Here is a 55,641-nt window from a genome sequence, read left to right on the forward strand (position 1 = left end):
TTACTCACCCGTCCGCCGCTAACATCAGGGAGCAAGCTCCCATCTGTCCGCTCGACTTGCATGTATTAGGCACGCCGCCAGCGTTCGTCCTGAGCCAGGATCAAACTCTCCGATAAAGTAGTTTGACTGACTACGCACATTGCTGTGCGATTTATTTAAAACTTTGAATTAACAGGTACGTTTTGTCTTGTTTAGTTTTCAAAGATCATTTTGTCTTTCGTTCAAGCGACTTTATTATTATATCTTATCAATCTCTTGAAGTCAACAACTTTTTTTGAATTTCCTTTTTCGTCAGCGCCTTGTTTAGCGGCAACGAATAATAATATACCACCTCACAAATAATAGTGCAATAGTTTTTTAAAAGAAAATCAAAAAAGTTTTACGAGCGGCTTGTTTCTAAAAAAGCGCCGGACTGCGATAAGCAGAAACGGCGCCTTCCCTTTTATTAGCGTTGTCTCATTTGAGGGAATAATAAAACGTCTCTGATAGACGGAGCATTTGTTAACAGCATGACAAGGCGGTCGATACCGATACCCAATCCCCCAGTCGGCGGCATGCCGTATTCAAGAGCTTCAACGAAGTCTTCATCCATCATATGCGCTTCATCGTTTCCTTCTTCTCTTTCTTTTAATTGCGCTTCAAAGCGTTCCCTCTGGTCAATAGGGTCATTCAGCTCCGTAAACGCATTAGCGTGCTCACGGCCGACGATAAACAGCTCAAAACGATCTGTAAAGCGAGGGTCCTCCGGATTTTTCTTAGCAAGAGGAGAAATCTCTACAGGGTGGCCGTAAATAAATGTAGGCTGAATGAGTGTTTCTTCAATTTTTTGTTCGAAGAATTCATTGATGATATGACCCACCGTCATTGAGTTTGTGATCTCGATACCATGCTCTTTTGCATGACCGCGCGCTTCTTCAACAGTCATCTCATTCCAGAAATCTACGCCTGTCGCTTCTTTGACCGCGTCTACCATGTGGAGTCGTTTCCACTCAGGTTTCAGATCAATCTGCTCTTCGCCGTACTGGATTGTGGTGCTTCCAAGCACTTCCTGCGCAATATGTGCTACGAGGTTTTCCGTAAGACTCATAATATCTTTATAATCGGCGTACGCTTCATACAGCTCGATCATCGTGAATTCAGGGTTATGGCGTGTAGAAACACCTTCGTTACGGAACACGCGGCCGATTTCGTAGACTTTTTCCAATCCGCCGACAATCAGGCGTTTCAGGTGCAGTTCAATCGCAATACGCATATAAAGCGGCATGTCGAGCGCGTTATGGTGCGTGATGAACGGGCGTGCAGACGCTCCTCCCGGTATGCTGTGCATCGTAGGTGTTTCAACTTCTAAGTATCCATGGTCATCTAAGTATCTTCTCATCGCTTGGATGATTTTGCTGCGTGTGATAAACGTTTGTTTGCTGTCAGGGTTTACGATGAGATCAAGATAGCGCTGGCGGTAACGCTGTTCAACGTCTTTTAACCCATGATATTTATCAGGAAGAGGACGCAGTGCTTTTGTCAGCAGTTCAAAAGATGTCGCTTTGACAGAAAGCTCGCCTACGTTTGTTTTAAAAACTTTCCCCGTGATGCCGATAACGTCTCCGAGGTCTGAAGATTTAAAGATTTCATATTGTTCTTCGCCGACACTGTCTTTTCTTACGTAAATTTGAATTTGACCTTCTAAGTCCTGCAGATGCGCAAAGCCGGCTTTCCCTTTTCCGCGCTTTGTCATCATACGGCCTGCAATGGTCACTTCGATCGCTTTTTCTTCCAGTTCTTCTTTAGAAAGCTCCTGGTAGGCTTCTATGATCTGTTGAGATTGATGCGTTCTCTCGAAACGTTCGCCGAAAGGGTCAATGCCGTTTTCTCTCAGCTGGTTCATTTTATCTCGTCTGACTTGCAGCTGGTCGTTCAATTCCTCATGATTTTGCTCTTCTTGACTCATTGGTATCACTCCGTTACATTTTGATTTCACGAAAAAGCAGAAAAACTGCCAGCGGTAAGCTGGCAGTGAGCAGCAATAGAGGGTGTATTATTAACCTACTTTTGCATCTTGAAGCTCTTTTGCCTCTGCTTCGGCGGTAAATGCATCTAAAAGCTGCACAAATTCTTCACGCGTCTCACATTGGTTAATTTCATTGCGTACATTCGCATTGCCTCTGACACCTTTCAGATACCAGGCAGCGTGTTTTCTCATTTCTCTGACTGCCACATTTTCGCCTTTTAACTTAATCAGGCGGTCTAAGTGCAGTTTGCATACCGACATTTTTTCACGGACTTTCGGCTCGTCTTTTAACTCACCGGTTTCAAGGTACTGCACCGTACGGTAAATCATCCACGGGTTGCCGAGTGCAGCCCGGCCGATCATGACGCCGTCAACTCCTGTTTCCTCAAGCATGCGTTTCGCGTCCTGAGGCGTTTTGACATCACCGTTTCCGATGACGGGAATGGAGACGGATTGCTTCACTTCTTTAATGATATCCCAGTTCGCAGTGCCTTCATACATTTGCACTCTTGTGCGGCCGTGAAGGGCAACGGCTTTTCCGCCGGCACGTTCAACGGCTTGGGCGTTTTTCACCGCATAAATGTGATCTTCATCCCAACCCATTCTCATCTTCACTGTAACCGGCTTATCAACAGCATCTACTACTGCGGATACCATTTCATAAATCTTATCAGGATCGAGAAGCCATTTGGCGCCCGCATCACATTTTGTAATCTTTGGTACGGGACATCCCATGTTAATATCAATAATATCAGCAGTCGTGTTTTGATCTACAAACTTCGCCGCTTCCACAAGGGTTTCCTTTTTCCCTCCAAAAATCTGAAGGCTGAGCGGTTTTTCACGTTCATCAATGTAAAGCATCCCCATTGTTCTTGCGTTGTTGTAAAGGATCGCTTTGTCACTGACCATTTCAGCGCATACCAATCCGGCTCCGAATTCCTTTACAGTCAATCTGAACGCTGAGTTGCAGACACCGGCCATAGGGGCAAGCACAACCCGGTTTTTCAATTGAATATCACCGATTTTAAACATTTTTCCCCTCCTTTCATTTGTCTATTTTTCAGGCGGGGCCAATTCGTCCGCACTTATATTTAAAACATCTGCCGCATCTTGAATGATGGCATCTGACGGCAATCGGTTTCCGCGTTCAATTTCACCGACAATAGAAACTGATATACCTAATGCTTTTGCAAATCCTTCTTGAGTATAACCTTTCAGCTTTCTGAATGCACGAATTCGCCTACCCCAGATTTCTGCTTCCATACTCTTACACCTTCTTGGTTTGTTTCAGCGCTTATCGTGATATGATCCGCCTGCGGACATATTTCTTTTAACGGCGCAAGGACAAATAAGCGCTCATACATTCTCGGATGCGGAACAATCAGCCGCTCTGTTTCAATATTTTCACGATTATACAGCAAAATGTCAAGGTCTGCCGTCCGCGGTCCCCAGCGAATCTCTCTCGTTCTGCCTAATTCAGCTTCAATGCTCTGCGTTACATCTAGAAGTTCAAAAGGAGATAACGACGTTTTCACTTCAACCGCCATATTGAGAAACTGATCCTGATCCTCGTAACCGACGGGATCTGTTTCATATATAGAGGATACCTTTGACACCGTCACGCCATCATGCCGGCTGAGCATGGCCACTGCCTGGCGCAAATAATGTTCACGGTCGCCCATATTGGAACCGAGGCCGATATATGCCGTATTGTTCATGATTTCTTTCTCGTCATTTCTATGGCTACTGATTTATAATGGCCGGGAATCGGCGGGTCAGGCTTAACAACCTTTACCGTACATTGCTGCACCGGCTCAAATTTCTCAAGGACGGTGTCTGCGATCCGTTCCGCAAGGGTCTCGACCAAATTAACGGGCTCGCCCTCAACGATGCCGCGGCAGACACTGTACAATTCCGCATAGTTAATGGTATAAGAAAGATCATCCGTTTTTCCCGCTTTGCTCAAATCCAGTTCGGCAGTCAGGTCTACTTTGAAGCGCTGGCCGAGTTTGTTTTCTTCTTCGAACACGCCGTGATATCCGTAAAACTCCATACCTTCCACATATACTTTATCCATAATGTGCGCCTCCTTTGTTCAGCATAGCATCCATCATCTTAGTCATTCTTGCGATCTCTTTGACATCGTGCACCCTCACAATGTCGCAGCCTTTTTGGACGCCAAGGCATACTGTCGCTCCCGTTCCCTCGGCACGTTCTTCAGGGGGAAGGTCAAGCACACGGCCGATGAACCTTTTTCTCGATGTGGCCAGGAGCAGCGGATAACCTAACCCGCTGAACACCTCCAGCTTGTTCATGACAGCCAGATTGTCCTCATAGTTTTTCGCAAAGCCGATCCCCGGATCCAGAATCATGTTTTCATCTGTGACGCCGGCTTCTGCGGCAATTTTTACGCTTTCCATCAAGTCTGCAAGCATATCAGGAATAAGATCGTTGTAGTTTCTTTCCATACGATTATGCATTAAGATAATCGGAACCCCGTGTGCGGCGGCTACTGACGCCATGTCAGGGTCACCTTTCGCCCCCCAGATGTCATTAAGGATAGAGGCTCCCGCTTTGACCGCTTCGTCTGCCACGGACGCTTTGTACGTATCGATTGAAAGCGGAATGTCCAGCTCGCTTGTGATCCGTTCTATGACGGGGATGACTCGTGACATTTCCTCATCAGCCGACACGAGTGATGCGCCGGGCCTTGTCGATTCGCCGCCGATATCTATGATATGCGCCCCTTCTTCAGCCATCTTCGCCGCATGCAGAAGCGCCCTTTCCGTACTGTCGTATTTGCCGCCGTCAGAGAAGGAGTCTGGCGTTACATTTAATATCCCCATAACGAGCGTCTTCTCTTTATAGGACAGAGCGCCTTTTTTTGTATGAATCAGTTTAGGCTGTTCAATTGTTTGCTGCGCCATTTTGTTCCTCCTCCTGTACATTCAATTTGTTTATTTCCTGCTGATACTGCTTACGGAGCAATTGCACCGTTTTCCCGCTCATTCCGGGCAGCGGCACTTCCTCTATTTTAGAAAACGGGATGATTTCAAGCACGGAGTTTGTCAACCATGCTTCATCCGCTTCAAGCATTGATTGAAAACGGAATCGGCCTTCGGTGACTTCTGTCCCCTGCCGTTTCAATTCATCAATGACAAACTGTCTTGTTACCCCATCGAGAATTCCCGTATCCAAAGATGGCGTAAAGACCTTGTCTCCTTTTCGCCAAAACACGTTGGAGACAATGCCTTCCGCGACATCTCCTTCTCCGGTCAGGAAAATCCCTTCAAGATTGGGATCATTCCCGATCTCCCGTTTAGCGTACATGTTGTTTAAATAGTGATGGGATTTTAACCGGAAATGTCCTTCAGGCGTATTTCTCCGGACAGAGAGAAGCCTGCCTTCTTTTTGAACAGGCAGAGTTTCCGGATTGAGCCGGTTGACGAAACAAAGAACGGTCGGCTTTTCATAAGTCTGCGCGGCAAATCCCTTATCGCTGACGCCTGCCGAGATGTTAAGCCGGACACGCGCGCTGCCGTCCTTTATGTCATTGAGGTGCAACAGTCTCCGAAGCATATCAAGCAGCTCCTGTTCGTTCACCTCATATGCAATCTGCAGATCCCGAAGCGCCCTGTTGAGCCTGGCGACATGCGCATCCGGCAGAAACGGCCGGCCGCTGTAAAGCCTGAACGTCTCGAACGCGCCGATCCCGTACAGATAACCATGGTCAAAAGGAGAAAGCGCCGCTTCTTTCTCCTCTATATATTGACCATTCATATATATAATCACACCGACACTTCCTTTTTGCGGTGTGTCTCTATAAAGTTTCTGAGCATCTCTTTGCCGAAGGAGGTCATGATGGATTCCGGATGGAACTGAACACCTTCAACAGGCAGCTCATTATGGCGGATTGCCATAATTTCTCCTTCTTTGGTTTGAGCGGATACCGTAAAACAATCCGGCAGCGTGTCCGCTTTGACAATAAGTGAATGGTACCGAGTGGCGACCAGCGGATTTTGCAGGCCTTTAAAAATCGTCTGTCCGTCATGCATAACTTCTGACGTTTTGCCGTGCATGAGCCGCTCTGCTCTGACGACATCGCCGCCGAATACTTGCGCAATCGACTGATGCCCGAGACATACGCCGAAAATAGGAATACTGCCGGCAAAATGTTTGATGGCTTCGAGGCTGATCCCCGCTTCATCAGGACTGCACGGCCCGGGAGAAATCATTAAGAAGTCCGGACCCAGCTCTTCAATCTGCTCAATCGTAATCTCGTCATTCCGTCTGACGATCAGTTCCTCCCCGAGCTCACCCAAATATTGAACCAAGTTGTACGTAAATGAATCATAATTGTCAATCATTAAAATCATCTCTGCTCACCTCGTCTGATTTTTTGTCTCTTCTTCACTCAGCTCTAACGCCTTTTTCATCGCAAAAGCTTTTTTGAACGATTCCTTGTATTCATGCTTCGGAACCGAATCAATAACCACTCCTGCTCCGGACTGCATAAAAGCATGTCCGCCGGCTGCATAGATCGTCCGGATCACAATGTTAAACTGCAAATCTCCGTTAAATCCGAACCAGCCTATAGATCCAGTATAAAGCCCCCGTCTTGTCGGCTCAAGCTCTTCTATAATTTCCATCGTTCTCACTTTGGGCGCTCCCGTGATGGTGCCCCCCGGGAACACCGCATGAATAATGTCTGTCGCGTCATATCCGTCCTGCAGCTCTCCCTGTACGTTTGACACGATATGCATGACGTGGGAATACTTTTCGATCGCCATAAACTCGTTAACCCGCACGGAGCCGTAGCGCGATACGCGCCCGAGGTCATTGCGCTCAAGATCAACAAGCATGACGTGTTCCGCACGTTCTTTTTCGTTGTGAATTAATTCATCAGCCAAAGCCTTGTCTTCAGCATCGTCTTTTCCTCTTGAACGCGTACCCGCGATCGGTCTCGTTTCAAGCTTCTTCCCCTTCTTTGTCACCAATAGCTCCGGCGACCCGCATATCACTTGAAATCCCGGTGTCTCGAGATAGGCCATGTAAGGAGACGGATTGACGTTTCTCAAGTGTTTATACACCTCATACGGATGAACGGATAAAGACTGAGACTGCCTGATGGACAAATTAACCTGGAACACATCGCCGCTCGCGATATATTGTTTAATTTGTTCTACAGCCTGTGAAAATCCTTCCTCAGTGAACGGAGCGGCGTACGATCCGTCCCCATTCCGATTCAGCGGTGAAAAAGGCTCGTCCGCCGTTTGGAGGGAACACCACATGTCCTCTAAGCCGGACAGCTTTTCTTTTGCAAGATCCGCTTCTTCCGCTTCAGTATGGGTAATGAGCCATAACGCCTCTTCCTCATGGTCATAAACGGCCACATCATCAAAAACAAGAAAGTAAATATCGGGTGTTTCCAGATCATCTAACGACAGCATCTTAAAATTCTCAATATATCGGGCATAGTCGTAACTGATAAAACCAATCGCACCGCCCTGAAAGTCCGGAAACTCAACGTTTGTTTCCGTTCCGAGCGTTCCAAACCATTCATGAAAGGCCCGCAGCGGGTCACCTTCTTTAAACAGTGTTTCTCCCTCATGCTTGATCGTTGTAATTCCGTCTTTCCCTCTGACGGACGCAATCGGATCTAGACCGGCTATACTGAATCTTCCCCCTCTCGCGCTTTCGAGCAGAACATGCCGTTTTCTCGATTTCGAAAGGTTTTCATATCGCTGTAAAAATGCTTGTTTCGTAAAAGGTATTTTTCTTCCTGCCGGTCTGCGTTGTGCCATCATATCAATCCTCTGCTTCGTTTTACTGTAGTTTTATTTTAAAGCAATCACACTGGTGAAAAAAGTGAATTTCACTTCCAACCATAAAATTCGAAACGTTTTTTGGATTTTCGATACTTCAGGCACAAAAAAACTCCCGGATACAGCCGGGAGCCGTGTGTATGTCTCTATTCAAACTGATAAAGCGGTGTGCTTAAGTAACGTTCTCCGTTACTAGGGATGATCGCAAGCACTTTCTTGCCTTTCCCGAGTTTTTTCGCGATTTCCAGTGCCGCGTAAATGGCCGCTCCGGAAGAAATACCGCCGAGAATCCCTTCTTCTTTTGCCGTTTTACGGGCATATTCAAATGCATCCTCGTTTTTGACGGGAATGATTTGATCATAGATGTCCGTATTCAATGTTTCAGGAACAAATCCCGCTCCGATACCCTGAATTTTATGCGGGCCCGGTTTTCCGCCGGAAAGAACCGGAGAATCCGCCGGCTCTACCGCATAGATTTTGATGGATGGATATGCTTCTTTCAGCACTTCGCCCGCTCCCGTGATGGTTCCGCCGGTACCGATTCCGGCCACGAACGCATCAAGCTGGTCGTCACCAAACTGTTCTACGATTTCTTTCCCCGTCGTTTGACGGTGAATTTCCGGGTTTGCCGCATTGTTGAATTGCTGAGGCACAAAGTATCCGTGTTCCTCGGCAAGTTCTTCCGCCTTTTTAATGGCGCCCTTCATTCCTTCTGCGCCGGGAGTCAGCACAAGCTCCGCCCCGTATGCGCGCAGCAGATTGCGTCGTTCCATACTCATTGTATCAGGCATAACGAGAATGGCTCTGAGACCTTTTGCCGCTGCCACCATCGCAAGACCGATCCCTGTATTTCCGCTTGTCGGTTCAATGATTGTGTCGCCGGCTTTTAATTTTCCTTCTTTTTCAGCCGCTTCAATCATCGCCGCTCCGATACGGTCTTTTACGCTGCTGCCCGGATTCATGTATTCAAGCTTCAGATATACATCTGCACTGTTTTCATCCGTCAGGCGATTCAATTTCACAATAGGAGTATTTCCGATTAGTTCAGTAATAGAATTTGCAATACGCACCATGTTGGACACCTCAATTTCCGACTAAATTTATTGGTATTATAAATATAAGTTATCAATTTCAAAATTTTTTGTCAATCATTTAGTTCTTTTTTCCCCGTAGAACCAAGAGACCCCCGCCTCTTTCCACAGCGTTTTGACTGTCGCCTTGTCACCTAATTGATCCATCGCGATCTGTCGTCTGATTTGACTCTTCACTTCATTGTATGAGAAAGTTCTCGCTTTAAGCTTTTCTTTCAGCTGAATGACGGCATATCCTGAAGAAACTTTAATCGGTTCAGCGGACCATTCATCTTCTTTGAGATTTTTAGCTTCTGTGATATATGCCTGCGGGATATTTTCCTGGTTTTCTGTCACAAAGCCGAGGTCTCCGCCGTACTGAGACGTGTATCTGTCCGTGGAACGCTCAGCGGCGACGGCTTCAAAGCTGGAACCGCCTTTCAAATCAGCAAGCACCCTGTCCGCCTCTTCCTTGTTTTTGACGACAATGTGCCGGATTCTGTAGGAATCATCGAAATGATACAGTTCTTTATTTTTATTATAAAATGATTGCATTTCCTTATCCGATATATCGATGTCCTTCGTCAGCAGTTCTTCAAGAAGAATGTTGTAGCGGATCTGGTCTCTCCATTCTTTTTCGGTAATATGGCTGTCTTCATAAAATGAATTATTCACCGCTTTGATTAAAAGAAATTCCCGCTCCAATTCGCTGTTTGAAACTGTGAGTTTATTCTTTTTCGCAAGTTCTTCCACTACTTGTGCATTAATCATGTCTTCCAGAGTTGATTTTCCGTACTCGTCTTCCATCTTTTTCATCCAGTCCTGCCGTGTGATATGTTTATCACCGATTGTCGCGATGGATTCTTCAGATGACCCCGCGGCTTGGGATTTTGTTAACTTATACGCCACTGCCACACTGCATACCAACAGCGCAGCTACAATAATCGTCAAAAGTGTTCTCGATTTCAAAATCTACCCCATCCCTTTTATAAAATAGAACAACCCGCTAAAGAGCTAGCGGGTTGTTTCGTCACGAAGCTCTTCCAGTTCTTCTTTTGTAAATAAATATTTCTCATTACAAAAATGGCAAACCGCTTCGGCTTTTCCGTCTTCTTCTATCATATCTTGTATTTCTTTTTTGCCTAGTCCTAAAATGGCCGTTTCGAATCGATCTTTTGAACAAGAACAGTGAAATTTGACCGGCATTGTTTCGAGAACGTCCGGTTTTTGACCCAGAACTTCTTCTAAGATTTCTTCCGGTGTCAGGCCTTTTTGAATCAATTTTGAAATCGGTTCGATTTGAGATAATTGTTTTTCAATTGTTGAAATGGTTTCTTCATCAGTCCCCGGAAGAAGCTGAATGATGAACCCGCCCGCAGCGAGAATCGTGTTATCAGGATTTACTAGAACACCTACCCCGACAGATGAAGGGACTTGTTCAGAAGAAACAAGGTAATACGTGAAGTCATCACCGAGTTCACCCGAGACAATCTCTACTTGTCCCGTAAAATAATCACGCAAGCCCAAATCTTTTACGACACTGAGTGTTCCGTCAGTTCCGACCGCCCGTCTGACATCCAATTTCCCTTGTTCATTGAGGTCAAAATGAACGTGCGGGTTTGATACGTATGCTCTTACCTCACCCTTTGCGTTCGCATCTGCGACAATGGCTCCGATCGGGCCGCCGCCTTCTATTTTGACTGTCAGCTTATCTTCACCCTTAAGCATCGCTCCGAGCATCAGAGACGCTGTCATCGTCCGGCCGATTGCGGCTGATGCCGTCGGCCACGTGTCATGCCTTCTTTGCGCTTCATTTACCATATCTGTCGTTCTGGCTGCATAAGCCCGCACTTTACCATCATATGCAATTGCTTTAATTAAATAATCCATCGTTTACCTCCTATACGTGACCCACGCGATTTCGCTCATAAATGATTTCCAGCCCTTTTAAAGTAAGAAACGGGTCAACAATATCAATACAGTCTGATTCATTTGCGATTAATGACGCAAGCCCGCCTGTCGCAATGACTTTCGGTTCTTGTTTGGCCTGCCATTTCATCCGCTTTACAATGCCTTCAACTTGTCCGACATAGCCGAAAAGGATGCCGGACTGCATGGCGCTTACCGTGTTTTTGCCGATGATATTGTCCGGTCGGGCGATTTCAATTCTCGGAAGCTTGGCCGCGCGTGAGTACAGCGCTTCCGTTGAAATTGTAATGCCGGGAGCAATCGCACCGCCCATGTATTGTTTGTTTTCATCAATGTAGCAATACGTCGTCGCCGTTCCGAAATCAACAACAATTAAGGGGCCGCCATACTGCTGGATCGCCGCAACGGCATTGACGATCCTGTCAGCTCCCACTTCTTTCGGATTGTCATATTTTATATTTAAACCTGTTTTCATTCCCGGGCCGACAACCTGCGGCTCGATGTGAAAGTATTTTGTGCACATTCTTTCTAAAGAGAACATAATCGGCGGCACTACGGATGAGATGATAATCCCTTCAATCTGTTCAAACATCAGTCCGGAATGTTCAAATAAGGAGCGGAGCAGCATGCCGAATTCGTCTTCTGTTTTGTGCCTGCTCGTTTCTATGCGCCAATGATATTCTAGTTCCCCATCATGATATACACCAATCACGGTGTTGGTGTTCCCCACATCTATAACCAGTAACAACCTCTATCACCACTTTTGAATAGTTTCTAATCATAACATTTTCAACATTCTACAATACCATACACGATCTGCGGCTCTTTTGTAAACAAAACGAAACCAGTAAAAAAACCGCCGGTATACGCCGGCGGTTTTCATATCAGAAAGCGAACTATTCTTTCGGCTCGTCTTTCTTTTCTTCTTCTGTTTTAGACAGGATGTTTACTTTCACATCGTCTTTTTGAAGATGGTCATCTGAGAAATTGCGCTCAGGGAGTTTTCCGTGATCCACGAGATGCTTGATTTGTTCCGCATCTAATGTTTCCACATCAAGCAATGTCTGAGCAATCAATTCAAGCTTATCGCGATTTTCAGTCAGGATGGTTTTCGCACGCTCATAACATTCTTTAATGATGCGCTGAATTTCCTGATCGATTTCGTAAGCGATCTGATCACTGTAGTTCTGCTCATTGTTGAAATCCCGGCCCAAGAATACTTGACCGCCTTGAGATTGACCGAACTGAAGCGGTCCGAGTTTTTCTGACATACCGAACTCTGTCACCATTCTTCTGGCAATGTTCGTTGCCCGCTGGAAGTCATTGTGAGCCCCCGTGCTGACTTCGCCGAAGATAATTTCCTCCGCAACACGTCCGCCCAGAAGACCGACAATTTTATCGAGAAGTTCAGGTTTTGTCTGGAAGTAACGGTCTTCTCTCGGAAGCATGACCGCGTATCCGCCCGCCTGCCCCCTCGGAACGATCGTTACTTTATGAACCATATCGGCTTCATCCAGCACAAGTCCGATAACGGTGTGACCGCCCTCGTGGTACGCCACGATATTGCGTTCTTTTTTCGAGATGACACGGCTCTTCTTCGCAGGACCCGCAATGACACGGTCCGTTGCTTCATCAATGTCGCGCATATCAATTTTCTTCTTGTTTTGACGGGCAGCAACGAGTGCCGCTTCGTTAAGAAGGTTTTCTAAATCCGCGCCTGAGAAACCGGGTGTTCTTGAAGCGATTGCTTTTAAGTTCACCGTCTCATCAAGCGGTTTGTTTCTCGCATGCACCTGCAATACGGCTTCACGGCCGATGACATCCGGACGGTCTACCGTAATCTGACGGTCAAAACGTCCCGGACGGAGCAATGCAGGGTCAAGAATGTCCGCACGGTTTGTCGCAGCGATAATAATGATTCCTTCATTCGCACTGAAACCGTCCATCTCAACAAGCAGCTGGTTCAGCGTCTGTTCGCGTTCATCATGCCCGCCGCCAAGACCGGCGCCGCGCTGACGTCCTACCGCGTCGATCTCATCAATAAAGATCAGGCAAGGCGCATTCTTTTTCGCATTTTCGAATAAATCACGCACACGGGAAGCACCGACACCGACAAACATTTCAACGAAGTCAGATCCGCTGATGCTGAAGAAAGGAACGCCCGCTTCACCGGCTGAGGCTCTCGCAAGCAATGTCTTACCGGTTCCCGGAGGTCCGACAAGCAGCACGCCTTTAGGGATCCTGGCGCCAAGCTCGGCGAATTTGCGGGGATCTTTCAGAAACTCAACAACCTCAACGAGCTCCTGCTTCTCCTCATCCGCGCCGGCTACATCTTTAAACTTCACGCGTTTCTTTTCTTCCGTATACAGCTTCGCTTTGCTCTTTCCGAAGTTCATGACACGGCTGCCGCCGCCCTGAGCCTGATTGAGCAGGAAGAAAAACAGAATAAAGATGATGACAAACGGAATGATCGTCGTTAAGAACGTCACCCACCCGCTTGTTTCCTGTGCGGGATCAACTTTTACGTCCGTCTTTTTAATTGCGTCAAATATCTGGTCTGCTCCTTTTCCTTCAGGAACATGTGTTAAAAAGTACTGGTCTTTGTCGTATTTTTTCAGCTGTCCTTTTACCTCATAAACACCTCTGACAGGCTGAACCGATACGCTATCAACTTTTCCTTCATCGAGGTTCTTGATAAACGTACTGTACGACATATTTTCTGTTTTCGGGTTTGAGGTCTGGAAGTAACTCACAACCCCGATTACTACTAATAAAATAAGTAAATAAAAAATGGTATTACGGAAGACCCGATTCATTCCTTACCTCCTCCCACAGTAAGCACAACTATGTTCAATAGTACCATAGAAAATCATTCCAATACAACCGATAACCATCTCGGAAGCAGGCAGCCGATCAGCTTTCATAAATCGCCGGTTTTAATACTCCGATGTAAGGCAGATTGCGATAGCGTTCGGCATAATCAAGTCCGTAACCCACAACAAACGCGTCAGGAACTTCAAAGCCTACGAAGTCTGCTTTAATGTCCGCTTTTCTTCCGCTTGGTTTATCCAACAGGGTAACAATCTTAATTGATTTCGCTTTACGATATCGGAAGAGTTCTACGAGATAGCTCAAGGTTAACCCACTGTCGATAATATCTTCAATGATTAAGATGTCCCGGCCTTCTACAGATGTATCCAAATCTTTGATGATTTTGACTTCTCCGGAAGAAACCGTGGAATTTCCGTAGCTTGATACATCCATGAAGTCCATTTCCAAATATGTATCAATATGCTTTATAAGATCAGCCATAAAAGGGAGCGCTCCCTTTAACACACCGATTGCCAACGGAAACGTGTCGCTGTACTCGCTTGTTAATTGTTCTCCAAGCTGTTTTACTTTCTGCTGGATCTCATCTTCTGAGATCAGCACTTTTTCGATATCCTGTTTCATGTTAATGCTTGCCCCCTACACTTTTCATGCTGTCTATATTGTAATACAATGCGGTCACTGTTTGAAATCACAAGATCGTCAAAGATGGATTTTTTCAAGCCAGGCAGCCAGATAATTTCACCGCTCGCATCCGTTACAATCGGCCATTCGTCCCGATCCCGCAGAGGCAGTTTATGATCAATAAATATATCTTTTACCTTTTTCGAGCCATTCATCCCTTTAAGTTTAATCCGGTCGCCGATTTTTCTCGTCCGGATTGTTAAAGGAAATTGCACCTTATTTCTGCTTGTCATAAAAACAGCATTCCCATTTTTGATATGAGGGTCAGCCTGATCGGCCACCTCTATCATAAAGCCGTTGGGGAGAACAGCAGTCTCGCCTTCCGCTCCTTGCAGCTGCAGCTCAAAGGGAACCTTTTCACATTGCCATTGTTCAAATGTAAACAAACATGTCTGATATGATTTGACCACCTTCAGCCCTTTCGGAAAATCAAGCACTCCCGAGGCGCTTCCATTTTCCGCCCATTCAAGAAACTGCTGTATGTGTCGGGCGGAAAACGACGATGGAACGTTTTCATAAAGATAGTTTAATATTAGTTGAACTCCTCTTCTTTGTAAAGGTATCGGAAGGGCAAGCAATTGAGAGGAATCGACTTCAACCGATGTGTCAGACTTGCTTGTAATAACCTTATTCATTCGTTCTTTCGTTAATGACTGCAAGTATTGTTCGTCTTCTGTCAGTGCTTCACTCACCTTTTGAAACATTTTATGAACGTCAGGTGATTCTTGTTTTAAAAAAGGAAGCACGGTCTTTCTGAATCTGTTTCTTGTATAATCGTCTTTTGCATTGCTCTCATCCGTTCTGTAGCTGAGCCCTTCTTGACGGCAGTATTCTAGGATTTCATCCTTTGCCGCATAGAGGAAAGGCCTGATCAGCCAGCCGGATGCAAATTCGCGGACGGGCTGCATTCCCGCGAGCCCTGCGCCGAGCGTACCTTTCGCAAGCCTCATGAGCATTGTCTCAACCTGGTCATCGCCGTGATGAGCCAGCGCCAAAAACTTCGCTTGGTGTTTTGCCATCAGATCTTCGAAAAACTGATATCTGCAATCACGCGCGGCAGCCTGCTTGTTCAGCTTATTCTTTTTTGCGTATGCAGAAACATCAATCTGTACCGTTTCGCAGAGGATGTGTTCCGCTTCGCAATATGACTGCACAAACTTCATATCTTCTTCAGATTCAGGACCCCTGAACTGATGGTCGACATGCGCCGCTATGATAACGGAAGAATGCCCGAAGTGCTTATTCAGCATACTGAGAAGCGCCATTGAATCAGGGCCTCCGGAGACGCCGGCAATAATCGTTTCTCCCTCCGCCTGAAGATGATATGTTTTGAAAAAATCTTCCACGCTTTTCACAATGTCCCCCTCACAATGAGCAGGTTTTTTAAAGATATACATATCCTATCACTTTCATTCCCTCCAAGCAAAGAAGAAGCATGAGCGCAGGCGTCCGGCCGGCATTAGATGAGAAAAAAGACGATGTAAGCGAAATAAAGGGCGAGAACGCTGATTAAAATAAGTGTTGTTTCAAACAAACCATTGTGCTTTGCGGGTTTTTGTTTAGGTTTATACCGCGTTTGAGATACAGCGCCCTGCCGCGGTTTTGATTGCGGCGGCTTAGGCTTGGCGGCGGCTTTCCTTTTACTCCCGGCGCTCTGCCCCGCCGTCAGGATGTCATGCTTCATGGCTTCCGCAGACGGATATTGGCCGTTTAAAGCAGAAAACAGAACCTTCTTATACTTATTCAGAAACGGGTGGCCTTCAATGATAGAACGAAGCTGTTCTTTCGGCTGTCCTGACTTTTTGCACTCTTTCTTCTGGACACAGTGGATCATGATCATTGCCACAGCAAACAGGTCGTAGGATGGTTCTGCTTTTCTTGTTCCATACCCCCAATAGCCCCTGTCGTAAAACTCCGTATACTCTTTAATCGCCCGGCCTTGTTTTGTCGTTCCCCCTACATCAATGCAGCGAATGGCAGCCGGAGGTCCGGTTACAATGAGATTGTCCGGTTTGAGGTCGCCAAAAACCCACCCTTGCTGATGAAGGACTGACAGGCTGGAAAGAAGCTGCACCATCAGCACCGGAATCCACTCCGCTCCCTTACTGCTGATATATTGCGGAAGAAGCGGCCCTTCTATGTACTCCATCACGTAAAAAGAGACATTTTTATTCAGCTGCGGAATAAACGCATCGTCCGCATCAAAAAAAGAAGGCCCCATCGTTTGCGACCGGGCCTTTGAAAAGGATTTTAAGACATTCACTTCAGAGGTAACAGACATGCTGTCGCTGCTTATTTTCAAAGCGACCTGTCCGCCTGATGCTTCTGCCAGATATACAATACCGTTAGCCCCTTTTCCAAGCTGTTTGAGCAATCTGTAGGATTTGCCGTTCCATTTGCCCTGAATTGCCGTCCCCGGTGCCAGACTACATGCCAAACTCGTTAAAGCGTCGTTCATCATCTGCCAACATGCTCCTTCTTGAGCGGATTCTCTCAAACTGCTGCGTCGCTTCCCGGATAGCGGGGCCCGTAGGGGTGATACCGCCGGTCGACAGCTTCGCAAAGAGTGCAGAAAGGGATTCAAGCTTCGGCGTCCAATTCAGCACAAGCTCAACTTCCTGGCTTTTCCCGGGAAATATACACATGGCAAATTCATTTTGTCCAGCCCGGGAATTTAAACTGATGGAAAGATCGATCAGCGCTTCTTTCACCGTCGGCAGTTTCGGCGCCATACTCGCACTCGTATCAACCAGCACAAGCACCTGCAGATGAACTGTTTCTCCGAGTTCATCAACCACTTCCATCACTTCGCCGCGTTTTTCCGGAGAAAGCTCTTCCATTTCAACGTTTTTCCCTAAGATTTGTTTAAGCTCTTGATTGACGACACCTTGCAGCGTCTGGGTCATTGCTTTTTTCGTTACCATTTGAACCGTCTGAGACAATTGTGACGCGTACACAACTTGATGGACGCCGCCTCCGGCCATGGCGATGCCTTCAACTTCCTTCATTGCCTCTTGGTCAATCGCATTTTCTTCCATAATCCCTATAACATTCACCGTAATCCCCTGCTCCTTGGCGAAAGCCGCCATTGCAATCGGGTCTTCACCATGATTGGAGCAGCCATCTGTAATCAGCAGAACTTGATTTAAATGTCCCTTATTCACATACATTCCTCCCGGTGATACGATTAGTCCCATCTTCGCCAGAAGGACAGTGATTTATACGAAAGGATTAAGAAATCTCCTTTTTATTTTGGAATACCGCCGGCACCGGTATGGAAGCCCATTTCGGCGTGTTGTGATCAATCCGGACAACAACCACCGTCATATCGTCTTCGATTTGGCCGGAACGCGTTCTGATGACCTCTTCCATTAATATATCAGCGATTTCCTGCGGATCTTCGGTTTTCAGCCCTTTCATTTTCCGTTTCATCCACAGGTCATGGTTTTCAACGTGCTTCGGTCCTTCAAAAATACCGTCACTCATCATGACGAGCAGATCTCCCGCTTTTAACTGTTCACTTACAACCTCCACATCAAATTCATTGATGATACCGATCGGCAGATTGCTGGCCTGCACTTTCATGACTTGATCTCCCCGCTTGATAAAACTCGGCGTTGAACCGACCTTCAAGAATTTGCAGCTTGCATCCTGAAGATCAATGATAGAAAGATCGAGAGTTGAGTAGATTTCATCTGTCGTCCGTAAAGACAGAATACTGTTGATCGTTTTGATCGCTATTTTTTCATCAATACCTGATTCGAGAATTTTTTCGAGCAGCTTAATCGTTTCATTGCTCTCATAATGGGCCCTCGCCCCATTGCCCATGCCGTCACTGATCGCGGCCGCATATTTTCTCGCCCCCAGTTCCATCATGCTGTAGCTGTCGCCGGAGACAAGGCCGCCGCCTTTAGCCGCATGAGCCGCGCCTGTCGATACCCGGTACGATTTGGTCGAACCGAACGCAACATGGCTGTAGCCATTCGGATGAGCCGAGTGCTGTTCGCTTTTGACAAGTATCTGCTCCTCAAGAATGTCAGACAGCATCGGGGCGATAATTTTCTCACTCTCACCGTGTCCTCCGCTGAACGGGATTGTCATTTCGATATCAATATTGCCCTGCTCCAAGCTGTATATCTCGACATGCTGAATCTCGATTCCGAAATGCTGAAGCGCCTCTATCATTTGTTCTTCCTGAATAAAATGCTGCTCCCTCTCCCGTTTTATTTCCCGAGAAAAGTCCGCCATGACCTCAGAAACCCCCAACAGCTGCTCGGCAACAAGCCTCCTGCTGTCCTGAACTTTTCTCTTCAGTGTCAGATGGGCGTGATGGTGGGCAAGTTCGTCCTCAATCAGCTCTTCCACCTGTCTGGATTTGGAACAGTGCTGTTGAAACTCTTTTTTTAATCTGCGGTTTGAGGCATACTGTTTTTCCTCTGTTTCATGCATAACTTGTTTCATTAAGTCATATGTTTTATCAAAGTTTTGAACCCAGCATTTGCTTTTCTTATAGCAGGATTGGCAGGAATGCTCGGTGATTTTGCTTAAAAAGAGATCCACTTCCCCTTCTTCAGCCTGCTCATCGGAAGACGTCTGATGAAAGGTGGCGAAGCTCTCCGACAAGGCATGAAACACATTGGAGAACTGGTCTACTTTCTGGGCGGTGACATCTCTGATTTTCCTCGCGTACTGCTGCTGTTCCTGACTGTGCTCAGCAGTGCCCGGTATGTATCGCGCCACCTTTTTCGTAATCGATTGGGGCGTAATCAAAAACAAAACAACGGCAATCAAAGATTCATAAAGAGTGGTCATTAATCCGGCAGACCCTTCTCCATATAATGAAATCAGCAGTGAGCCGATCACCAATCCGACTGCGGCGCCGGCTTTCTTTCCTTCTTTCAGCAGCCCGCCAAGAAGCCCGGAAAACGCAAGCAGACTCATTTGATAGAGATTCCCGATATTCGCAAGCCCGAGGATCAGTCCGGTCACAACACCGACCGTACAGCCGATGCTTGCCCCGCCGACAAAGGAAAAACTCAGCACGACATAGCGGGCCAGGATATGCTCAGCCTGCATTCCCTGAAATGAAACACCGGCAAGCCCGGTTAAAACAGATGCGATCAAGATCATAAAACAGATGATTTCTTCTATTTTTAACGATTGCTTCACTTTTTTGATCGTGAAAATCGGCAGGCTTTGTAAAAAGATCAGCGTCAAAATAAAGGCCAGGCCCGCCTCGACAACAGCCATCACATAATCATAGGTTGTAAAAGCGCCGCTTTCAAAATAAACAAATCCGATTCTCGCGGCAGCCATTGAGAAAAACACCACGATCGGCAGCATCTTCACCCGGTCCTGCACGATATATGTACCGATTTTTGAAAATAGAGTGAAGACGGCCAAAGCTGTGAGAATCAATAAAGAGTGTTTCGGCGAAATGGTTAAAGCGCCCGCAAGCAAAGACAGACAAGCATAGAAGGCTTTATCTCTTCTGATCAAAAGCATCGCTCCGAAAAACGGCAGTGCAAACGGAAGAACCTCAGATAATATGAAAGCCCGTCCAAGTAAAAAACCGATCACGACATAAATGAAACCCTTATAGAAAAAAAGTGAATGCGCTTGATGGACTGTAAGCTTTGCCGCCTTTTCAAAAAACGATTGCAGTTTTTCCAGAGCTTGTCCCGCCATCGGCCCGTTCACTCTTCTTTCCGCTTTTTCCATTGCTCTCATCCCCCACCTGTTTTATTCGTTGCTTGTCATTATAAATGAAAGCACAGATAGGATTTTGTCAAAAGAAGGTAACAATTCCAAAGAACTCTTCGACGCTTTCTCCCTTGTTCCCCTTTCCTTTCGTATTTCCTCCGACATTTCTCAAAAAGTTGTCTAAATATGAAAAAATCGGCTTCTGCAACAGAAGCCGATTCGCTTGATGACCCGTACGGGATTCGAACCCGTGTTACCGCCGTGAAAGGGCGGTGTCTTAACCGCTTGACCAACGGGCCAGATATATATGGTAGCGGCGGAGGGGATCGAACCCCCGACCTCACGGGTATGAACCGTACGCTCTAGCCAGCTGAGCTACACCGCCATATAGGTGCTTATAAGCACAAGTTATATAATACAAAGGTTTCTTCATTCCGTCAACAGAAACTTCAAAGTTTTAATTTTCTGACTATAAAGGCGCATACAAAAAAAGCACCCGCTGGGATAGACGGATGCTCCATGTATTTATAGAAAGCAGCAAGTTATCCTCTTCTTGCTCCGCGCCCTCCACGTTTTGATTCCGTGTTTCGTTTTAAAGATGATAAGCGGTCTTCGCTATCTTTAAGAAACTTGTTCATTTTCTGTTCAAAAGATTCTTTCGGACGGAAATCATTTCTAGGTCTGGCTTGCGGACGGTCTTTAGCTTTTTTAATTGATAAACCAATTTTCCCGTCTTTTTCAACGTTGATGACTTTCACTTCAACTTGATCGCCGACTTTTAAATGCTCGTTAATGTCTTTTACATAATTATCGGCTACCTCACTGATATGAACGAGACCGGTTGAGCCTCCAGGCAATTCAACAAATGCTCCGAAATTTGTAATACCTGTTATTTTCCCTTGCAACTTGCTGCCAACTTCAATCGACATAAAAAAAGTGCTCCTCCTTAGGCTTATAAAAAGATCGTTTGTTTAATTATACCTAAATAAAAATTTAAGTGTCAACAAGGCTACTTGCTCTTCTTTTCTACATTAAAGAGAATCTCACCATTTCCTGACATAAACAAGTCTCTTCTGGCAAGCTCTGTGACGTAATCCTCATCCTTTAATTTGGAAATTTCATCTTTTAAATCAGCCTGTTTCGCATTCAATTCTTTTACTTGTTTTTCCAGCTGAGCCTTTTTTTCTTCGTTTGCGCTAAGGGAAGAGGTCTGTGACCACAGAGAACCCGCTAAGACAATAGCCGTCAACAACACAAGGGCGCCGAATACGATCAACCGTCTGAAAAGCCCTTTCCGCCTTCTTTTCATAAGCTGGGATTGCCGTTCAACCTGCTCTTTATAGTCGTTTTGAATTTCAGTTATTGTACGTTCCCTAGATAGATTCAAACCAGACGGTCCTCCTTTCACCTTTTCAAAATACGTATCATGGTCGATCTGATTGTTATGATTAGTTTCTTGCTCTTTTGTAAAAATCCTGCACTTTTTTGAAAATATCGTTTGAAAGTAAGACGCCACTTTTCAGGAAGAAGTTTCAATAATTGTTTCAACAGGAAAAACAGCGGATACAGCAAAAACGCTACGATCTTAAAAAGACACTTCGCAAAAAAGGCACTCACCCGATAGGAGTATAAAGAAATAACCGTGATCAGCCCGATGAGCAGCTTAAAGAGCAGAAGCACCGGACGGAACAGCACGTGCTGAATGAGCTTTTTTGCGAATTGGTAAAGAGACACCGCAAGATGAATGGCAAATTTCAGTATTTTTATATACATTCGTTTAAACAGGCTTTGGTACGTCGCAATACCCAGTAAGACAGCCAAGAAAATGTATACCCTGAGTTCCCCTTCATTCACGTTGAGCAGCACATAGAAAAACAGCAGACCTTGTACAATCCAAAAGAGAATGTCATGAATGAATAACAGCCATCTGGCCGTTTTGGCGCGGCTGACAAACAGCCTGTATGTATCAAGCGACGCTCCGAGCCAGGCGCCCATACCGGTCATTGCCAGCATCGTATAAAATTGGGTCGTCAGCGTCATTTAAACAACTTGCTAAAAAACCCTTTAGCTTTATCCCCTTGCTGCTCGTCTAAATATACAAGGTCAAACACCCTGCCTTTTATAGATACAATCCCTTTTTCCACATCAAGGTTTTTCATCTGCAGGTTCTCGCCTCTGACGGAAAGCATTCCCATAACCGTTTCCAGCAAAAACTCTTCGTTATCAAAACTTTCCACATGCTTGACGCCCGAAATGTCTAAATGCTTTCTCCCTTTCATCGTTACATCATGCTGTTCCGGAACAGAAGAAGAACCTTTTTGCTCATAATATGAATTCATCTATTCAGCCCCCATATCCTCGATACTTTTAGCATTATTACTGCATTGTATGAGGCGGGAGCCTTGTTTAGAACAAGCCTATTCGCCGAGTTTTTCTTCTTTGACGATTGTATACATGCCCGCGGCTTCTTCTTTTTTCGTTGTTTCTTTCAATTCATTTACCTTCACGGTGACAAGCTTCTGCCCGAAGCGGACCTTCAGTTCATCACCGGCTTTTACGTCTGAGCTGGCTTTCGCCTGATTCCCGTTAACGGTGATTCTCCCTTGATCGGCGACCTCTTTCGCCAATGTGCGGCGTTTAATTAATCTGGATACTTTTAAAAACTTATCAAGTCTCATATCAGAATCTCCTCTCCATTTCTTTTGCTTCATCCCACAATTTGTCCATTTCCTCAAGTGACATTGCGGTCAATTCAAGGCCCTTTGCTGCCGCTTCTTTCTCAATATAAGCAAAGCGTCTGCGGAATTTGTCATTTGTCATGGCGAGCGCTTCCTCAGGCTCAATTTTATAGTATCGGCCGATATTGACCAATGCAAATAAAACATCGCCGAATTCAGCTTTTAAGCTGATTTCATCTGCTGATTCGGCGGAAGCCTCTGCAGAAAATTCCTTCAGCTCTTCATTTACTTTATCCCATATATCCTGAACGTCATCCCAGTCAAAGCCGGTTTTTGCGGCTTTTTTCTGAAGCTTGGCGGCTTTCGCAAGAGAAGGCAGGGTTTTCGGCACGGCATCCAGCAATGAAGAAGATGTTGTTTGCTTTTCCGCCTTTTTGATTTCTTCCCAGTTGGCGACGACATCATGTTCATCCTGAACCTTAACATCCTTAAACACATGCGGGTGCCGTCTGACCATCTTCGCACTGATGTCTCTGATGACATCATCAATTGAGAAATACCCCTCGTCTTCTCCGATCTGGGCGTGCAGCATAACCTGAAGCATGACGTCCCCGAGTTCTTCTATCATGTGATCCGTGTCCTCTTCGTCAATGGCCTCAAGCAGTTCGTAGCATTCCTCAATCATATATTTCTTTAATGACTGGTGTGTCTGCTTTTGATCCCACGGACAGCCGTTCGGCCCGCGAAGCTCGCGAATAATACTTCGGAATGCAGAAAATTCCTGGTAAAGGAGTTCTTCTTTTTTAATCGGCGGAACATACACGCTTGTTAAGTTATTTATTTCTACATTGCGGTCAAGTTCAAACAAAGGCACCTTGGTCATCTTTTCTCCCTGGCTCCCGGCTGCCGTAACGATGACCACTTCATAGTCGTCAGGCAATTTCTCCATGAGCGTCAGCTTCACCTCAGAGGCCGTCATTTGGTCATAAACCTGGCAGATGATCAGGTGATGCCGGAGTTCGAGCTCATCCGGCGTCATTGTTTGCGCATCCGTAAATTGAAACCCTTCAATCGGATCAATTCGCAATGCATTAAAAGTGGCATCCAGAAAGCTTTGCCCTCCGGCAGTATGAACAGCTATCTGTTGTTCTTCCCGGCGTTCAAATAACAGCTGAACGGTTTTCTCAGCGACAAACGGATGCCCGGGTACAGCGTAGACGACATCTTCTTGCTTCGCTTTTTCAAACAGAATGTCCGTGATCTCTTCATAGACCGCTTCAAACTGATCATGTTTTTCATAAATATCATCAAAATACCGGATGTCCGCTTCCGTCTCTTGCTCTAATTCCGAAATCAAAGGGTGGTCTTTCGTTCTTATATATAAATGCTTCGCCTGAGTCAGCAGCTTATGTACGCCCACTGTCAACTGATCCATGTCTCCGGCGCCGAGGCCGACGACCGTAATATTACCTGCCATGTTTTTCTCTCCTCTTTTTCAATTTGCTTAAAGCACTGCCGAAAGGAAGGCCGCTCAGCTCTTCATCCGTGAAAATCTTCATTCTTATCATACAATAAATAAACAATAGCCCTCCGATGACTGACGCAGACAGACTCTCACATACAGCTCCGGCCCTGCTGACAGGAACAAATAACTGCCAAAGCTTCATATATACAAGCAAAAAGAAGACCATCAGCAGACTGCACCAGCACAGACGGACAATCACGCCGCCGATATTCGTCAGCCAGCCCTTCGACCAAATTCTCCGGAGATTCAGGCACGCAACTGCGGCAAATGCCAAGACGGTCGCCAGTGCCGCTCCTGTAATACCCCAGCCGGGGACCAGCCAAACATTCAGCACCCATTTCAGCGCCCCTCCCGTCAAAACGGATACGGCGGGGAAAACGGTATGTCCCGCTCCTTGCAGAATCGCGGCTGCCGTAAGCGCAATTGAGGCAAAAAAGATAGATAAGCTGAATATTTGTAAGGTCTGCGTCCCCTCACTGTTTTGGAAAAGCATGATATTCACCGGTTCTAAAATGCAAAAAAGCCCGGCCGATGCACCGATCCCTACCGCAAGGCAGAGCTTGACGGCTGATGTCGCTTTCTCTTTTATGATAAACGGCTTGTTCCCATGCACCGCTTTTGAAATTGAAGGAACCAAGGACGCAGCGATACTGACGGCAAACACGGTTCCCAGCTGAAGGAGCGGCTGTCCGCGGTCATATATGCCTTTCAGCTGTTTCGCAGCATGGCTCTCCGTCCCGTCTGAAAGCAGCGAATATAAGTTTAAGGCGTCTACAAGCTGAATCAAAAGCATGAGTACACTGCTGATACAGATGGTGACTGAATAAAGCAGCAGCTTTTTTACAATGACGGCCGTTTCGATATGTCCGCCGTCTTTCTTTGTTTCTTCCCGCTTATACCAGAAAACAGCCAATACACAAAGGGCCGCAAAGCTCCCGGCTATTGATCCCGAGGCCGCCCCCGCACCCGCCGCGTATAATGAACGGCCGCTTTTCAAAAGCCAGAAGGATAAACCGAGAAGCACCGCCACGCGAAGAAGCTGTTCCGTAATCTGGGATAAGGCTGACGGCATCATATCATGCACGCCTTGGAAATACCCCCGGATAACCGCCGTAAACGGAAACAGTATGAAAGCGAACGCCGCGACCCTTATCAGCATCACAAGGCGGGCGTCACCCATAAAACCGGCCAACGGCGCCGCGCCGGCATACATGAGCGCAAACAGAACAAGTCCGGCCGCCGTGACATAAAGGGCGGAAATTTTCATTATTTTTTGTTTATGATCGCTATAATCGTTCATTAATTTTGAGATGATCACCGGAAAACCGGATGTTGACAGCATGACCGCGATCCCTAAAAACGGATACACCTGCTGATAAATGTAAAATCCGACGTCACCGACAATATTCTGAAAAGGAACCCTGTACACGGCGCTTAATATCTTCGTCACGATGCCCGCAACGACGAGCACAAAAGCACCTTTCCATGCCGATTGCCGCTTGGCGCCAACTGAATCGTTCATCCAAAAGCTCCTTCCAGCCGCTAGAAAATTACGTCTATAAAACGAGCTTATTATATCACAATCCTAACGGCCGAACCGATAGAGAGCACATATGAATATGAAAAAGAACAGCACTTGTATAAGAGCTGTTCTTTCCCCGTTTCTTATTTCAATAATGGTAATAAGACCTACTGCTCCATCTGCCTCGCCAAAAAACTGGCTGCCGTTTCTACCGCTTTATGTTCTACCTCTCCAAGCGCCTGTTCCTTGGAAAAGATGACCACGGCCCCGATAGGATCGCCATTTGCCACGATCGGAGCGATTGTATAGGAGCTCATATCTTCATCAACGTCATTCACAAGCTGCGCGGACTTCACGTCGTTTTCTACCACTGAGCTGCGCTGATCCATCGTTTTTTCGAGCAAATCGCTGATGGCTTTATTCAGAAATTCTTTTTTCGAACTGCCCGAAACGGCAATATACGCGTCACGGTCGCAAATCAAGACGGAATGGCCGAGACTGTCATACAATGCATCTGCATATTCTTTCGCAAAATCGCCAAGCTCACTGATAGGAGAATATTTTTTCAATATAACTTCTCCGTCGCGGTCAACGAATATTTCAAGCGGGTCTCCTTCCCTGATCCGCAGTGTTCTCCGAATTTCTTTAGGAATGACGACCCGTCCTAGATCATCAATACGACGTACGATACCTGTAGCTTTCATCTCTCTGGTGCCTCTCTTTCATGTGATGATATTTAAGGGAAAGTACTAAAGCTCTTTACTTTATGTAGCTTCCGCCACTCGCTTGAAATTAGTATCCGTCACATCAAATGTAATATACACCAGAGAGTAACAATTTTTATGAAGATGCGATTGTTTCTTTCTTCACATTCTGAAGTCCTTTCAGCATGCCGAGAACGGTCTCCAGCCACTCTTCCGTTTTGCGGCCTTTCGTCTGTACTGAGATTTTCAGCTTTTTCCCTTCCATTCCCAGTCCGATCTGCCGGCCGTATTTATTGCCGAGTTCGAATAATTTCTGGCCGTCAATCTGTGCGCTGGCCTCTTCAGAAATGGTAAATCTGATCGCGTCTTTATCCTGCTTGATGAGTTCGACGCGTTCATATTTTCCGTATACCTTCATCTCAGCAACCGTAAACAGCCATTCAACTTCTTTAGGATAGCTGCCGAACCTGTCGATGATTTCATCTTGGAGCTCATTTTTCTCCTCAATTGTGGCGATTGACCTGAAGCGTTTATACATGTCGATTTTTTGCTTGCCGTCTTGTATATAGTTTTCGGGAATATACGCGTCAAGCTCGATATCGATTTCTGTCTCAAACTGTTCGCTTTTCGGAATATCGCCTTTCCGCTCTTCAATCGCTTCCTTGAGCATTTGCGAGTACAGGTCAAAGCCGACTGAGTCGATAAAGCCGTGCTGCTGGGCGCCGAGAAGGTTCCCCGCTCCCCTGATCGTCAAGTCACGCATGGCAATTTTAAAGCCTGATCCCAGCTCGGTAAATTCTTTAATCGCCTGCAGCCGTTTTTCCGCCACCTCAGTAAGCACTTTGTCTCTGCGGTACGTAAAATACGCGTAAGCGACGCGGTTGGAACGGCCGACCCGTCCTCTCAGCTGATACAGCTGAGACAGCCCCATTTTGTCTCCGTCGAACACAATCAAGGTATTGACATTTGGTATATCTACGCCTGTCTCAATAATAGTCGTGCTGACAAGGACGTCTGATTCCCCTTCCAGAAAATTGAGCATGACGCTTTCCAATTCATTTTCAGTCATTTTTCCGTGGGCATATGCCACTTTCGCATCGGGAACAAGCATGGAAATTTCATCAGCCTTCCGCTCGATGTCATCCACGCGGTTGTACAAGAAATATACCTGTCCTCCGCGCGCCAGTTCTCTTTCGATAGCTTCTCGTACAAGCGCGCCGTTGTATTCCACGACATATGTCTGAACAGGGAAACGGTTTTCCGGCGGCGTTTCAATAACGGATAAGTCCCGCACACCGAGCATGGACATATGAAGCGTACGCGGAATCGGCGTCGCTGTAAGAGTCAGCACATCGACATTGGCTTTGATCTGTTTGATTTTTTCTTTATGCGTTACGCCGAAGCGCTGCTCTTCATCAATGATGAGCAAGCCGAGATCTTTATAGACGACGTCTTTAGACAAGAGCCTGTGGGTTCCGATTACGATGTCTACCGTTCCGTTTTTCAGGCCTTTAATCGTTTCATTGGACTCTTTTCTCGTTCTGAATCGGCTGAGAAGACCGATGTTAATCGGATAGTCCTGAAAACGCTCCATAATGGTTTCATAATGCTGCTGCGCGAGTATTGTCGTCGGCACAAGAAGCGCGACCTGCTTTCCGTCTGCGATCGCTTTAAAGGCCGCTCGGATGGCTACCTCCGTCTTCCCGTATCCCACATCACCGCAAAGCAAACGGTCCATCGGGCGCTCTCTTTCCATATCCTTTTTAATCTCCTGAATGGAACGGAGCTGGTCCTCTGTTTCCTGATAAGGGAAAGCAGATTCGAACTGCCGCTGCATTTCATGATCGGGCGAGAACGCATAGCCTTTGCTTGCTTCCCGTTCCGCATAAAGCTTAATCAGATCATCGGCAATATCCTGAACGGAGTTTTCAACTTTTTTCTTCACCCGTTTCCATTCACTGCCGCCCAGTTTATAAAGCTTCGGTTCTTTTCCTTCAGAGCCGACGTACTTCTGCACCTGATCGATTTGTTCTACAGGGACGTACAGCTTATCGCTGCCCTGATAATGAATGTTGAGGTAATCTTTATGAATGCCTTTGATTTCTAGTGTTTCGATCCCCAAATACTTACCGATCCCGTGGTTGACGTGGACGACATAGTCACCGACCTGAAGCTCGGAATAGCTTTTGATCCGTTCGGCATTTGTCAGCTTCTGCTTTCTCGGCTTTTTCTTGATTCGGTTTTTGAACAGCTCTTCCTCCGTAATGACGGCCAGCTTCATCAGCGGCAGTTCAAAACCGGATTGCAGCTCGCCTTCCATGACATAGACCTGTCCTTGCACAAGCGCTTTGGAGCTGTCCGTTTTTGCGGCTTCAATTTCGTAATCAGCCAGCACGGATGCCAATCTGTCGGTTCTGTCCTTATTTGCGCCTAAAAAGACGACGGTGAAGTTTGATTTCTTAAAGCGCTCCATTTCACCTGAGAGGACATTCATCTGCCCGTGAAAACTCTGCATCTGCCGGCTTGTCACATTCACGATATTCTGAGGGCTTGTATGCTGGACATGACGCAAAAATAATGAATAATAAATAGCCGGGCGCCGCTTTTCGCTCATAAGCTCCTGAAAGCTGAAGGATAAATGAATGTCATGCAGAATTTTCCCTTCCTCGAGCAGACTTGTCGTAAATTCGGCCTCTTCTTTTTGCAGCTGATCCTCCATTTCATGAATGCGGCTGACCTCGTCTAACAGTAACAACGTGTCTTCCGGTGTATAATCTAGCAAACTAGCAGGTTTTTCGTAAAAGTACGAGAGATACTTCACAAGTTCCTGATCAGTCTGTCCCGTTGATAACCGTTCTTTATCATGTGAGATATTGATATGAAGCATTTCCTTTTGTTTGTGCTGCTTCAGCTTTTTCAGACTGTCGGCAAGCCCTTTATCGAGCCTTTCCATTGCCCGGGCTTTTTCTTCCGCCCTGATGATCAATTCCTTCGCCGGTCCGATCGCCACATGTTTAAGCGTCTCGATTGATCTCTGGTCATCAGAATTGAAGCTTCTGATGGAATCGACCTCCGTATCAAACAGTTCAATTCGCACCGGATGCTCCGACGTCAGCGGATAAATGTCGATAATTCCGCCGCGAATACTGAATTCACCGGGTGCAGAAACCATATCGGAACGCTCATACCCCACCTCTACAAGGCGCGCGGACAGCTGGTCCGGTTCTATATCGTCTCCGAGTGAAATGACGAGCTGGCTGCTTTTCCACAGCTCCTTCGGCGGAAGCATTCTTCTCACTGCCGCAACGGGCGCCACAACGACCGGCGCTTCTCCGTTTGTTAATCTATTAATGACATCAAGCCGCTGAGCGCGCAGTTCAGGACTGGCTACCGCAATTTCTGAAGAAATCAACTCATTCACGGGGTATAAAAAAACAGATTGATCCCCGAGAAGCGCCGTCAGATCTTCCGTCACTTTTTGGGCCTGATATAAATTATGGGTGATAAAGAAAATCGGCCTTTTCGTTTCCTGTGCAAGGGCGGAGGTAAAAACAGAACGCGCGGAACCTGACAGACCCGCAAGCAGCTGTTCCTTCAGCCCCTCATGTAAACCGTTGACAATGGATTTAAAATCATCGCTTTCTTTAATAAAGGTTTGAATGTTGTCCATATGGGCCCTCCTCTCTATTTTCTGCAAGAACAGAAAAACGCTTTGGTCTAGAATCTACACCAAAGCTTCTTATTGAATAAATGTGTTGTGTTCATGGTAGTGCGGATTGCGTTCCAGCGCCTCTTGGCAGTCTTCACAAATTGTAAGAACATGGACATCTCCATTGTCTTTATATGAAATCATATCGTTTCTTTCCTCATTTGTTAAGTGCTGAAATCCAAGTGACTGTGTCGGCACCGTCGAATATTCCAGGCTCCCTACCTTAAAGCCGCAGTGGCGGCAGAAATAATGCAAAGCCATACGTTGGACCTCCTGATGTGAAAAAATCATTTTTCCCTAGTATGGTCTCCCATTATTTATCTTATACATTTGCATTAAATTCGTTCATGACTTCTAAAAATGGTTTCGTTAAGGAAGCTTCGCAGGCTTTTACGGTTTTTGAGACGGCATCGTTGATATGCGGCGCTTCTTCCTTCGTAAAAGCTCCCAGTACATAGTCAACGACTTTCATTCCGTTGACGGGGCGGCCGATTCCGATTCTGACCCGGTCAAATTCAGGGGTTCCGAGGTGCTGTATAAGCGATTTAATCCCGTTATGTCCGCCTGCGCTCCCCTTCGTCCGGAGCCTGATTTTTCCCGTCGGAAGATCAAGGTCATCGTATATGACTTTCAGATCTTCATGATCGGCATCATAATAATCCAGCAGCGGCCGCAAACATTCCCCTGATAAATTCATATATGTAAGCGGTTTAACAAGTAGAACTTTTTTTCCGGAAACAAACCCCATTCCGTAAAGTCCGTTGAATTTCGTTTTATTCAGTTCAATATTCCATTCTTTAGAAAGCTCGTCAATGGCCATAAAGCCGACATTATGTCTCGTGTTCTCATAGGTTTTTCCCGGGTTACCGAGACCGGCAATCACAAGCATCGTAAATCCTCCCTCAACATCGCTGTAATTCTTCTCATTCTAGCACAAAAGACGTAACCTCGGGCGGGTTACGTCTTAAAGCGCTTATTGATTTTCTCCTTCGGGCTCTTCCTCAGGAGACGGTTCTGCATCTTCTTCGAATGCTTCCTGCTTAGGAGGAAGGATGGAAGCCACGACTTCTTCCGGGTCGTTTGTAAATGTATAATTGCCGTCAGCAGTCAGATCTGCGATGGTCAGCACATCATTCATTTCAAGCCCGGAAATATCAACATTGATTGTCTGAGGGATGTCCTTCGGCTTAGCCTTAATCGAAAGTTCATGCAGCGGCTGCTGGATGACGCCTCCGTCTTTGACTCCTTGCGCCTCTCCCGTCAGCTGAATCGGCACCTCGGCCTCCAGCTCCTCACTCATATTCACGACTTGAAAATCGGCGTGCGTCAATTCGTTTTTGAGCGGGTCTGTCTGAAGATCGGTCACCATAACCGATTGCTGATTTCCGTTGACATCAATTGTGATAATCGTGTTTTTTCCTTCGTCCCGCAATGTTTTAAGCAATTCGACACTGTCTAAAGAGACAGGCGTATTCGTTGTTTCTTTACCGTATATAATCCCTGGAACATGTCCTGAATGACGGATTTTCCGAAGCGTCGAACGTTTAAAATCTGTTCTTTCATTTGCTTTTAAAGTTGCCATATTCAGCACCATCCTAATTATCGTTTTATCGTCCTATTAGAACAATACCCACAATAACTGGGATTTAAACCTTAAAGTTTCGGTTTAGCTGAATAAATAGCTGACAGATTGTTTCTCGTGAACGCGGATAATCGCTTCAGCCAGAAGCGGTCCGACAGAAAGCTGCTTAAAGCGGTCGATTTTTTTCTCATCAGGAAGCTTAATGCTGTTCGTTACGACAAGCTCCTTGATTTTAGAGTTATTGATCCGCTCAACGGCAGGGCCTGACAGTACAGGGTGCGTACAGCATGCATACACTTCTGCAGCTCCGTTTTCAACCAGCGCGTTAGCGGCAAGTGTGATTGTGCCGGCCGTATCAATAATATCATCGATCAGAATCGCTGTTTTTCCTTCCACGTTACCGACGATGTTCATCACTTCCACCTCATTCGGTCTAGGACGGCGTTTGTCGATAATCGCGATCGGCGCTTTCAGACGGTCTGCAAGTTTGCGGGCGCGCGTCACACCGCCGTGGTCAGGAGAAACAATAACGATATCTTTCAAGTCTTTACCTTCAAAGTAATGGCCTAAAATCGGAACACCCATTAAGTGGTCAATCGGAATATCAAAGAAACCTTGAATTTGCGGCGCGTGTAAATCAAGCGCAATCACGCGTGTCGCACCCGCTGTTTCAAGCAGGTTTGCAAAAAGTTTTGCTGTAATCGGTTCACGTGATCTTGCTTTTCTGTCCTGGCGCGCATAACCGTAGTACGGAATCACAATGTTGATTGTTTTCGCGGAAGCGCGCTTTAGAGCGTCAACCATAATCAGCAATTCCATAATGTGCTCATTAACCGGCGCACTTGTAGACTGAATGATATAGCAATCACAGCCGCGAATACTTTCTTCTATGTTGATCTGGACCTCTCCGTCACTGAATCTTGTAACAGAGCACTTTCCTAATTGAACTCCTACATTATCCGCGATTTCTTTTGCAAGTTCTGGATTTGAATTCAAAGAAAAAATCTTTAAATTCTTATCTCCGTATTCGTTAGACATGGTAAACCTCCGATTTTAGGATTATTTTTTATGAATATTTTTCACATAATCTTCTTTATTTACTTGTCTTGCTCTGGCAATGGCAAGCGCTTCGCCCGGCACATCTTCAGTTACGGTTGAACCCGCAGCGACGTACGCGCCTTCTCCCACTGTGACAGGTGCGACCAGATTGGAGTTGCAGCCTATAAAAGCGCCGTCTTCAATCTTGGTTAAATATTTTTTCTTCCCATCATAATTGACCGTGATGGAGCCGCAGCCCAGATTCACATCCGTGCCCACTTCGGCATCACCGATATAGCTTAAATGAGATGCTTTGCTTCGGTCGCCGAATTTTGTTTTCTTAATTTCAACAAAGTTTCCGATCTTCACTTCATTGCCGATTGCGGAATCGGGTCTGATGTGAGCAAAAGGACCGATATTTACATCATTCCCAACTTTGCTGCGGTTGACAACGGATTGTTTAATCACGGTGCGGCTGCCGATTGAACTGTCCTCTATCTCAGTGTGAGGGCCGATGACACATTCATCGCCGATTTCAGCTTGTCCCTTTAACACAGTTCCGGGATAAATAACTGTATCTTGTCCGATGCGCGCGTCAGGTGAGATGTACGTATTCATCGGATCGATTAAAGTGACTCCGTTCTGCATATGCCGTTTGTTAATTCGCTCTTTCATATACATTTCAGCCTGAGAAAGAGCGACTCTATCATTCACTCCGAGCGTCTCTTGGAAGTTACCAGTCTGGTAAGCGGCAACAGTTTCGCCTTCGTCTTTGAGGATTTCGATCACATCCGGCAGATAATACTCGCCTTGGGCATTTTCATTCGAAACCTGTTCGATGACACGAAAAAGAGCCTCGTTATCAAAACAGTACGTTCCCGTGTTGATTTCTTTCACAAGACGTTCTTGCTCCGAAGCATCCTTGTGCTCCACGATTTTTTGAACGGCGCCGTCTTCACTGCGGATGATTCTTCCGTATCCGGCGGGATCGTCGGCAACAGCCGTTAACACCGTGGCTTTTGCACCTTTGTCTGTATGTTCATTCAGCATGGCTTCCATCGTCTCCGCTGTCAGAAGCGGTGTATCGCCGCAAATAACGATCGTGACACCCTTTTCTCCGTGAAGAAATGGTTTTGCCTGTTTGACCGCATGAGCCGTACCGAGCTGTTCTGCTTGGAGAGCGTAATCGCTTTTCTGTCCGAGCTGCTTCTTCACATCTTCGGCGCCGTGTCCTACGATGGTGACAAGCTTCGCTAAAGATAATTTCAGAGCTTCGTCTGCGACGTGCTCTACCATAGGCTTTCCGCATACCGGATGAAGGACCTTATAAAGCTTCGATTTCATTCTCGTTCCTTTTCCGGCAGCTAAAATCACTGCAAACCGCTTATCCATTTAATGGCCTCCAATATCCCTTTTATCCATAGAAAAATATATCCTAAATAGCTGTTGATTTCAAGAAGACATCAAAAAGTGCAAGAATTTTCTATGTAATCGCTTTATTACTGAAAAATCAGATTTAAAAAAGGACTGCCGGAAAAGGCCTTGTGCCAGCCTTTATCAGCAGTCCTTACATTTTGTTATGTTTAAGAAGCCCCGGCTTCTTCATATTCTAATGCTTCAGAATCACCCAAACGATGATACTCATTTAAAACAGCATCCTGGATCTTGCCCCGCGTGCTGGAATTAATAGGATGAGCAATATCGCGGAATTCTCCATCAGGGGTGCGTTTACTCGGCATCGCAACGAAAAGACCATTGTTTCCATCAATCACACGAATATCATGTACGACAAATTCGTGATCCAGCGTGATGGATGCAATCGCTCTCATGCGACCATCGGTATTCACGCGGCGTAATCTTACGTCAGTAACTTCCACAGTAGTTCACCACCTTTTCCCTATATAAAAGCATTAGTCTAACAATTCCACGATTCTTTTTAAATTCCTGCACGTTTCAAAAAGTTTTTTTGAAAATATAGGATATACATACACAATTAGGTGATAAACCATATTTGGGGATCATATACTGCATAAAAAAAGTGATCCCGGAGACCGGAACCACTTTTCTGAGATTTAAGATTTCACCAGCGCAATGACTTCAATTTCCACGAGAGCGTCTTTCGGCAGTCTCGCCACTTCCACACAAGACCTTGCCGGCTTATGTACATCAAAGTATTGTCCGTACACTTCATTCACTTCCGCAAACTGCTCCATATCAGCAATAAATACCGTGGCTTTGACAACCGTCTCGAGAGAAGCGCCCGCTTCTTTCAGCACAGCTTTTAAATTGCTGAACACCTGATGCGTTTGTTCTGTGATATCACCGTTTACCATTTCTCCTTCAGCAGTAAGAGGAATCTGGCCTGAGCTGTAAAACATGTTGTTTACGATGATTCCCTGTGAATATGGCCCGATCGCTGCCGGCGCGTGTTTCGTATGGATTGCTTTTGTCATTTTTCTGTCTCCCCATTCTTTAAATGCTGTTCTTTAAAAAATCGCAGAAAATTGCCGTTTTGAATCTCAATCGTTTTGTCTTTCATATTGATGGTTGAAAGCGTGAGCAGTGACATGTATTCATCGACAAGCCGTTCATTCACTCCCTCGGCTTCAACCAAGACGCCTATTCCCGCGACGTTTGCATTAAACTCATCAAGCAGGCTGATCATGCCGTTAATGGTGCCGCCGGCTTTCATAAAGTCGTCAATAATCAAAACGTTCGAACCCGTAGCCAAACTTCTTTTCGCAAGCGACATTGTTTGAATGCGGTTAGACGACCCTGATACATAATTGATGCTCACCGTGGAGCCTTCAGTCACTTTATTGTCCTTTCGCACGATGACAACCGGAACGTTCAGATAACTGGCCGCTGCGTAAGCAAGAGGGATTCCTTTTGTCGCAACGGTCATCACCACATCAATCTCCCGCTCCGCAAAAACGGAAGCAAAAAGCCTGCCTACATGAGAGAGGACAGATGGTTTTCCTAAGATATCCGTTAAATATACATAACCGCCCGGAAGGATACGCTCAGGATTTACTAAAGACTGTCCCAGCTCCTGTATAAACGCTTCTGCTTCAGCCTGTTTCACTTTCGGAATGTATTTGACGCCTCCGGCAGCTCCCGGCACTGTAAGCAGCGTCCCAATGCCTTGCTGTTCAAAGGTCTGTTTAATAATCGTTAAATCTTCACTGATTGATGACTTTGCTGATTGATACCGTTCTGAGAAAAACGTTAACGGTATTAATTCATGCGGATGGGTTAACAAATAATTTGTTAAGTCCACCAATCTGCCGCTGCGACGAAACTTCATGAACTTACCCCCAAAATCCGAATAATTTAAAAATAATATAACTTAACATACGGATTTAATCAAGAGCATTCTGTTCGCCGATCATCCGCACCGCGTACACTTGATCACAGAAACCTCTTAACCCATTATAAATCCGCTGCACCTTAGATTCGTATTGAACCAAACCGAATACAGTCGGTCCGCTTCCGCTCATTAACACCGCATCAGCGCCGAAGCGTTTCATTTGATTTTTAATCATCGCCACCTCGGGATGGAGGCTGAGCGTAACCGACTCCAATACGTTCCCTAATTGTCCGCATACCTTTTGGAAGCTTTTTTCTTCAATCGCGTCAATCATCGCCTGCACATCAGGATGCCGAACCTGCTGTAAGTTCAGCCGGCGGTACACTTCGGCAGTCGATACCCCGATCGTCGGTTTGGCGAGCATGACCCAGCAATGAGGCGGAGCACTGATGTGCCTGATCTTCTCACCGCGTCCGGTTGCCAGGGCAGTGCCTCCGTATACACAGAAGGACACGTCTGAACCGATTTCAGCTCCAAGCTCTGCAAGCTCTTCGACAGAAAGCTTTAAATCCCAAAGCCTGTTCAGCCCTCTGAGCGTGGCTGCCGCATCGCTGCTTCCGCCGGCAAGCCCTGCCGCTACAGGGATCACCTTTGTAATCATAATCGAAACGCCTTTTTTGACTTGAAACCGTTCTTTAAGCAGTTTGGCTGCCTGATAAGCCAGATTCCTTTGATCATCCGGAACAAAGCGATTATGCGACGCCACTCTGATAACGTTTTCGGGCAGTTCTGTCAGTTCAATCCGATCTGCCAAATCAATTGTCGTCATGATCATCTCCACTTCGTGATAACCATCCGGGCGTTTACTCGTCACATCGAGGGACAGATTGATTTTGGCCGGCGCTTTTTCTAAAATACGCATAGCTTTCACCTACTTCTCCATCTAAACATAAGTATGAACATTGTATCACATTTGGAGACCCGGAGGTACTTATCCGAAATTGACGCCGGTTTTGACAGCCGATAGAAAAAACCGGGGAACGGATTGTCCCCCGGGCCACTGCATTATCGGTTATTTTGGTTCTGAGCCGCCATCTGCTGTTCGGCAATCTCGATCGCACGCTTTACCATATTCCCGGCGTCACGCGCCCGAATGCCTCCCCAGCCTTCGTTTTTCACCGTATCGTAAAAACCAAGGTCCTTCGCCAGCTCATATTTGAACTCATCTGACATAACTCCACGACGTCTGCCCAAACGAAACAACCCCTTTTATAGAATTGATCACCATTCGTGCACGCCACGATAAAACATGTGACACCTATAGCTTCCGTTTAATCGGCTGAAACTTTCGAGGGAATAATTAGAAGAGCTTTAGAAGGCAAAACAAAAAGCAGTAAACAAAAGGTTCACTGCCCATTAAAATGCTACTGAGCTTGCCGCATCGTCATTGAATGTCAATTCAACAGTCTCAGTCAGAATATCAGCATAACTGTATGAAACTCTTTCAAACGAATTCTCGTCTTGATCTAGTTGTATCACAAAAACAGAAGGGTACGTCTCAGCTAAAATGCCCGAACGCTCAATCGTTTTTCGGCGGCCGCCGTTTGCTTTTAACGTAAGCCGTTTACCTAAATTCCCATCAAGCGATCTTTTTATATCGGACAACGTCTTCGCCATTGCATCCACCTCACTACATTTATTGTACAACAAGAGCCCAATTTTGTCAAATAAAATTTAAATTATATCAACGTTAATAAGTCATTGTCAACAAAATTATTTTGACAAAATTCTATTGATTTCTGCGTTATTTTTCACAAGTTCCGGAAATTTATGTATCAATATGTAAAATAATTAACCCGCATAGCGAAATATATGCGGGTTTTATCACTCATCCATTTGATTTATACGGCATACCGACACGCAGCACACCCTTCGTTTCAATTCCTCCCAGCCCTTTCTCTCTCGTCAGCGTATTTCTCAGGACATCCCATACATTGATCCGCTCCATAAACGGAGTGAAGCTGATTTTCGCGACAATATATACCGGGTCAAGCGCATGAATATTGACGCGTGACGGCGAACTTGCGAAATTCGCGCCCGCTCTGATTAAAGACTCAAAATGAGATTGGCACGCCCCCGCGAATATGACCAGCTGATCCAAATGAGGGACTTTACGCCTCGCTCTCTGAACGGTTTCGACAAAGTGTTTGGAATGCCTGTAGGCGCTTAAATCGTTCACGTCTCCCTTATGCTTGGAATATGCATCATGGCCGGTGATGACTAAAATATCCGGCCTGTATTTATCAAGCAGCTCGTCAATTGACGCCGGCATTTTTTTCTCATGGCAATGAATTCCGTATACCGGCACACCGATTTTTTCATAAAAGTTCAGGCACTTTTTCAAATAGGCCTCATCGCCGTCCAGATGCAATACCTTTCCGGGCATATGAAAGTAGTGCTCCTGATGCTGATATTGATTTGTCGCATAATATTCCTGTTTTTCCCGAAGCAGCTTATAATCCTGGCGGAGCAGCTCGAGAGATTCATTCATCCTGCTTTCATCTCTTTTCTTTCTCATGGCCTGTTCGTCTTTTCTCACAGGCTCCAAATCAGAAAAATCAGCATCCGCAATCAATCTGACTTCGTCACCATGCAGGATGGCAATTGAATTTCCGTTGCTTGTTTGCTCTATACCGATAATGCGAAATAAAACATCCATTTGATAGGATTTCCTGGCTACCATATCTCCTATTTGAAATTGCACGTTACCCACTCCACAAATAGACTAAGCCTCATCATGAAAGAAGTCTTGGCAAATGCACCTCTTTCCGCTGCGGCGCTTGATGTTTCAAGCTTTTCTTGCAGTTGAATGAATAAGGTTCTCCTCTAGCCTATGTAGCGGCAGTCCAAGTGGTGACGCAAAACAAAAAGCCCTCTTAGAAAAGGGCTTTATGCAATCCGTTGGACAAGAGCGCGAATTCTTCTATGGACAGGGATTCACCGCGCCGCTTTCCGTCAATATTCGTTTCTTGAAGAACTTCTTCAATTTGAGCTTTTTTCTCTTTCCCGCCCGGAAGATTGTTCACAAGGTTGTTCAGCAAGGTTTTCCGGCGCTGTGCGAAGCTTGCTTTAATCAGCTGGAAGAAAAACGGTTCATTATCGACGTCAACCGCCGGGCCGTCACGAAGCAAGAGACGGATGACGGCGGAATCGACATTAGGCTGAGGTACAAACACCGTTTTCGGGACGGTCATGACGGTTTTGGCCTCCGTATAGAACTGAACCGCAATGGAAAGCGATCCGTACTCCTTAGAGGAAGGATCAGCGGCCATCCGCTCAGCGACCTCTTTTTGCAGCATCACGACAATTCCTTTTAACGGAAGATGTTCTTCCAAAAGCTTCATGATGATCGGCGTCGTCACATAATATGGGAGATTCGCCGTCACCATAATTTCATCACAATCCTGAAACTGCTCTTCAATGACGGATTTGACGTCTGCTTTCAGCACATCTTGATGAATGATCGTTACATTGCCATATGGAGACAGCGTATCATTGAGAATGGGCAGCAGGCGCTGATCAATTTCAAACGCGACGACCTTTTTCGCCCGTTTGGCAAGCTGCTCTGTCAGCGCGCCGATTCCGGGCCCGATTTCAATGACTCCGGTCCGATCCGTAATTTCCGCATGGTCCACAATTCTGTCCAATATATTTGTATCAATTAAGAAATTCTGTCCCAGACTCTTTTTAAAAGAGAAACCGTACTTTTTCAGAATTTCCTTCGTTCTGATAGGTGTCGCGATATCTTTATTGTTCATCCTGTTCCTCCTGCCTCATAGCATCGAGCGCATCAATAAAATCACTTCTTTTGATTTGAAACATTTGCAGCCGTTTTTGAAGCTGCTTGCCGTTTGTATAGCCGATCTTCAGCAGGTCGCCCAATCGTTCGCGGCGTCTTTTGGCAGCCGGTCCGCCGATCAGACCGGCCTGTATGACATCTTCAGCTGAAATCTCACTCGGCTTTGCCTCCATCTCTTCATGCACATTTTCCAGACATGCTCTGATGCTTTCAATGGATGCGTGCTCAACGCCAATGCCGCGCTTGTTTTTCGGTTTGGCAAGATGTTTGGGCAGAAATGCGTGTTTACAGCCGGGTACTGCTTCAGAAATGGTTTTCCGGATCTTTTCCCCCGGAAAATCCGGATCTGTCAGCACGATGACCCCTCTCGTTTCCTGCGCCAGCCGAATCTGCCTGATGACTTCGTCTCCGATTGCGGAACCGTTTGTCTCGATCGTATCCGCATCAACGGCAAGTTTTATGCGCGCAGTGTCATCGCGTCCCTCGACTACAATAATTTCTTTAATTTTCATTACTTCCTCCAAAAAAACTTTTTATATCCAAAACGAAACCTTTGCTTACATGTCACGTCTAATATACTGAAAATACACTTTACCTATTATAACGAAAAAAACAGAGGGCGCAAAACCCTCTGAGTGAATCGGAATTAATTTAAGATTTTTATTTTGACCTGTTTCTTTCCCCAGCGGTAAGCTGAAGATTTTTCAGGGAAAAAGACATCAATCCGTCTTCCTTTAATGGCTGAGCCTGTATCAGCGGCCACGGCATCCCCGTATCCGTCTACGTGGACTCTTGTGCCGAGCGGGATGACGCTTGGGTCTACCGCAATGACTTTGGCATTCGGATTGCTTGTCAGGTTAACGCCTGTAGCCGTTTGGCCGGAACAGCCGCTGCAGCTTGCGGTATAAGCCGTGGAAGACACGGTGATCACTTTACCGGAAGATCCGTTTTCGTCCGAAGATGCTTTCACAGGTGCACTGAGCTGCTCAATCTTGGGACTGTGCCGTTTTGTGCCGACCGCAATGATCTGATCTTTGCTTTTTTCAGATGTTTCTTCTTTGACAAGCTTTCTTGATACTTCTTTTCCGTTTTCTTTGACAACATGAAAATGCTTTTTAAGTTTGCCTTCTTTTCCTTTTTGAACGATCTTTTCTTTCCCGCTGTCGAGAGACGCATCTTCTTTTTCTTTCACTTGATACGCTATTTTTTCCTCAACTACATCGGTGACTTTTTCGATACGAGTGATTTGTATGCCGGCCTGATTTTTTGTGAGCTTTTCGTGTAATGCCGGTTTTACTTTATCTTCGTCTTTCATGTCCATCTTATGCTGCGTTAAAAAGTCAGCGACCGTAGTCGAAGTCGTCCATATTTTCTTTTTCTTTCCCGCATCATTTACAGTGACCTGAAAAGCCGGGTCGACCGTGACTTTCATGCCGTTTGTCACTTTCGTATCTGCTGCTGGATCTATTTTATCGTGCTGATTCACAGGTGTATGCTGTTCGTTCAGAAATGCGCCGACTGTTTTTGCCGTTGACCATAAAGTCTTTTCTTCTCCGCCTCTTGTCACACGGATCTGCTTTGCAGCATCATACACGACATTCATGTTGTCTGCCAATGCTGTCTGCTTAGACGGGGTAATCCGATCTTCATTTCTCGTCTCTATATGTAAATCTTCCAGAAGTTCCCCAACCGTTTTTGCATGAGTGCGTATTTGCTTTTTCTTGCCGTTGATGGAAACAGAAACTGATTGTTTTGAGAGCTCATGTGCCCCGTATGCAGTCCCGGTTCCGCCCAGCAGAATAATAGCTGCAATAAGAATAACCTTGCTTTTACCAAGCTTTACGGAAAACAGTTTTTTCATTTTTTGTGTGATGAAAAACGCCTCCTTCTCCTCGGAGAGATTATATAGAGTATCTAAAATGCTGTCAACCCTCCCATCTCGAAGATGAAAAACCTTCAGCGTATCCCTCATTATGCAAAAACAAAGCAAAAAAAGGAAGAGAGACATATCGACAACCTATCTTATGAGGAGAAGGAAGCTTGTAGAACCGTTATACATATCCACTGAATCGGACAAGCTTTTACACGTTATGACAGCGCATTCTGTCAGTTCATGCGGAAAAGTCTTTTTGCGTTTTCGGTTGTAATTGAGGCAATTTCTTCATATGTCAGCCCTTTTAATTCAGCGAGCTGTTCAGCAACATATTTTACGTAGCTTGGCTCATTTCGTTTGCCGCGGAAAGGATGCGGTGTCAGGAAAGGACAGTCCGTTTCAATCAGCAAACGGTCATTCGGAATTTCCTTTGCTACTTCTTTTGGTTTCTTCGCGTTTTTGAAGGTAACCGGTCCGCCGAATGAAATATAGAAATTCATATCCATACACTGCCGCGCAACCTCCGCGCTCCCCGTAAAGCAGTGCATAATGCCGCCGACTTCTTCCGCTCCCTCTTCTTTCAAAATTGTGACAACATCTTCCGTTGCATCACGATTATGAATGATAATTGGAAGGTTCACTTCTTTGGCGAGAGCGATTTGTTTCCGAAATACTTCTTTCTGAATGTCTTTTGGTGATTTATCCCAGTGGTAATCCAGGCCCATCTCTCCGATTGCCACGACTTTTTCGTGAGAGGACAGTTCCTTAATCCATGATAAATCTTCCTCTGTCATGTCAATTGCGTCTACCGGATGCCAGCCGATCGCAGCGTATATAAAGTCATATTCCTCAATCAGCTCCATCGCACGCGTGATAGTGGGTTTGTCGAATCCGACAACGACGATTCGTTCAACTTTTTCAGCCTTTGCACGCGCAATGACTTCCTCTAAGTCTGTGTCAAATTGCTCGGCATTTAAGTGCGCATGTGTATCAAAAAGCATCATAAAAACTCCTTTCTTGTTGAAAAACAAAAGGTGTTCGACGGAATGTTACACGTGAAACACCTTTTGCCCCTATTATTTAATTCGAGTGCCTTTCGGTAATGACTGGTCGACAGCTACAACTTTGAGAACGCCGTCCGATTCTCCTGCCAGTATCATTCCTTGAGAAAGCTCGCCTCTCAGTTTTACCGGTTTTAAATTCGTTACACAAATGATCTTCATTCCCACAAGCTGATCCGGTGTGTAATGCTTTGCGATACCTGATACAACTTGGCGCTGTTCAAAGCCCAGATCAATTTGCAATTTCAGCAGCCGATCTGCTTTTTTCACCGGCTCTGCGGACAAGACTTCTGCGACGCGAAGTTCTGTATCCATAAATTGATCAAACGTAATTTCAGGAAGACGCTCTGCTTCTTGCGGCTCTTCCGCCTTTTCTTCTTTAGCAGGAGCAGTTCCTTGCATTTTTTGCTTGATATAAGCTACTTCTTCTTCAGCTTCAAGACGAGGGAAAAGCGGTTCCCCTTTTTTCACTTTCGCGTTCTTCAATTGGCCGAATGTCTGAATGCTGTCCCATGCTTTAAGAGACTGATCCTCAACTCCGAGCTGGGCAAACATTTTTTCAGGCGTCTGCGTCAAGAAAGGCTGGAGCAATACGGCCGAAATACGCAATGATTCAGCTAAATGATACATGACAGAACGTAATTCTTTTTCTTTTTCCTGATCTTTAGCAAGCACCCACGGAGCAGTTTCATCAATATATTTGTTCGTACGGCTGATTAATTGCCATAGCGTTGATAAAGCGACTGAAAACTCCATGTTTTCCATTGCCTTTTCATAAGCTTTAACCGTTTCACCGGCTACGGAAGAAAGCTCTGAATCAAAATCGGTCACATTTCCTTCATATGAACCAATCTCGCCGTCAAAATATTTTTGGATCATTGCGACTGTACGATTCAGAAGGTTTCCTAAGTCGTTCGCCAAGTCATAATTAATCCGTTCTACGAAACCTTCCGGCGTAAAGACACCGTCTGAACCGAACGGTACTTCACGAAGCAGGTAATAGCGAAGTTCATCCAAGCCGTAGCGTTCAATTAACGTTACCGGATCAACGACATTTCCTTTTGATTTCGACATTTTTCCGTCTTTCATCAATAACCAGCCATGCGCGAATACTTGCTTAGGCAGCGGAAGATCAAGCGCCATCAGCATAATCGGCCAGTAAATGGTATGAAAACGGACAATTTCTTTACCGACAAGGTGAACGTCAGCCGGCCAGTACTTTTTGTAAAGCTCATCATTTTCCGTATCGTAACCGAGCGCTGTAATATAGTTGAACAGTGCGTCAATCCATACATACACGACATGCTTCGGATTTCCCGGCACTTTTACGCCCCAGTCGAACGTCGTTCTGGAAACAGCCAAATCTTCAAGCCCCGGTTTAATGAAGTTGTTAATCATTTCATTTTTGCGTGATTCAGGCTGGATGAAAGAAGGATTGTCCTCATAAAACTTCAGCAGGCGGTCTGCATATTTGCTCATGCGGAAGAAGTATGACTCCTCTTTGATTAATTCGACCGGGTGGCCGCTGTCAGGGCTTTTTCCGCCGACAACCTCACCCTTCTCATTTCGTTCCACATCCACCAGCTGTGTTTCCGTATAGAATGTTTCATCAGGGATGCTGTACCAGCCCTCATACTCATCCAGGTAAATGTCACCATTATCAAGAAGTTTTTGAAACACTTTCTCGATAATTTCTTTGTGCCGGCTTTCCGTCGTCCGGATGAAATCATCGTGAGAAATGTCGAGCTGCTTCCATAGCTTTTGGATTTCAGCAACTGCGCGATCCACATAAGCTTGAGGCGTGATATTCTCTTCCTCCGCTTTCTGCTGGATTTTCTGTCCGTGCTCATCCGTTCCGGTTAAGTAGCGTACGTCAAATCCTTTTAATCTTTTGTAACGCGCCATCGCATCGCCGGCCACGGTAGTATAAGCATGGCCGATATGTAATTTTCCGCTCGGATAATATATCGGGGTCGTAATATAAAAAGTATTATTGTCTTGCGGCATGTTGCAACCTCCCATTCAGAATGTCGAAAAGCTCACGCCCAAAGGACGAGAGCGGTTTTATTTGATATACAATATTGATATTTGTCCTCTATCTATGATACCATCTTAGCCTTTAAGATCAAGGATATATACGTACTGCGTGTAAAAGAGTAAATAAAATTAAAAATTTTTATTGAAATTAAAAAAAGTCTTAACATGTCGAAATTTGTCGTATATAATCTACTAATATAAAACATCTTGGTTCGAAAGTCTTGATTTAAAAGGATTTTCAGTAGGATAATAGGTTCGAAAAAGCAGTCAAAAAGCCTGTTATTTCAGGATTTCCAAGGCTTTACTTACTATAAGAACTAATTCTTACAAACAATAGCAAACAAAAAGATTGACGATTATTGGAAACCTTGTTATGCTAGGAATGTAAGGAATTTTGTCGAATAATGACGAAGAAAAATATAAACTACAAATAATTATCTCTCGGGAGGAGACTGTTAATGAAATCTACTGGTATCGTACGTAAAGTTGATGAACTTGGACGCGTCGTTATCCCTATCGAACTTCGCCGTACACTGGGCATCGCAGAAAAAGACGCTCTTGAAATTTATGTTGATGATGAAAAAATCATCCTTAAAAAATATAAACCAAACATGACTTGCCAAGTAACTGGTGAAGTTTCTGATGATAACCTTAAACTTGCCGGCGGCAAATTGGTACTCAGCAAAGAAGGCGCTGAGCAAATCATCTCTGAAATTCAAAACCAGCTTCAAAACCAAAAATAAGCTATTTCATACAAAAACCGTTCTTGTTACGACACAAGAACGGTTTTTTTTATGATTGAATGTGATAAGCGTCATAAATCTCGCGTTTCGGTACGTCCCGATCTACCGCTGTTTGTTTTATGGCCTGTTTGGAAGAGGATCCTTCATTTATGTAATGCTCCACATGTTCTTTCTCAGAAAGCTCCGTCCACCAAGGCTTTTCCTCTTCATCCGGTTCATCGCCTTGATTGCCTTCGACAACGAGACAGAACTCACCGCGGATTTGATCTTCATTTGCCCATTCAAGCACCTCGGCGATGGTTCCTCTGATGAATTCCTCGTACTTTTTCGTTAATTCCCTCGTGACGGCGATGGTTCGATTCCCCAAAACGTCATGCATTGCTGTTAATGTTTCTTTTAATCTGTGCGGCGCTTCGTAAAATATCATCGTTTCCTGCCGTTTTTTCAGGAGTTCGAGTTCTTTCTTCTTTTCTTTTTTCTGTCTGTTTAAGAATCCGTAGAAGAAAAACGGCTGCGGGGTGATCCCTGATGCGGTCAGCGCGGTTAATGCCGCATTTGCACCCGGAAGCGGAACGACATATCCTCCGATTTGGGTGAAATCTCTCACAATCTCAGCCCCCGGGTCGGAAATTGTCGGCATACCGGCATCACTGACCAATGCCACATTCTTTCCGCTTTTCAGCCATTCAATGATTTTATGGCCGCTGCTTTCTTTATTATGTTCATGATAGCTGATGAGAGATGTTTCTATGTCATAAACATGGCACAGCTTTTTCGTCTGTCTCGTATCTTCGGCAGCTATGACATCGGCCGATTTCAGCGTCTCTACTGCACGAAAGGTCATGTCCTCCAAATTGCCGATCGGTGTAGGAACAAGGTACAGAGTTCCCATTTCAGATTTTCCGTTAAAACTCATCTGACGTCTTAACATATACAGCCTCCTTGCTGCGTCGTTTTTCTTCTATATATTGCTCTTTTTTCTTTCGGGTCAGCTGCTTAAAACGGTATTCCGCCTGCATCGCTTCCCGTTTTGTTTCAAATGATTCCGCATGGCATAACGAAACCGGCCTTCTCGCCCTTGTATATTTCGCGCCCTTTCCCTCATTGTGGGTTTTCAGCCGTTTTTGCAGATCATTTGTATAACCGGCATACAGACTGTTGTCATTGCACAGCAGCACATAAAAGAAATGACTATTTGTCTCCATATAAAATCGTGCGGATCTCTTTCGTATATTCATTTTGTTCATTGTATACAAAGAGCGGGGGAAGAATTTTGAGATCAGGGCGGCCGCCTTTAATTCCTTCAACCAAAATGGTATTCGCTTCTTTACCTTGTTTCGGATAAATAAACTGAACCCGTTTCGGTTCTATTCGGTATGCTTTCATTAGTTCAAAGATTTCCAAAAGCCTCCCCGGCCGATGAACGAGAGCCGCTTTTCCGCCTTGCTTCAGCAGTTTGCTGCTGACGGAAATCACATCTTCAAGCGTGCAAAGGATTTCGTGCCTTGCGATTCTGAGATGCTCGTTCAGGTTCTGCTCCGCCTCTTTCGGTGTTTTAAAATAAGGCGGATTGCAGGTGACAACATCATATTTATTATGTCCGAGTCTTTCCGGCATATTTTTCAGATCATCATGAATGAGACTGATCTGACCGCCCAGCCCGTTGTATTCCACGCTTCGGAGCGCCATATCATACAAGCGTTCCTGAATTTCAACCCCGGTGATATCGGCTTTTGACCTTGTGCTGAGCAAAAGCGGCACAATGCCGTTCCCCGTGCATAAATCAACGATGTTCCCCTTTTGAATCGGAACGTATGCAAACTTAGACAGCAGCACGGCATCTAATGAAAAAGCGAAAACCGTCGGACTCTGTACTATTTTCATATCCTCTGCTAATAAGTAATCCAATCTTTCATCATCACGTAATGAAACCATAATCTTATTCCTTTCGGCACTCTTTGAAAAAGGCTTCCGACATCAGCGGAAGCCTTTTCCTTATTTTTTATTTAAGAAGGACAGACAAAAAAGGCAATCTCCCTTGCGGACGCTCCCATAATGGACGTTGCAAATATGAAAGCCTTCTTGATACAGCCGGGCCAGATTGTCGTACCCTTCTCCTATATCACTCTGCTCTGCCTTCTGTGTTTTTGTTTCTTTCTGATCGGCTTTGAATTTCTCAATTTGCTCCGTCGTGTCATCAAGCCGCTTACGCAAATGCTTATTTTCAAGCTGAAGATGGTGATTCTCTTCAATCATTTCGCCGATATGCTGCTTTAAGTCACCCAGCTGACGGTACAGCGAACCGATTTGTTCCTCCAGGTTTATGACAGTATCAAATAACTCTTTTTTATCCAAGGTTCCACACCTCGTTAATCTGTGGTTTGTGCGGATACGACGCCCTCTTCCAAGAGCTCTTCCCAAGTATATTCTATCACTTTTTCACGATTCTTCAGTTCCACCTGAAGCACCCGTTCCAGAATATTAAGACCGACAACCTTTGCGGGGCCGTTTGCCGTCGTAATCATTTCGCCTAAATCCGGCAGCTGTTCTTTTGCCGTCTCATACTCATCATTTTCGTACTTCAAACAGCACATCAAACGGCCGCACAGACCGGAAATCTTCGTTGGGTTCAACGATAAATTTTGATCCTTCGCCATTTTGATGGACACCGGTTCAAAATCACCGAGGAACGTGGAGCAGCAAAGCATTCTCCCGCATGGTCCGATACCGCCGAGCATTTTCGCCTCGTCCCTTACCCCGATTTGGCGCAATTCGATTCTCGTTTTAAAGATAGAAGCCAAGTCTTTGACCAATTCCCTGAAATCAACCCGTCCGTCTGCCGTAAAGTAAAAAATGACTTTATTGCGGTCAAACGTAAATTCAACATCAACCAGCTTCATATCTAAGCCGTGGTCAGCCACTTTTTTCTGACAGACTTCAAAAGCGGACAGGGCCTCCTGTTTGTTTTCTTCTACAATGAGAAGATCGCGTTCATCAGCAACGCGAATGACCTTTCGAAGCGGAAGCACAACATCATGCTCGTCCACTTGTTTATTTGCGATGACAACCTGCCCGTATTCGACACCTCTTACGGTTTCAACAATGACGCAGCTGTCTTGTTCTATATCAAATCCGTTCGGATCAAAATAATAAATTTTCCCCGCTTTTTTAAAGCGGACGCCTATTACGTTGTACAAGCTTATCCCTCCTGCAACGTTAACACCAAGTGCTCCATTAATCCCTGCACATTCACATTGGAATGAAGCCGTTTTTTTGCTTCTAAAACAGCGAGAATTTGGTTCGTAACGCTTTGTTGTGTAAATTGCAGCGCATGCTGTTTTATTGATTGGAATAAGTCTTGATAAATCAGTTTATCTTCATTTCCAATTTGGATGGATAATACATCACGGTATATCAATAAGAGCATATCAAGACCCATTTCTTGATGGGTTTTTTCTTTGAAAAAGGGCACCCACTGATCCTGAATGAAGAAAAAGGCATGTCCTTTCCGCTGATGTAAGACTTCATACAATTTTATCACTTTCGCTCTGGACTCTGCAAACTCATCATTTCGACTTAATTCGACTGCTTCCGCAATATTATTTGTCATATTTGCTAAGAGCCGGGCCATGTGAGGGCTCACTTCCTGTTCAATCAGTCTTTCTTCTATGGCTTTCGGCTGAAGCGGCTGGAACGGAAGAACCTGACATCTCGAAACGATGGTATCCAGTATTCGGTGGAGCTGCTCAGTAAGCAGAATTGCGATGGTGTCTTGACTCGGCTCCTCTAAAAACTTCAGCAGACTGTTTGCCGCATTTTTCGTCATTTGATCCGCATGGGATATAATGTACAGCTTTTTATGCGATTCCAGTCCTGTTTTAGAAAACTCTTCCTGAAGCGATTGGATCTGAGCCTTTTTAATGGATAATCCGTCGGGCTGAACCACATGCAGGTCGGGATGGTTTCCGGATTCGATACGCTTACAGTTCCGGCACTCCCCGCAAGGCTCAGTCCCGCCTTCAAGGCAAAAAAAGCTTTTTGCGAGAAGCAGTGCGGCATCCAATTTGCCCGTACCTTTTTTGCCTTCAAACAGATATGCGTGAGAAAGCCTTTTCTTTTCAATGCTGTTATGCAAAAGCCGCATCACTCTGGGCTGCTGCCCGGTCATTTCCTTCCATGATATTGCCATTGTATCACTCTCTATGTGTAAAGGTTAATCAATAAACCTTTTATTTCTCCGATTCGATCCAGCAAATCAATTGCCGGTTTTTCCTGATCTAACATTTCTTCCGTCAGCTGAAGCAGTTTTTCATCTATTTCTTTCACAAGCCCCAGGGTCCGGCTGCTGCCGTACAAGTCAAAGCTTTTCTCCGTCTCATGCGATAATCCGCTGTCTACGGCCTCTTTTACAAAACGTTTTACCAATCCTTTGAATTTCGCTAAGTCTTTGAAGTTTCTCGACTTCGTCAGCCTTTTCCCGAACGTTTCTATATCCGTTAAGAACCTGCTCAGCTGATCAAATTTCAGCTTGCTGCTTTGGCTGTCCATTGAACTTTTAAACGTTCCGGAAAGCTCTGCCGCTTTATAAGCAGGCTGCTGCTTTTTCTCAATAAATGTACGTAAGTCAGAATTTATTTTCACGTCGTCAAATCCTTAAAATTGATGAAATTCATCGACCGGGAGGACAAAGACCGTCGCTCCGCCGACTTCCACTTCGACGGGATATGGAACGTAGGAATCCGCATTCCCGCCCATCGGGGATACCGGGGCAATCATCTGATCACGTTTACAGCCATTCTCTTTAATGAGGCTGAGCGCTTTATCGACACGGATATCTTCCACCCCGATCATAAACGTCGTATTGCCTGATTTAAGGAATCCGCCTGTTGTCGCAAGCTTCGTCACCCTGAAGTTGTGGTCGGTTAATACTTTCAAAAGCCTGTTGCTGTCCTGATCCTGCACCACTGCCACTATTAATTTCATTCTCTAGGCCCCCTTTAGGTTGGAAAGAACATTGTCGTTACATTCATTATAGCAACTTATGAGAAACAGGTCACAACTGAATTTTTTTCAATGCTTCATTTATCACTTGAAGCGCGTCCTGAATGACGAGTTCCTTCTTTTTCGATGCGTCGATTGTATGGAATCTTTCCGGAAAACGCTGCATAACCTTTTGGTATCCTTCCCGTACTTTCGTGTGAAAGTGCAGGGCCTCAAGATCGAGACGATTCTTTTCTCTTGAATCATTCGACGTAATCCGTTTCAACCCTTCTTCAGGCTCAATAGAAAAATAGATGGTGACATCAGGCATCGTATCGCCGATTGCAAACTGGTTGATAGAAAGAACTTCATCAATGCCGAGCCCTCTCGCATAGCCTTGATAAGCCAGCGAACTGTCGATGAAACGATCACACAGCACAATGCGCCCTTCTTTCAATGCAGGCTGCACCTTTTCGGTTAAATGCTGTCTTCTCGCCGCGGCGTAAAGCAGTGCCTCCGTTTTTGCATCCATCAGTGTATTGTTTTTATTTAAGATCACTTCTCTGATCTGTTCCGCAATGTCGATGCCGCCCGGTTCTCTTGTCGCTGTCACCGGGAGCCCCTCTGCCGACAGAATCTCTTTCAGTTCCTGAAGCACAGTCGTTTTCCCTGCACCTTCAGGACCTTCAAATGTTATAAATAAACCGCTCATGATTTCTCCTCTTCTATATAGACAAGTAATTGTTCCCCGTTTAACAAGCCTTGAATATGCGCGTCCATGCCGATTAAACGGGAAAGCTTCTGTACGATCTCTTCTGTTATCCGTTCGCCGTCCATGATCAGCGGAATTCCCGGCGGATAAGGAATAATGTTCCCCGCATGCAAGCGCCCGGCCGCCTTATTTATATCTGCAGGCTCTTTTGTAAACTTCCGCATCTCATTTTGCGGATATTCAAGTGTCGAAATGGACGGAAATGTCCAATTCACGGCATCCGGCAATTTATCGGGCGGTGTATTCTCCAGTTTCTGCTGTATGTTTCTTACGGCTGCCTGTTCTATCATCCGCCGGCCGCCTATCGGCAGTACGAGCAATACTTGGTACTCGTCAGCCAGCTCGGCAACAATGCCTTCACTCTCCAAAATGCGTTGTAATGAATAGCCGGAATGTCCGAGCTTTGACCGAAGTATTAATTTTAACGGGTCCGCCCACAGCCCATATCCGGAAGGCTCGATTATTTCAATAGAAGAAATTGATGCGAACCTTCGTTTGATTTTCTCAATGTGCTCCATATGGACGGGAAGTGTCCCTTTTTCAGCAATATCCTGCACATAAGCACGCGCCGTATCTAAAGATGCCATAATCGGATATGACGGGCTGCTGCTTTGCAAACTGCTTACATAATAAGTTAATCGATCTCTGTCAATTCGGGTGCTGTTTAAATGAAAGTAAGATCCCATCGTCATAGCCGGAAGCGTTTTGTGAGCCGATTGAACAACGGCGTCCGCCCCCATAGCCAATGATGAAGGCGGGAAAGGCTGGCCTAACACAAAGTGAGCCCCATGAGCCTCATCCACCAGTACAGGAACACCGTATGAATGGGCTTTTTTAACTGCCGCAGTCAAATCGGCGGCGTGTCCGTAGTAAGTCGGATTGGTCAAAACAAGTCCTTTCGCGTTCGGATATGACGCCAGCGCTTTTTCGATGACTGAAAGGGATACATGTGCCGGCACATGCATGTTTTCATCGATTTCCGGCGCCAAATAAACCGGCTTGGCTCCGGCCAATGCCACCGCATGGAAAACAGACTTGTGACAATTACGCTGGATCAGAATGGGTTCACCCGGTTCACAAACAGCTAAAATCATCGCCAGATTGCCGGCGGTCGTTCCATTGACGAGAAAGAAGCTTTCCTGAGAGCCGTACAATCTGCTCACCAAATCCTGCGCTTCCTTAATGACCCCCGTCGGGTGATGCAAGTCATCAAGACCCGTGATCTCAGTCATATCAATAGATAAAAGAGATTGATATACAGATTTGGCTTCATCAAAAAAGACATCTCCATTGTGATGTCCCGGAACATGAAAAGAATACGTATTTCGGTGCGCATGCTTCATCAGCGCTGTATATAAAGGTGTGTCCATTTTTAAACAAATCCTTTGCCTGTCTTTCTTATTATATCGTGCCTGCGAGCCAACTTAAAGCTAAGACTTTTTGCCATCTAGCCGTTATCCCGGCCGGACCTCATATCAAGCAGCTTCTTTTTTAAATCGCCTTCCATGATAACAAGCTCCTCCTCGGCACGCCTGCGTTTCATCCTGCCTTCTTCTTGAATAGACATGATTTCTTCAAGTGTGCTGACTAAGCTTTCCTGCACTTTTTTGAGGGTGTCTGCCTCAACAAGTCCGCGCTCATTGGCTTTGGCGGTCTCGACTGTGCTTGTTTTCAGAAGTTCGGCGTTTTTCAGCAGCAATTGATTTGTCGTATCCGCCGCCTTCTGCTGCACATCTGCCGCACTCCGCTGCCTCATAAGCGTCAGCGCGATGGCGACTTGATTCTTCCATAAAGGAATAGCCGTAACAATGGAGGACTGAATTTTCTCTGCCAGTGCCTGATTCGTGTTTTGAATCAGACGGATTTGCGGCGCACTCTGAAGCGTAATCTGCCTGCTCAGCAGCAGATCATGCACCCTCTTATCCAGACGGTCGGCAAACTGGCGAAGATCATTCACTTCCTGCGCGTCCATTTGATTGTGTTCTCGTAATTCGGCTTTTCTTGCCGCTTCGGGAATAAGCTTTGTTTTCAGCTCATCTAATTTTAATTCACCCGCTGCTATATACATAGTTAAATCAGAAAAGTATTGTTTATTTTGGGCGTACAGCTGATCTAACCATTTATTGTCACTCAACAGCACATTTTTAGAATGTTCCAGCCTTCTGCTGATACGGTCAATCTGCACACTTGTCTTTTGATATTTCGAAAGCACTTCCTGCACAGATCCGGATACCCTTTTAAACAGCCGGGCGAAAAATCCTTTGTTCTTTACCTGCAGATCATCGGGGTTTACCTGGTCAAGCTTCAGCATCAGATCAGCCAATATCTGTCCCATCTCTCCTGCATCTTTTCTTTGCACGTGCTCTATCATCGTGTGGGAAAATTCCAGAAGATTCGCCTGCGCCTGTGAACCAAACAGAACAATGCTTTGCATGTTCCCAGGGTCCAGTTTTTCAGCGAGCTGAAGTGCCGCTTCTCTTTTTTCTTCCGGCAGCGTATCTGCAAGCTTTAGATGAGTCTGGTCATTTTGGGCGCCCATACTGTCGTCGGAACGGTCTTTGGCCATTTCCTTCTTCCTTTCTTATTTTCTCAGTGAATGCTTTGCCATATCTAATTCAAAGTGCAGGTCGTCGATGTCCTCCTTCATCAGTTCATGAAGATCCTCTCCCAGCCTTCTGGAAAGCTCTTCCAGAGTCATCCTCGTCTCACTCAAGGACATTGATAAATCTTTATTTTTTCGCGGCTGTGATGAGAGCAAAGCATACTTTTCCGTCAGTTCCACAACAGAATCAAGCGTTTGATAATAGAAACGCTCTGCCTGATAAAAACGCTTCGGCTCCTGCTTGGTGAGCAGATATATTCGTCGGGTTATCCGCAGTATCTCTGCATTCTGCTTCAGCATTTGTATACTTTTAGAGCGAAAAAGCGCCCTGCGTAATCGGATGATTTTACCCTTTGCTTCCTCAAGATTTTCCTTGATATAAGCATATTCTTTTCTTGTCAGCCGGTGTTTTTTTAAAAAGAGACGCTTCGCATTCCACAAGCCGGACGCACTGACTGCGGCTCCGCCGGCTGCCCCGTATAAAAGCGAATACAGAAAAGGCTGATGCCCTATCGTAAAGAAGGTTATCCCCGCTAATACAAAAACTGCGCTGCCGCAAAACGTCCATTTCATATATTGAATAAACGGTTTCATACGTGATCGACTCCTATTTATTCACTTTTATCAGTATTATCTATTACATTCCATGTCTAAACAAGTTCCTCTTCTTATCGTATCAGTTCTTTTATAAAAAGTGAAAAAACTCCTCTGATTTCAGGCAAAAAAAAGACCCTTTTCAGGGTTAAGAATATAACGTCGGTGTATGAAGGCTTTTCAGTTTACGAACGAAAAATTCATAATTCGGATCAGAGGTCGGAGTGGAAACTACTTTCTTCTCACACTCTAAACATATAAATTTCGTATAAATATGGATTCCCCTGCTTTTCTTGGTTTCACACACAATACATGTTTCTTCATGGCCGGACGTTTCATTCATTTTGCCCACCTCCGTATGAATAGCCTTCCCTTAAGCTGTTGATTGTATACACAATTTGGATCTTTTTGAAGTTTGCAATTAGTATATGGGCGTTCCCGTATTTCGGTGTTTGTTTTGTTTTTATTCAAAAACAAAAAAGGCAGCTCATCATGAGCTGCCTTTACCGAAATGATAGCTTGGCGGCGTCCTACTCTCACAGGGGGAAACCCCCGACTACCATCGGCGCTGAAGAGCTTAACTTCCGTGTTCGGCATGGGAACGGGTGTGACCTCTTCGCTATCGCCACCAAACCATTGAGAGTGTTCTCTCAAAACTAGATAACAGTAAGCATACATTCAAATTGGTTAAGTCCTCGATCGATTAGTATCTGTCAGCTCCATGTGTCGCCACACTTCCACCTCAGACCTATCAACCTGATCATCTTTCAGGGATCTTACTTCCTTGCGGAATGGGAAATCTCATCTTGAGGGGGGCTTCATGCTTAGATGCTTTCAGCACTTATCCCGTCCGCACATAGCTACCCAGCGATGCCCTTGGCAGAACAACTGGTACACCAGCGGTGCGTCCATCCCGGTCCTCTCGTACTAAGGACAGCTCCTCTCAAATTTCCTGCGCCCGCGACGGATAGGGACCGAACTGTCTCACGACGTTCTGAACCCAGCTC

The 55,641-nt window shown here is 45.6% G+C and carries 59 protein-coding genes, 2 tRNA genes and 3 rRNA genes; 1 reads left to right on the forward strand and 63 read right to left on the reverse strand.

Features of this window, described 5'->3' with window-relative positions; translation table 11 throughout:
• The 48 genes from ACWJJS_RS19370 to metG all read right to left on the reverse strand — a co-directional run.
• A 16S ribosomal RNA gene (locus ACWJJS_RS19370) occupies positions 1-116 on the reverse strand; the annotation flags it as partial.
• A gap of 329 nt (positions 117-445) precedes the next feature.
• Entirely contained in the window at positions 446-1,945 is a 1,500-nt protein-coding gene (gene lysS / locus ACWJJS_RS19375) for a lysine--tRNA ligase (RefSeq protein WP_014304211.1), read from the reverse strand.
• Between the two features lie 90 nt (positions 1,946-2,035).
• Positions 2,036-3,037 carry a tRNA dihydrouridine synthase DusB gene (gene dusB, locus ACWJJS_RS19380; protein ID WP_014304210.1) on the reverse strand — a complete coding sequence of 334 codons (1,002 nt, stop codon included), beginning with the start codon at positions 3,035-3,037 and terminating at the stop codon, positions 2,036-2,038.
• 21 nt (positions 3,038-3,058) lie between these two features.
• Positions 3,059-3,268 (reverse strand): helix-turn-helix domain-containing protein, encoded by a 210-nt coding sequence (locus tag ACWJJS_RS19385; protein ID WP_003150668.1) that lies wholly within the window; start codon positions 3,266-3,268, stop codon positions 3,059-3,061.
• Positions 3,220-3,723 (reverse strand): 2-amino-4-hydroxy-6-hydroxymethyldihydropteridine diphosphokinase, encoded by a 504-nt coding sequence (gene folK / locus ACWJJS_RS19390; protein ID WP_070081270.1) that lies wholly within the window; start codon positions 3,721-3,723, stop codon positions 3,220-3,222. The genes ACWJJS_RS19385 and folK overlap by 49 nt, the downstream gene beginning before the upstream one ends.
• On the reverse strand, positions 3,720-4,082 hold the full coding sequence (gene folB, locus ACWJJS_RS19395) for a dihydroneopterin aldolase (RefSeq protein ID WP_003150671.1): 363 nt from the start codon (positions 4,080-4,082) through the stop codon (positions 3,720-3,722). Before folB ends, folK begins: the two co-directional genes overlap by 4 nt.
• The gene (gene folP / locus ACWJJS_RS19400; protein WP_003150672.1) at positions 4,075-4,932 is read right to left on the reverse strand and encodes a dihydropteroate synthase; all 858 of its coding nucleotides are present in this window, start codon (positions 4,930-4,932) and stop codon (positions 4,075-4,077) included. Before folP ends, folB begins: the two co-directional genes overlap by 8 nt.
• The gene (gene pabC / locus ACWJJS_RS19405) at positions 4,913-5,797 is read right to left on the reverse strand and encodes an aminodeoxychorismate lyase (RefSeq protein WP_454023827.1); all 885 of its coding nucleotides are present in this window, start codon (positions 5,795-5,797) and stop codon (positions 4,913-4,915) included. The genes folP and pabC overlap by 20 nt, the downstream gene beginning before the upstream one ends.
• Positions 5,794-6,381, reverse strand: a complete 588-nt coding sequence (gene pabA, locus ACWJJS_RS19410; protein WP_146275992.1) for an aminodeoxychorismate/anthranilate synthase component II — start codon at positions 6,379-6,381, stop codon at positions 5,794-5,796. The genes pabC and pabA overlap by 4 nt, the downstream gene beginning before the upstream one ends.
• A gap of 6 nt (positions 6,382-6,387) precedes the next feature.
• On the reverse strand, positions 6,388-7,809 hold the full coding sequence (pabB, locus tag ACWJJS_RS19415) for an aminodeoxychorismate synthase, component I (protein WP_032872212.1): 1,422 nt from the start codon (positions 7,807-7,809) through the stop codon (positions 6,388-6,390).
• A 167-nt stretch (positions 7,810-7,976) separates the two neighbouring features.
• Complete coding sequence (cysK, locus tag ACWJJS_RS19420) at positions 7,977-8,903, reverse strand: cysteine synthase A (RefSeq protein WP_004264603.1); 927 nt, start codon at positions 8,901-8,903, stop codon at positions 7,977-7,979.
• A 75-nt stretch (positions 8,904-8,978) separates the two neighbouring features.
• A complete protein-coding gene (locus ACWJJS_RS19425) occupies positions 8,979-9,869 on the reverse strand; it encodes a peptidyl-prolyl cis-trans isomerase (RefSeq protein WP_060561971.1) in 891 nt (296 codons plus the stop codon).
• A gap of 45 nt (positions 9,870-9,914) precedes the next feature.
• The gene (gene hslO, locus ACWJJS_RS19430) at positions 9,915-10,790 is read right to left on the reverse strand and encodes an Hsp33 family molecular chaperone HslO (RefSeq protein WP_004264606.1); all 876 of its coding nucleotides are present in this window, start codon (positions 10,788-10,790) and stop codon (positions 9,915-9,917) included.
• 10 nt (positions 10,791-10,800) lie between these two features.
• Entirely contained in the window at positions 10,801-11,577 is a 777-nt protein-coding gene (locus ACWJJS_RS19435) for a type III pantothenate kinase (RefSeq protein WP_013350777.1), read from the reverse strand.
• Positions 11,578-11,725: 148 nt separating this feature from the next.
• Positions 11,726-13,645, reverse strand: a complete 1,920-nt coding sequence (ftsH, locus tag ACWJJS_RS19440; protein WP_060561972.1) for an ATP-dependent zinc metalloprotease FtsH — start codon at positions 13,643-13,645, stop codon at positions 11,726-11,728.
• A 97-nt stretch (positions 13,646-13,742) separates the two neighbouring features.
• The gene (hpt, locus tag ACWJJS_RS19445) at positions 13,743-14,282 is read right to left on the reverse strand and encodes a hypoxanthine phosphoribosyltransferase (protein WP_004264611.1); all 540 of its coding nucleotides are present in this window, start codon (positions 14,280-14,282) and stop codon (positions 13,743-13,745) included.
• Positions 14,279-15,697: a tRNA lysidine(34) synthetase TilS gene (tilS, locus tag ACWJJS_RS19450; protein ID WP_025650391.1), complete on the reverse strand. Its 1,419-nt coding sequence runs from the start codon at positions 15,695-15,697 to the stop codon at positions 14,279-14,281. Before tilS ends, hpt begins: the two co-directional genes overlap by 4 nt.
• Before the next feature lie 104 nt (positions 15,698-15,801).
• Complete coding sequence (locus tag ACWJJS_RS19455; protein ID WP_025650390.1) at positions 15,802-16,803, reverse strand: protein kinase domain-containing protein; 1,002 nt, start codon at positions 16,801-16,803, stop codon at positions 15,802-15,804.
• The gene (locus ACWJJS_RS19460; protein WP_004264624.1) at positions 16,769-17,506 is read right to left on the reverse strand and encodes a vWA domain-containing protein; all 738 of its coding nucleotides are present in this window, start codon (positions 17,504-17,506) and stop codon (positions 16,769-16,771) included. The genes ACWJJS_RS19455 and ACWJJS_RS19460 overlap by 35 nt, the downstream gene beginning before the upstream one ends.
• Positions 17,507-17,573: 67 nt before the next feature.
• The gene (gene spoIIE, locus ACWJJS_RS19465; RefSeq protein WP_004264625.1) at positions 17,574-20,063 is read right to left on the reverse strand and encodes a stage II sporulation protein E; all 2,490 of its coding nucleotides are present in this window, start codon (positions 20,061-20,063) and stop codon (positions 17,574-17,576) included.
• Positions 20,064-20,272: 209 nt separating this feature from the next.
• Positions 20,273-20,344: transfer RNA gene (locus ACWJJS_RS19470), tRNA-Glu, on the reverse strand.
• 9 nt (positions 20,345-20,353) lie between these two features.
• A tRNA-Met gene (locus ACWJJS_RS19475) sits at positions 20,354-20,430 on the reverse strand.
• 157 nt (positions 20,431-20,587) lie between these two features.
• Complete coding sequence (locus ACWJJS_RS19480; protein WP_004264630.1) at positions 20,588-20,974, reverse strand: S1 domain-containing RNA-binding protein; 387 nt, start codon at positions 20,972-20,974, stop codon at positions 20,588-20,590.
• An 80-nt stretch (positions 20,975-21,054) separates the two neighbouring features.
• Positions 21,055-21,432, reverse strand: a complete 378-nt coding sequence (gene divIC / locus ACWJJS_RS19485; protein ID WP_004264632.1) for a cell division protein DivIC — start codon at positions 21,430-21,432, stop codon at positions 21,055-21,057.
• A gap of 17 nt (positions 21,433-21,449) precedes the next feature.
• Positions 21,450-22,085, reverse strand: a complete 636-nt coding sequence (gene yabQ / locus ACWJJS_RS19490; RefSeq protein ID WP_004264635.1) for a spore cortex biosynthesis protein YabQ — start codon at positions 22,083-22,085, stop codon at positions 21,450-21,452.
• Entirely contained in the window at positions 22,082-22,384 is a 303-nt protein-coding gene (gene yabP / locus ACWJJS_RS19495; RefSeq protein ID WP_004264638.1) for a sporulation protein YabP, read from the reverse strand. Before yabP ends, yabQ begins: the two co-directional genes overlap by 4 nt.
• A 78-nt stretch (positions 22,385-22,462) precedes the next feature.
• Positions 22,463-22,723: an RNA-binding S4 domain-containing protein gene (locus ACWJJS_RS19500; protein WP_004264639.1), complete on the reverse strand. Its 261-nt coding sequence runs from the start codon at positions 22,721-22,723 to the stop codon at positions 22,463-22,465.
• Position 22,724: 1 nt separating this feature from the next.
• Positions 22,725-24,200: a bifunctional methyltransferase/pyrophosphohydrolase YabN gene (locus tag ACWJJS_RS19505; protein ID WP_102422417.1), complete on the reverse strand. Its 1,476-nt coding sequence runs from the start codon at positions 24,198-24,200 to the stop codon at positions 22,725-22,727.
• Positions 24,190-25,770 carry a putative polysaccharide biosynthesis protein gene (locus ACWJJS_RS19510; protein WP_454023828.1) on the reverse strand — a complete coding sequence of 527 codons (1,581 nt, stop codon included), beginning with the start codon at positions 25,768-25,770 and terminating at the stop codon, positions 24,190-24,192. The genes ACWJJS_RS19505 and ACWJJS_RS19510 overlap by 11 nt, the downstream gene beginning before the upstream one ends.
• A gap of 167 nt (positions 25,771-25,937) precedes the next feature.
• A complete protein-coding gene (gene spoVT, locus ACWJJS_RS19515; RefSeq protein WP_070081264.1) occupies positions 25,938-26,474 on the reverse strand; it encodes a stage V sporulation protein T in 537 nt (178 codons plus the stop codon).
• 136 nt (positions 26,475-26,610) lie between these two features.
• Positions 26,611-30,144, reverse strand: a complete 3,534-nt coding sequence (gene mfd, locus ACWJJS_RS19520; RefSeq protein ID WP_454023829.1) for a transcription-repair coupling factor — start codon at positions 30,142-30,144, stop codon at positions 26,611-26,613.
• Between the two features lie 69 nt (positions 30,145-30,213).
• Entirely contained in the window at positions 30,214-30,444 is a 231-nt protein-coding gene (locus ACWJJS_RS19525; protein ID WP_004264650.1) for an anti-sigma-F factor Fin family protein, read from the reverse strand.
• A 61-nt stretch (positions 30,445-30,505) separates the two neighbouring features.
• On the reverse strand, positions 30,506-31,072 hold the full coding sequence (pth, locus tag ACWJJS_RS19530) for an aminoacyl-tRNA hydrolase (RefSeq protein WP_004264652.1): 567 nt from the start codon (positions 31,070-31,072) through the stop codon (positions 30,506-30,508).
• Positions 31,073-31,156: 84 nt separating this feature from the next.
• Entirely contained in the window at positions 31,157-31,765 is a 609-nt protein-coding gene (locus tag ACWJJS_RS19535; protein ID WP_070081262.1) for a 50S ribosomal protein L25/general stress protein Ctc, read from the reverse strand.
• A gap of 84 nt (positions 31,766-31,849) precedes the next feature.
• Entirely contained in the window at positions 31,850-32,803 is a 954-nt protein-coding gene (locus tag ACWJJS_RS19540) for a ribose-phosphate diphosphokinase (RefSeq protein ID WP_004264656.1), read from the reverse strand.
• Between the two features lie 21 nt (positions 32,804-32,824).
• Positions 32,825-34,195, reverse strand: coding sequence for a bifunctional UDP-N-acetylglucosamine diphosphorylase/glucosamine-1-phosphate N-acetyltransferase GlmU (gene glmU / locus ACWJJS_RS19545; protein ID WP_070081261.1), 1,371 nt, complete (start codon positions 34,193-34,195; stop codon positions 32,825-32,827).
• Between the two features lie 191 nt (positions 34,196-34,386).
• Complete coding sequence (gene spoVG, locus ACWJJS_RS19550) at positions 34,387-34,680, reverse strand: septation regulator SpoVG (RefSeq protein WP_004264660.1); 294 nt, start codon at positions 34,678-34,680, stop codon at positions 34,387-34,389.
• Between the two features lie 195 nt (positions 34,681-34,875).
• Positions 34,876-35,256 carry a 2-iminobutanoate/2-iminopropanoate deaminase gene (ridA, locus tag ACWJJS_RS19555; protein ID WP_004264663.1) on the reverse strand — a complete coding sequence of 127 codons (381 nt, stop codon included), beginning with the start codon at positions 35,254-35,256 and terminating at the stop codon, positions 34,876-34,878.
• Complete coding sequence (gene purR / locus ACWJJS_RS19560) at positions 35,253-36,110, reverse strand: pur operon repressor (protein ID WP_004264666.1); 858 nt, start codon at positions 36,108-36,110, stop codon at positions 35,253-35,255. The genes ridA and purR overlap by 4 nt, the downstream gene beginning before the upstream one ends.
• A gap of 55 nt (positions 36,111-36,165) precedes the next feature.
• Positions 36,166-37,035 (reverse strand): 4-(cytidine 5'-diphospho)-2-C-methyl-D-erythritol kinase, encoded by an 870-nt coding sequence (gene ispE / locus ACWJJS_RS19565; protein WP_004264668.1) that lies wholly within the window; start codon positions 37,033-37,035, stop codon positions 36,166-36,168.
• A 143-nt stretch (positions 37,036-37,178) separates the two neighbouring features.
• A complete protein-coding gene (locus ACWJJS_RS19570) occupies positions 37,179-37,367 on the reverse strand; it encodes a small, acid-soluble spore protein, alpha/beta type (protein ID WP_011996172.1) in 189 nt (62 codons plus the stop codon).
• A gap of 162 nt (positions 37,368-37,529) precedes the next feature.
• Entirely contained in the window at positions 37,530-37,790 is a 261-nt protein-coding gene (veg, locus tag ACWJJS_RS19575; protein ID WP_003218330.1) for a biofilm formation stimulator Veg, read from the reverse strand.
• A gap of 211 nt (positions 37,791-38,001) precedes the next feature.
• Positions 38,002-38,877: a sporulation peptidase YabG gene (gene yabG / locus ACWJJS_RS19580; RefSeq protein ID WP_070081260.1), complete on the reverse strand. Its 876-nt coding sequence runs from the start codon at positions 38,875-38,877 to the stop codon at positions 38,002-38,004.
• Positions 38,878-39,049: 172 nt separating this feature from the next.
• A complete protein-coding gene (gene rsmA, locus ACWJJS_RS19585) occupies positions 39,050-39,931 on the reverse strand; it encodes a 16S rRNA (adenine(1518)-N(6)/adenine(1519)-N(6))-dimethyltransferase RsmA (protein WP_025854079.1) in 882 nt (293 codons plus the stop codon).
• On the reverse strand, positions 39,921-40,484 hold the full coding sequence (gene rnmV / locus ACWJJS_RS19590) for a ribonuclease M5 (RefSeq protein WP_004264696.1): 564 nt from the start codon (positions 40,482-40,484) through the stop codon (positions 39,921-39,923). The genes rsmA and rnmV overlap by 11 nt, the downstream gene beginning before the upstream one ends.
• A gap of 134 nt (positions 40,485-40,618) precedes the next feature.
• Positions 40,619-41,944 (reverse strand): G5 and 3D domain-containing protein, encoded by a 1,326-nt coding sequence (locus tag ACWJJS_RS19595; protein WP_156736130.1) that lies wholly within the window; start codon positions 41,942-41,944, stop codon positions 40,619-40,621.
• Positions 41,945-42,078: 134 nt separating this feature from the next.
• The gene (locus ACWJJS_RS19600) at positions 42,079-42,846 is read right to left on the reverse strand and encodes a TatD family hydrolase (RefSeq protein WP_032868379.1); all 768 of its coding nucleotides are present in this window, start codon (positions 42,844-42,846) and stop codon (positions 42,079-42,081) included.
• Between the two features lie 75 nt (positions 42,847-42,921).
• The gene (gene metG, locus ACWJJS_RS19605; protein ID WP_053573816.1) at positions 42,922-44,913 is read right to left on the reverse strand and encodes a methionine--tRNA ligase; all 1,992 of its coding nucleotides are present in this window, start codon (positions 44,911-44,913) and stop codon (positions 42,922-42,924) included.
• 482 nt (positions 44,914-45,395) lie between these two features.
• Between metG and abrB the strand changes: the two genes are divergently transcribed.
• Complete coding sequence (gene abrB / locus ACWJJS_RS19610; protein WP_169510469.1) at positions 45,396-45,686, forward strand: transition state genes transcriptional regulator AbrB; 291 nt, start codon at positions 45,396-45,398, stop codon at positions 45,684-45,686.
• A gap of 49 nt (positions 45,687-45,735) precedes the next feature.
• Here the strand turns inward: abrB and rsmI are convergent, their stop codons facing one another.
• From rsmI to ACWJJS_RS19685, 15 genes are all read right to left on the reverse strand, one after another.
• The gene (gene rsmI, locus ACWJJS_RS19615; protein WP_070081259.1) at positions 45,736-46,617 is read right to left on the reverse strand and encodes a 16S rRNA (cytidine(1402)-2'-O)-methyltransferase; all 882 of its coding nucleotides are present in this window, start codon (positions 46,615-46,617) and stop codon (positions 45,736-45,738) included.
• Positions 46,592-46,891: a GIY-YIG nuclease family protein gene (locus ACWJJS_RS19620; protein WP_004264714.1), complete on the reverse strand. Its 300-nt coding sequence runs from the start codon at positions 46,889-46,891 to the stop codon at positions 46,592-46,594. The genes rsmI and ACWJJS_RS19620 overlap by 26 nt, the downstream gene beginning before the upstream one ends.
• On the reverse strand, positions 46,878-47,621 hold the full coding sequence (locus tag ACWJJS_RS19625; protein ID WP_004264717.1) for a tRNA1(Val) (adenine(37)-N6)-methyltransferase: 744 nt from the start codon (positions 47,619-47,621) through the stop codon (positions 46,878-46,880). Before ACWJJS_RS19625 ends, ACWJJS_RS19620 begins: the two co-directional genes overlap by 14 nt.
• Positions 47,622-47,681: 60 nt before the next feature.
• Positions 47,682-48,041 (reverse strand): replication initiation-control protein YabA, encoded by a 360-nt coding sequence (gene yabA / locus ACWJJS_RS19630; protein ID WP_004264720.1) that lies wholly within the window; start codon positions 48,039-48,041, stop codon positions 47,682-47,684.
• A 14-nt stretch (positions 48,042-48,055) separates the two neighbouring features.
• A complete protein-coding gene (gene ricT / locus ACWJJS_RS19635; RefSeq protein WP_004264723.1) occupies positions 48,056-48,883 on the reverse strand; it encodes a competence/sporulation regulator complex protein RicT in 828 nt (275 codons plus the stop codon).
• Positions 48,884-48,885: 2 nt separating this feature from the next.
• A complete protein-coding gene (gene holB, locus ACWJJS_RS19640) occupies positions 48,886-49,875 on the reverse strand; it encodes a DNA polymerase III subunit delta' (protein ID WP_070081258.1) in 990 nt (329 codons plus the stop codon).
• An 11-nt stretch (positions 49,876-49,886) separates the two neighbouring features.
• Entirely contained in the window at positions 49,887-50,327 is a 441-nt protein-coding gene (locus tag ACWJJS_RS19645; protein ID WP_004264730.1) for a YaaR family protein, read from the reverse strand.
• Between the two features lie 12 nt (positions 50,328-50,339).
• A complete protein-coding gene (gene darA, locus ACWJJS_RS19650; protein WP_004264734.1) occupies positions 50,340-50,669 on the reverse strand; it encodes a cyclic di-AMP receptor DarA in 330 nt (109 codons plus the stop codon).
• Between the two features lie 70 nt (positions 50,670-50,739).
• Positions 50,740-51,378, reverse strand: coding sequence for a dTMP kinase (tmk, locus tag ACWJJS_RS19655; RefSeq protein ID WP_004264737.1), 639 nt, complete (start codon positions 51,376-51,378; stop codon positions 50,740-50,742).
• On the reverse strand, positions 51,375-52,808 hold the full coding sequence (locus tag ACWJJS_RS19660) for an aminotransferase class I/II-fold pyridoxal phosphate-dependent enzyme (RefSeq protein WP_454023830.1): 1,434 nt from the start codon (positions 52,806-52,808) through the stop codon (positions 51,375-51,377). The genes tmk and ACWJJS_RS19660 overlap by 4 nt, the downstream gene beginning before the upstream one ends.
• A 77-nt stretch (positions 52,809-52,885) precedes the next feature.
• Complete coding sequence (locus tag ACWJJS_RS19665; RefSeq protein WP_070081256.1) at positions 52,886-54,004, reverse strand: toxic anion resistance protein; 1,119 nt, start codon at positions 54,002-54,004, stop codon at positions 52,886-52,888.
• A 15-nt stretch (positions 54,005-54,019) separates the two neighbouring features.
• Positions 54,020-54,634, reverse strand: a complete 615-nt coding sequence (locus tag ACWJJS_RS19670; protein WP_454023831.1) for a 5-bromo-4-chloroindolyl phosphate hydrolysis family protein — start codon at positions 54,632-54,634, stop codon at positions 54,020-54,022.
• 148 nt (positions 54,635-54,782) lie between these two features.
• A complete protein-coding gene (locus ACWJJS_RS19675) occupies positions 54,783-54,977 on the reverse strand; it encodes a sigma factor G inhibitor Gin (protein WP_004264749.1) in 195 nt (64 codons plus the stop codon).
• 174 nt (positions 54,978-55,151) lie between these two features.
• Positions 55,152-55,267: ribosomal RNA gene (rrf, locus tag ACWJJS_RS19680) — 5S ribosomal RNA — on the reverse strand.
• 50 nt (positions 55,268-55,317) lie between these two features.
• Positions 55,318-55,641 (reverse strand): 23S ribosomal RNA (locus tag ACWJJS_RS19685); the annotation flags it as partial.

The organism is Bacillus sp. JK106 (assembly GCF_053663355.1).

Excerpts from the sequence above, each read along its gene's own strand:
- lysS (WP_014304211.1), bottom strand. The coding sequence starts at position 1,945 with ATGAGTCAAGAAGAGCAAAATCATGAGGAATTGAACGACCAGCTGCAA.
- dusB (WP_014304210.1), bottom strand. The coding sequence starts at position 3,037 with ATGTTTAAAATCGGTGATATTCAATTGAAAAACCGGGTTGTGCTTGCC.
- ACWJJS_RS19385 (WP_003150668.1), bottom strand. The coding sequence starts at position 3,268 with ATGGAAGCAGAAATCTGGGGTAGGCGAATTCGTGCATTCAGAAAGCTG.
- folK (WP_070081270.1), bottom strand. The coding sequence starts at position 3,723 with ATGAACAATACGGCATATATCGGCCTCGGTTCCAATATGGGCGACCGT.
- folB (WP_003150671.1), bottom strand. The coding sequence starts at position 4,082 with ATGGATAAAGTATATGTGGAAGGTATGGAGTTTTACGGATATCACGGC.
- folP (WP_003150672.1), bottom strand. The coding sequence starts at position 4,932 with ATGGCGCAGCAAACAATTGAACAGCCTAAACTGATTCATACAAAAAAA.
- pabA (WP_146275992.1), bottom strand. The coding sequence starts at position 6,381 with ATGATTTTAATGATTGACAATTATGATTCATTTACGTACAACTTGGTT.
- pabB (WP_032872212.1), bottom strand. The coding sequence starts at position 7,809 with ATGGCACAACGCAGACCGGCAGGAAGAAAAATACCTTTTACGAAACAA.
- cysK (WP_004264603.1), bottom strand. The coding sequence starts at position 8,903 with ATGGTGCGTATTGCAAATTCTATTACTGAACTAATCGGAAATACTCCT.
- hslO (WP_004264606.1), bottom strand. The coding sequence starts at position 10,790 with ATGGATTATTTAATTAAAGCAATTGCATATGATGGTAAAGTGCGGGCT.
- ftsH (WP_060561972.1), bottom strand. The coding sequence starts at position 13,645 with ATGAATCGGGTCTTCCGTAATACCATTTTTTATTTACTTATTTTATTA.
- hpt (WP_004264611.1), bottom strand. The coding sequence starts at position 14,282 with ATGAAACAGGATATCGAAAAAGTGCTGATCTCAGAAGATGAGATCCAG.
- ACWJJS_RS19455 (WP_025650390.1), bottom strand. The coding sequence starts at position 16,803 with ATGATGAACGACGCTTTAACGAGTTTGGCATGTAGTCTGGCACCGGGG.
- spoIIE (WP_004264625.1), bottom strand. The coding sequence starts at position 20,063 with ATGGAAAAAGCGGAAAGAAGAGTGAACGGGCCGATGGCGGGACAAGCT.
- ACWJJS_RS19480 (WP_004264630.1), bottom strand. The coding sequence starts at position 20,974 with ATGTCGATTGAAGTTGGCAGCAAGTTGCAAGGGAAAATAACAGGTATT.
- yabQ (WP_004264635.1), bottom strand. The coding sequence starts at position 22,085 with ATGACGCTGACGACCCAATTTTATACGATGCTGGCAATGACCGGTATG.
- yabP (WP_004264638.1), bottom strand. The coding sequence starts at position 22,384 with ATGAATTCATATTATGAGCAAAAAGGTTCTTCTTCTGTTCCGGAACAG.
- ACWJJS_RS19500 (WP_004264639.1), bottom strand. The coding sequence starts at position 22,723 with ATGAGACTTGATAAGTTTTTAAAAGTATCCAGATTAATTAAACGCCGC.
- ACWJJS_RS19505 (WP_102422417.1), bottom strand. The coding sequence starts at position 24,200 with ATGGCAGGTAATATTACGGTCGTCGGCCTCGGCGCCGGAGACATGGAT.
- ACWJJS_RS19510 (WP_454023828.1), bottom strand. The coding sequence starts at position 25,770 with ATGAACGATTCAGTTGGCGCCAAGCGGCAATCGGCATGGAAAGGTGCT.
- spoVT (WP_070081264.1), bottom strand. The coding sequence starts at position 26,474 with ATGAAAGCTACAGGTATCGTACGTCGTATTGATGATCTAGGACGGGTC.
- mfd (WP_454023829.1), bottom strand. The coding sequence starts at position 30,144 with ATGGACAACATTCAAACCTTTATTAAAGAAAGCGATGATTTTAAATCC.
- ACWJJS_RS19525 (WP_004264650.1), bottom strand. The coding sequence starts at position 30,444 with ATGGCTTTGCATTATTTCTGCCGCCACTGCGGCTTTAAGGTAGGGAGC.
- pth (WP_004264652.1), bottom strand. The coding sequence starts at position 31,072 with ATGCTTGTGATTGCCGGTCTCGGTAACCCGGGAAAAACCTATGAGAAC.
- ACWJJS_RS19535 (WP_070081262.1), bottom strand. The coding sequence starts at position 31,765 with ATGGCAACTTTAAAAGCAAATGAAAGAACAGATTTTAAACGTTCGACG.
- ACWJJS_RS19540 (WP_004264656.1), bottom strand. The coding sequence starts at position 32,803 with ATGTCTAACGAATACGGAGATAAGAATTTAAAGATTTTTTCTTTGAAT.
- glmU (WP_070081261.1), bottom strand. The coding sequence starts at position 34,195 with ATGGATAAGCGGTTTGCAGTGATTTTAGCTGCCGGAAAAGGAACGAGA.
- ridA (WP_004264663.1), bottom strand. The coding sequence starts at position 35,256 with ATGACAAAAGCAATCCATACGAAACACGCGCCGGCAGCGATCGGGCCA.
- purR (WP_004264666.1), bottom strand. The coding sequence starts at position 36,110 with ATGAAGTTTCGTCGCAGCGGCAGATTGGTGGACTTAACAAATTATTTG.
- ispE (WP_004264668.1), bottom strand. The coding sequence starts at position 37,035 with ATGCGTATTTTAGAAAAAGCGCCGGCCAAAATCAATCTGTCCCTCGAT.
- veg (WP_003218330.1), bottom strand. The coding sequence starts at position 37,790 with ATGGCGAAGACGTTGTCCGATATAAAAAGATCGCTTGATGGGAATTTA.
- rsmA (WP_025854079.1), bottom strand. The coding sequence starts at position 39,931 with ATGAACAATAAAGATATCGCGACACCTATCAGAACGAAGGAAATTCTG.
- rnmV (WP_004264696.1), bottom strand. The coding sequence starts at position 40,484 with ATGAAAATTAAAGAAATTATTGTAGTCGAGGGACGCGATGACACTGCG.
- ACWJJS_RS19595 (WP_156736130.1), bottom strand. The coding sequence starts at position 41,944 with ATGAGGGATACGCTGAAGGTTTTTCATCTTCGAGATGGGAGGGTTGAC.
- ACWJJS_RS19600 (WP_032868379.1), bottom strand. The coding sequence starts at position 42,846 with ATGCTTTTTGATACACATGCGCACTTAAATGCCGAGCAATTTGACACA.
- metG (WP_053573816.1), bottom strand. The coding sequence starts at position 44,913 with ATGCCGCAAGACAATAATACTTTTTATATTACGACCCCGATATATTAT.
- rsmI (WP_070081259.1), bottom strand. The coding sequence starts at position 46,617 with ATGTTAAGACGTCAGATGAGTTTTAACGGAAAATCTGAAATGGGAACT.
- ACWJJS_RS19620 (WP_004264714.1), bottom strand. The coding sequence starts at position 46,891 with ATGGAGACAAATAGTCATTTCTTTTATGTGCTGCTGTGCAATGACAAC.
- ACWJJS_RS19625 (WP_004264717.1), bottom strand. The coding sequence starts at position 47,621 with ATGGTTTCATTACGTGATGATGAAAGATTGGATTACTTATTAGCAGAG.
- holB (WP_070081258.1), bottom strand. The coding sequence starts at position 49,875 with ATGGCAATATCATGGAAGGAAATGACCGGGCAGCAGCCCAGAGTGATG.
- darA (WP_004264734.1), bottom strand. The coding sequence starts at position 50,669 with ATGAAATTAATAGTGGCAGTGGTGCAGGATCAGGACAGCAACAGGCTT.
- tmk (WP_004264737.1), bottom strand. The coding sequence starts at position 51,378 with ATGAGCGGTTTATTTATAACATTTGAAGGTCCTGAAGGTGCAGGGAAA.
- ACWJJS_RS19660 (WP_454023830.1), bottom strand. The coding sequence starts at position 52,808 with ATGGACACACCTTTATATACAGCGCTGATGAAGCATGCGCACCGAAAT.
- ACWJJS_RS19665 (WP_070081256.1), bottom strand. The coding sequence starts at position 54,004 with ATGGCCAAAGACCGTTCCGACGACAGTATGGGCGCCCAAAATGACCAG.
- ACWJJS_RS19670 (WP_454023831.1), bottom strand. The coding sequence starts at position 54,634 with ATGAAACCGTTTATTCAATATATGAAATGGACGTTTTGCGGCAGCGCA.
- ACWJJS_RS19675 (WP_004264749.1), bottom strand. The coding sequence starts at position 54,977 with ATGAATGAAACGTCCGGCCATGAAGAAACATGTATTGTGTGTGAAACC.